The organism is Spirochaetota bacterium, assembly GCA_017999915.1.
Taxonomy (GTDB): Bacteria; Spirochaetota; UBA4802; order UBA4802; family UBA5550; genus RBG-16-49-21.
In genome coordinates, this window is sequence record JAGNKX010000003.1 from 288,357 (window position 1) to 342,193 (window position 53,837).

Consider the following 53,837-nt stretch of genomic DNA (forward strand, 5'->3'; position numbering starts at 1 on the left):
AGCCATTCAAAGCTTATCAAGGAAGCTTTCGAGGCAACCGATTTCTTCCCTGCCATGAGAGGCGGCACATGGCTCTTTTTTACCGCTGCGCCGATATATGGTCCTGACGGCGCAGTCATTGGGGCGGTGGAAACGCTTTCCGATGTAACGGACCGCATGCGCGCCGAGGATGCGCTCAAGCTCAATAACCTAAGGCTGGATACATTGCTTAAAGTCAACCAGATGACCGATGCGCCCGTCGAGGATATCATGAAATACGTGTTCGAAGAAGCGGTCAGGCTCACGAAAAGCGAGATCGGGTATATGGGACGCATGAACGACGATGAAACGGAAATGGAAGTCCTGGCCTGGTCCCGCAATGTGATGCCCGAGTGCCGCACGGGGGAGAAAACCCTCCTGTTCCCGGTCGCGTCCGCCGGACTATGGGCAGAAGCCGTGCGCCAGCACAGGCCCATCGTCACCAATGATTTTGCTGCTCCCAATCCCTGGAAGAAGGGCTATCCGGAAGGCCATATCGTTCTGAAACGGCACATGAATGTCCCGGTGATGACAGGTTCAAAGATCGCGTTACTGGTGGGTGTCAGCAACAAGGCCGAGGATTATGATGAGACCGATGTCCGGCAGCTGACGCTCTTGATGGATGGAATGCTGCGCATCATCGAGCGCAAGAAGGCGGAGGATTCTCTTCGCGATTCCCTGGCGGAAAAGGACGTGATATTGAAAGAGCTGTACCACCGGACAAAGAACAACATGCAGGTCATATGCAGCATGCTGAACCTGAGGGCTTCGGATATCAAGGATGCGGCGGCCCAGGATATCTACCGTGATATACAGTCCAAGATACAGACAATGGCCCTGGTGCACCAGAAGCTGTATGATTCACAGGAACTGTCGAACCTCAATCTGAAAGAGTATGCCGACGGTATCGTCGATCTGATGCTGTCGAACAATGAACTGTCGCCCGGCGTGGTGAAAATACACCGGTCCGTCGACGCAATCCCGATTTCAATCGACACGGCAATGCCGCTGGGTCTCGTGTTGAATGAGCTGATATCCAATTCGATGAAGCACGCCTTCCCGGATAATCGTGATGGTGAAATCTGGATCGATATGCGTTCCACCGATGACGGGATCAAGCTCGAGTACCGGGATAACGGTATCGGCCTTCCTCTCGGGTACGATCCCGCCAAGGCTCAGACCCTGGGGATGAATATAATCAGGAACCTGTCGAGAATGCAGCTTGGCGGGGACCTGCATTTCATGGATGACAGGGGATTCGGCTGCACCATCACCATGGGGACCAAACTCTATCGAAGGCGAATGTGATTTATGAAAATGAAATTGCTACTTGTCGAGGACGAGGCCATCACGGCCATGAGCATGAGGAAGGACCTGGAGCTGATGGGCTACGAGGTGAGCGATCCCATCGGGACCGGAGAGGAAGCCATTCGGAAGGCCTTGATCGAGCATCCCTCGGTGATACTGATGGATATCAACATCATCGGGGACATGGACGGAATCGAAACGGTTGAAAAAATCCATGACCTGGTGCAAATCCCTGTCATCTATATGACCGGCTATTCCAACCAGGAGATCAAGGATCGCGCCATAAAGACAGGGCCCCTTGCGTACCTTGAGAAGCCGGTCAATGTCAGGGAAATCAGGCATATACTGGAACTCACCGGCGCCCACGATCAAAACGGCGGCAATTAACGAAAATGAGCTCCCATAAACATGCGGGTATCGACCGGTGCGTTGCATCGATGATCCCGCGCTGTACGGGCCACATGTTTTCCGACATGCGACTGAAATGAGTTTGACTCTTATCCTGACACGATATTAAATGTATACCTATGCTGATTACCGGATTATCTTCATCCGCCCAAAGGTTCGCCGCGGCGTTGTTCCTGCTGATGGCGTTTTCCCTGCCGGTACAATCCGCCGTCGATGACGGCCGCGGCGATGGTCTGCCGGGAAAAACGGGCCGTGAAGCCGGCGCCGGCATTATTCCCAAAAAGAAATATGACGAGCTTCTGCGCCATGATCGCGCCGGCACCGAGGCGTACAACAGGAATGATTTTAAGACTGCGCAGAGGGAATTTCAGTCCTCGATTGTTCTTGCCGCGGAGATCTTCGGGGAAAACAGCGCCCAGACGGCGCAGCGTTATAACAGCCTCGGACTCTCCTGCTATCATCAGGGAGACTATGACCGGGCCATCGACGCCTATGAAAGAGCATTGGGCATATATATCGCCGTGGCAGGTGAAAATGATTACCGTGTGGCGTTTTGCCGCCATGGGTTGGGGCAATGCCACCAGTTCAAGGGAGACTATGACCGGGCCATTAGATTATATGAAAAGTCCCTCGCCATTTATCTGAAAGACAGTGAGAAGTACCTTACCCACATAGGGACCTGTTATTACGATACCGGAGTGGCGTTCCAGTACAAGGGGGAGTACGGCAGGGCCGAGGATTATTTCAACAAGGCCCTCGGCATATGCCTGAAGGCCTTCGGGCCGGACCATGCCTACCTGGCGACGATCTATTACGCCCTCGGCGAGATAGTAAAATTCAAGGGCGATTTCAACACGGCCCTGGAGCAGTATCGGAAAGCCCAGGACATATACCGGAAATCCTACGGCGAGAACCATCCCTACGTGGGCACCGCCTATTACGCCATGGCTTTCGCCCACGAGAACAGGGGCGAGTTCGGCAAGGCCGTCGCCTACTACGAGCGGGCCCGCGCGATCTACACTGGAACCTATGGCGAGAGGCACCCCCATGTGGCGATTTCCTACCATGGCCTCGGAAATGTCCATAATGCCATGGGCGAGTATGAAAAGGCAATCGCGAATTATGAAAAGGCCATTGAGATAAACAGGGCCGTGTTCGGCGAGAACCATATCAATACGGCGGCCTCCCTCCACGGGCTGGGCAACTCCTACATGTCCATCGGCCAGTATGACAGGGCCCTTGCATATTTTGAACGGGTCCTGGCCATCCATCGGGCCGTCCTGGGGGAGACCCATCCCGAGATCGGCCATTGCTATGCCGGCATTGCCATGGCGCTGGCGAGGAAGGGCGATTATGACGGGGCGATCCGGAATTTTGAAAAAGCGATGGCCGTCTTTGCCGGCGTCCTCGGGGACCGCCATCCCAGCGTATCCAATGCCCTTCTCCAGATCGGCAGGATCCACTACACCAGGAACGACATCGTAAAGGGGCGGGAATTTGCCGAAAAGGCCCTGTCCCGGTACCGGGAAACGTCCCTGCACCCGCAGATCATATTCGCGTCGAACATTCTCGGCATCATGCACCTGAACGCGGGGGATTTCCGTAAGGCCCGGCCCTATTTCGAGGAGTCCATCGGCCAGATAGAAAAGGCCAGGATCGAGGCCGGCGCGGAAAAGGTCGAATTCATGAGGCGGTATATCGAAAGCTACTATTATTCCCTGAAGACGAGCGCGCTGATGAATGACCTGGAGGCCGTGTTCGCCACTGCGGAGGCCATGAGGGCCCGGGGGTTCCTTGACCGCATGTCCCTCGCCACGGCGCTCTCTGTGGACGGCATCGGCAAGAATGACCGGGAGCGGCTGATCGCCCTGAACGATGAAATAGAGAACCTGGCGTCGCGGAGGAACGCGGAGATACAGAAGCCCGCAGCCGGGCAGGATGCCTCCGCCCTTGTCCGCATCTCCATGGACCTCGAGCGTAAGGAGAAAGCCTTCCAGGACCTTGACGCTAAGCTGATGGAGAACGAGAAGTACCGGGGCCTGAGAAAGCCCCACATGGCCACACTGGCCGAGGCGCGCGCCCTCTGCGGGACCGATTCCGCCATCCTCGAGTACGTAATATGGGAGGAAAAGGACAAGGATTCGGACGCGTGGACCCACAAGCAGTCGTTCTGCCTCGTGGTGACGGGAAAAGGGGAGAAGCTTGTGCCCCTGGATAAAGACTTCGACTACACCGGCACCATCGCCAGGTACCGCGATTCCATAATCGATCAGAATAAAAAGAAGGACCGCGACGCCCTGGCCGTGCTTCTCCATGAAAAGCTGGTGACGCCGGTGGAGAATGAGCTCGGGGGCATCAGGAACATTATCATCATCCCTGACGGGTCCCTGGCCTTCCTGCCCTTTGACGCCCTGCGGAAAAAAAGCGACGGCCCCTACCTGTGCGAATCCTATTCGATCACGCTGAGCCCGTCGGTGTCGGTGATGCTCATGGTGCAGAAGCGCCGCTACGGCTCGGAGAGAAAGTCTTTCCTCGCCTTCGGCGGTGCAGTCTATTCTTCCGGGACCGGGGAAAAACGGGGTAAACATCATTTGGCGCAGGACAAGGATGTCACCGTGAAATCAAAGGAATATTTTTCAGAAGAGGGAAGCCGCGGCAGGCCCCTGTACTACCGGAACCTGGGGCTGCAGTGGGACAATATCCCCGGGACCCTCGATGAGATCAACGAGATCGATAAGGACGTATACAACAAGGAAAAGACCAGGGTCATAAAGGGCGCGGCCGTGTCGGAGTCGAAGATCAAGGAGCTGTCGCGGCAGAACGAGCTTATGCGCTACAAGTCGGTGCATTTCGCGTGCCATGGGTATTTTGACGCGGACCTGCCGTCATATTCGGCGGTGGTGATGTCCGAGGTTTCCGGCACGGTGAAATCCCCGGAGGACGGGTACCTGTCGGTGCCGGAGGTGGCGTTGATGAAGCTCCAGGCTGACATCGTGAACCTCTCCGCCTGCGAGACCGGCCTCGGGAAGGTGGTTCAGGGAGACGGCGTTATCGGACTGGCCCGGGCCTTCCAGGAGGCGGGCGCGAACCGGGTCGGCGTCACCCTGTGGGAGGTGGCCGACGAGCCCACCAAGAACTTCATGGTGGCGGTGTACCGCAGGGTGGTGCGGAAGAAGATCTCCTTCGGCGACGCGTTTTCCGAGACAAAGCGCGAGTTCATCAGGTCGCCGGAGTTCGGCGATCCCTATTTCTGGAGCGCCTTTGTGCTCTACGGCCGGTAGGAACCGGCCGGGACCGTCGGATTGATAAGCCGCCGGAATTATATTAGCAGTTTGCTGAAAAACAGCAAACTGCTAAGCGATACATGGATGTATCGCCTTTTTTCGAGGCGTTAGCCGAGAAAAATGTGAGGTTTTACGAATTCACTTCGTAAAACCGACCCTGAAAAACTCCAAGGAAGGAGTTTTTCGGGAAACTGTTAGAACTATCATTGAGGAGAAGTGTTATGGAATCCCTGCACAGGTTGACATGTATCGTGGCGGTTGTTCTGGCCGGTTTCATTCTTGTGATGCCGGCCCAGGGGCATGATGCCGCGCCTTCCGCGGCAGGCTTCGTGGCCGGGATCCAGGGAAAAGGATATATCCTCCGCAACAAGGATAAAATCATGATATCCGGTATGGACCTCCTGTTCAGGGGCGATTTGGTGCAATTGGCAGAGGGCGCGAAGGCGAGGATAAGCATCTGCGGCGCCAGGGGCTATGAAATCCGGGGCAGCGCCATTTTCACCATTGGCGGATCTGGCATAACCTTTAAAAAAGGAAAATCCTCAAAGACCTACGCCGTTGACAGGAAGGCCTGCGCCGCGGCCCTCGAGGTGTTCTTGAAGAATGAAAAGAAGATACCGGAAATGGTCACGGGGGAGAGAAAAGGGACCCTCATCCTCAGGTTCAGGAAAAAAGGGGAGCGCCGCGGGGTTTACGTTGTGCGCGGCAAAAAGCAGGCGCCGCGGATCGAGCTTTACAGCGAAAAGCTGCTGCCGCAAAAGCCGCTGATCCTCTGGTCGCCGGTTAAGGGAAGGGCCTCGTACCGGGTCGTGATCAAGGACGGCGGCGAGACCCTCTGGAGCTCCGCGGTTGAGAAGAACAGCTGCCGGTATCCTGAAAGCGCTCCCGCCATGGCCGAGGGCAGGGATTATGATATTCTGATAGAAGCGGTTGGAGCGCAGGGGGAAGTGCTGGCCGGCGTCAGCGGCACCATTTCTCTCTTCGGCGCTGCTGATCGCGAGTCGCTTCGCAAGGACGAGGCTTCCATTAAAGAAATGACGGCTGAAACTTCCCCGGACAGGCATATCCTTTTGGGAAAACTCTACGAGGCCCACGGACAGATTGCCGACGCACTGGCCTCCTACGAGAAGGCCCTGTCTCTGGACAGCGGCAATGCCGGACTGAAGGAGCGCGTCGCGCTTTTAAAGAACATGATGGAATAGGGGCCCATGGTAAAAAAAAGAATTCAGACAGCGGGCAGGGCGGGGGTGCTCCTCGCCTGTTTTGCCCTGATAGCCCTGTTCAGCCGCACGGCCCTGCATGGGTATTTGGAGAACAAGGTTTTTGACAGCTTCTTTCATTTCAGGGACTCCCTTGCCGCATCCCCGGCCGGCGCTTCACCGATAACTATCGTCGGTATAGACAGGAAGACTCTGGGGGCCTACAAGGCCCCGGTCATATTCTGGGACCGTGAATTCGCCGATACGATCAGGACGATCGCATCGGCCCGGCCCAGGGCCATCGGTTTTGATATCCTCCACCTGGCCCAGACTGATACAGACCGGTACAAGGCGAAAAAGGATCGCCTTAAAGAAGTTCTCTTAAGAACAGGAAACCTGGTTCTGCCCTATTCGTCCGAAACGGGCGATATCCCCATTTATATCGCCCGGCACCTGGAAGAGTTGCTGGGCCTAGGCGATGACATGAGCCCCGGGGACAGGATCAGGATGCTTCCGGTCGCGGAGAAGACCACCGGCGTAAGCTTCGGCTTCGTGGAGCTATCCGAGGACGATGACGGCATAATAAGGCGCGCCGTCCTGGCCGATGGCGGCGACGGGACCAGGGCAAGTTTCCCCCTCAAGATATTCATGCGTTACCACGGGATAACAGATGAAAAAGTGATCCTGAAGGATGGACGGCTCCAGGCGGGAAATCGGGCGATTCCACTCGATCAGGGCGCCCTTATAATAAATTACGCCGGCCCGCCGGAAACCTTCAGGGCGGTGCCGATGATCGATGTGAACAGGAAAAAAAACGATCCGACCTTCCTGGCGCGGCATTTCAGGGACCGCGTCGTCCTCATCGGCGTGTGGGACCGGATGCTGATGGACATACACAATACTCCCTATGTTTCTTCGTTAAATAGATCCTCCCGCACCATGTACGGCGTAGAGATCATCGCCAATATCCTCGACACCATGCTGCGCCAGAGATATATCCGAAAGAGCGGTACCGCGATAGCCATGGCCCTCTGCTTCCTTTTTGCCCTGGGCGGCATCATGCTCACCAGGCTTTCAACTGCCAGGGGCATCGCGGTCGTGGCCGCGTCCGAGGCGGCATACCTGGCCGCCGCCTTCGGCCTCTTCGCAGTCTGCCGTTATGAGCTTTCGATTTTACCGCCGCTCCTGGCCCTTCCCCTGGGCTTCAGCTCGGGCTATCTTTTCGAGCACTACATCCTCGGCAGGGACAGCATATTATTGAAGAGCGTGCTCGGGAGCTATCTCGATCCCCGCGTGGTGGAACGTGTCGTGAAAAGCGGCGATACTGGCATCCTCAAGGGACAGCGACGGGAGATCACCGTGCTCTTCTCGGATATACGGAATTTTACCGCTCTCTCGGAAAGGATGAGCAGGCCTGAGGACGTGGTGGATATTCTCAACGTGTATCTGCCGGAGATGTGCGGCCTCATCCTGGCCTCGGAAGGGTGCGTGGACAAGTTCATCGGCGACGGCATCATGGCGTTCTGGAACGCGCCCAACGACGTGGAGCGCCACGCGGAAAAGGCGGTGCGGTGCGCCATGGCGATGCAGGAGCGCATGGCCGCGGTGAACGAGAAGCTGCGCATGAAAGGCCTGGTGAACGAGGGCCTCCGGATCGGCATCGGCATCCACACCGGCTCCGCCGTGGTGGGCAACATCGGCGGCGAGGCGAAGAACGACTATACCGCCATCGGCGACACCGTGAACCTGGCGTCGCGCCTCGAGGGAAAGACCAAGGACTATGAATGCAATATCATCATCAGCGCTGCGGTGCGCAACGAGATCAGGGATATGGGACTCGCATTGAAGCCCATCGGAAAGATCGAGGTGAAAGGAAAGAAAAACAAGGTCCAGGTGTACGGGATTAAGGACTGACGGCAGATTGTATGTTTTATCTGAGAGGGAAAGGGTCAGCCTGAAAATGATCTATTACATGGGCTCTACCATCTGCTGGTAATCGGGTAACTATTATCAAATAAATATATCGAATAATTTCCGCAAGTTAAATGCATAAAATCCGGCTGCAAAGATAAATGAACAGCCAATCGCTAATGAAATAATAATGCGTTTTTTTATCTTTTTTGCCGAAGCGAATCCTGATGCTACTAGTAGTGCAATCAGCACCCCCCACGCATAGTTGGGGGTGTACCTGTATGCCCAGTTAGTGCAGTAAAATGCAGGAAACCATTTTTGGATCGGGTGGTAAAACAACGAATAACTATCAAGCATCGTTAAGGGAGGCTTGTTGTATAAATCCAGATGGCAAAGCGCATAGTTGAAAAAAAAGTAGGCTTGCAATAATACAGTAATCGCAATTATAGTCTTAAACAATTTACTACTGTATTCATCAATCCTGGCAAGTCCCAATGCCGTGGGAAGGAAAAAAACAACTGCTGCCGACCATCCGAATCTTCCAGAAAAACTCGTGCCACCATACCAGTTGAGAAGAAAAGCGTTTGGAATTAATAGTGATGCATAAACAAATAGCCAGATTATAGCAGTTGCTCTATCCCTTCTGTATAAACCACCTATCGATCCGAGGCCTATTAGTAAAATTAGATTCTGCATTAAAAAACCTTGATTCTGATCGGCATGAAGACCGAATAGTACCATTATTGATGTTCCACTGAACTCAAATGTTCCTGTTGGATACGGCCCTGAAAGCCTATTGAAAGCATAATAATTATATGCAAAAAGAATAAAAGAAGACAACACGGAGAGAACGGCGAGTATTGATATTCCTTTCATGTCCTTGAATAGTATAAATTTTTTGATCATCAAGGCGATAATCAACAGGGCGCATGCCATTGAAAATTTGATGTGCAGCCATGGCAGAAAAACTATTGCCGCGGCCCAAATAAATTCCTGGAAGATGGGACGTTTCCTATCCAATGTCATGAACCAATATAATCCGCTCAATGAAACAATGCCAGCAGGTAAATCGGGATAAATTTGATTGGAGGCAGGGAGTAACGGGAGGGCAATGCATAAGGCGAGTGTTGATAAAAACCTGATTTTTGTATTGGCGCTAAATATACCTGTTATGTTCCATGTAAACAGTATGGCGGTAACGCCTATTAATACCATGAATATCTTGGCGCCGGCTACTCCTCCAAACTTGTATGGCAAAGAAATGATTATCGGGAGACCTATATTGTGTATATTATATAAACCATGGGGGCCAAGTACGGCCTGTGTGTTCTCAGGTGAAGGATTTGAATCTTGTGGAGCAAGGCCTTTTTTGAAAATGCTTCTCTTTGAAAATTCATCTTTGTATGGCCTGGTTTGTTCAAACGATCCATAAGTAACAATACCGTGTGCCATCACCAGGTAATGGGGTTCATCTCCATTGACTGAGTTTATATCGTTCTTGTGCCAGGCAATGAGTATTACTGCCCATAGTAATAAATAAATACCAATTAATATAAAAATAGGATAAAATCTCTTCATCTGGTATAATATCCAGGTCGTCCAATGCATTTATTCTTTATCATGGGGATTATTGATGCGATGACAGTTAGATAATCAAGAAAAAAATATTTATATTATTCAAAGAAAAAGTCCAGCAGACAGCTGTACACTAATTGCTAATAATGGTTAGTTTTATTGAGAGTGACAATATAAGATTATTAAAAAAATAATTCAACCCCCATAAAAACTTGACAGTTTTGGCTATAGTCAGCATCGTTAACAACTGATTTTACCGCCAGCATAGCTCAGTCGGTAGAGCACGTCACTCGTAATGACGGGGTCACCAGTTCGACTCTGGTTGCTGGCTAAAGAAAACCCCTGAGGCATTCAGGGGTTTTCTGTTTTAGAACGCGGATTCATTCCTTTGCGTTACAAAGTTCTTCCGATGGCGATACCTGCGTACACTTGAAACGGCGTTCAACGGCCTCGCGGTGCGGCAAAAAGTATTGGACAGATTTGAACTTTGCCGGTATGTGTATCAAACGAATCATAGGATAGGAGCCCGGCACATGAAACGAACCTATAAGCTTAAAAGCCTTCCCATGGTCCCCGATCCCGGCGGTGACGCGAAGAAATTCTCCTATGACATGAACGGCGTGCGTGACCACGCGATGGAAGTTGACACGAAGAAATTCATGCTCTGTCCAGCGTGGATACCCAATTTTTTCCTCGCCCTCATGGCGGTCGCCCTGGTCTTCGCCCTGGCCTATGGACTCCTGGTCATCGCCATGAAAGTTGACCTGAGCGGCGGCCTCGGGAGGAACATCTTCATACTGTCGGCGGTGGCGCTTTTTTTTATCCTCTGGATTGTCATTGGCAGGCCCGCAGTGATCCGCAGGCTGAAGAACGATTTTATCAACCAGGAGCGCGGCAAGGGGAGTTGGAAGGTCCTCGATGAGGGCGAATGGGACCGTTTCCGCCGGATGCGGCAGCTTGAGCAGGAGCGCCTCAAGAAAGAGGAGGAATACAGGAAGGCGGGACGTTAATCGCGGAGGGAACAATTTATGGATTTTATCGTGCGTTGTGCGAAAATATTCTGGATCTACTTATGGGCGGTCATCATGACCCTGATCCTGTTCGTGCCGATGATAGTGGCGTCCCTGCTCAATTCCACGGGAAACCTGGCCTTTTCCATGTCCAAGATATGGGCCCGTGTCATGCTCCTGATAACCGCGACCCGCGTCGAAATCAAGGGGAGGGAGAAGATCGAGAAGGGGAGGTCCTACGTGATCATCTCGAACCACCAGTCGGTTTTCGACATCCTGGCCATTGTCACCTCCCTCGGCATACAGTACCGGTGGACCATAAAGATAGAAGCCTTGAAGATACCGTTGTTCGGCCACGCCCTGTACGCGTCGCGGAACATCTTCATCGACCGGAGCAACACGGAGCGGGCCCGCGAGAGCATCCGCAAGGGCCTGGACCGGCTACCGGCGGGCGCAAGCGTTATGTTCTTCGCAGAGGGGACCCGCTCCGCCGACGGAAAACTCCGTGAATTCAAAAAGGGAGGTTTCGTCGTAGCGCTGGAGAGGAGCTATCCCATTCTTCCCATAACCGTCAATGGAAGCATGTACGTGCTTCCCAAGGGAAGCATTGTCTTCAGGCCGGGCCGCATCACGGTGACGGTGGGCGAACCGATCGATACGCATGGCTACACCCAGGAGACCATGGACAAGCTGATGGCGAAAACCCGCGAGGTCATCCAGTCGAACCTGGTTCTTGAAAACAATTAATAATCCCGCAGCAAGAGGTAAACCATGAAAAAACGAATATCGGCGATAGCGCTGTTCCTTGTGCTGTTTGCGTCCGGGACCATCCTCGGCCAGACCGCCGACTGCCGCAAAAAGTGCCAGGACCGGAAGACCCAGTGCCTCAACCAGTGCATGGTCATGGCCGCCGATAATACCGGCTGCGCCGAGCGGTGCGAGACGGAAAGCGCCCGGTGTCTTGGAGCCTGCAAGGAAGTCAAGGCCGATACGGCCGAAGGCGTCGACGATGACGATGCCGAATACGAAGATACCGAGGATGACGACGGTGACGACGATTTCGACAAGGAAGATGATCTGGACAATGATGAAGACTTTAAAGACATGGAAGATGATATCTGATGAGCAGTATGAAAGGAATGATACGTAAGCATATCAGGCTGCCCTATATCATCCTGATAGTCATCGCGGCTGCGGCCATGTCCTACCTGGGCAAATCGCGTCTTGCCGTCGATATGGACATCACCAAATCGCTGCCGGTCAATGACCGGGTCATCGCCGACGCCGAGTACGTCATGACGCACCACCCGGTCAAGGACCGGATCGTCATCGACCTGGGCTGCGCCAGGGCCGATACTGACTCGCTCGTCGCCGGGGCCGCCCTGATCGAGGGCAGATTCGCGGAGAGCGGCCTCTTCCGGAGCGTCGGCCTCGATGAATACCAGACCATTTTTCCCGAGCTCATATCGTACATCATGGACAACCTGCCGGTCTTGTTCACCGCGGAAGAGCTTGACCGAAAGGTGAGACCCCTCCTGGCGCCGGACAGGGTGAAGGAGACCTTTGCCGATAACTATTCCCAGCTCCTCAACCTGGAAGGGATCGGCCAGGGGAACATGATGGCGTCGGACCCCCTGGGCCTGAAAAACCTGGTGCTGGCGCGGATGGCCCACCTGGCGCCGTCGCGGAACGTCCAGATCGTGCAGGGCCGTCTCCTTTCCGCCGACGGCAGGCATGTCCTCATAACCGCGGAGCCCAGGGGATCCGCCACCGATACCGCCGTTGCGCGGAAGATCGATTCACTGATCCGGGCCTGCGCGGCCGACCTGGATAAAAAATACAAGCCCAGGGGCATTGCCCTCACGGTAACGCCGGTGGGCGCTTTCAGGGCTGCCCTCGATAACGAGGACACGGCCAGGAGGGACACGGAGAAGGCCGTCCTGTTCGCGACGATCGGGATAATCATACTCCTCCTGGTGGGATTCCCCCGGCCCTTCATGGGAGTGCTGGCCCTGGTGCCGGCGGTCCTGGGCACCATCGCCGCCGCCTTCGTGTTCTCCCTCTTTTCAAGGGAGATCTCGATCCTCGCCATCGGCTTCGGCGGCACCATCATATCCTTCACCGTTGATTACGGCATCGCCTACCTTCTGTTCCTCGACCGTCCCCATGAGACGCGGGGCATGGAGGCGACCAGGGAGGTCTGGGGGCTCGGGCTCCTGTCGATGCTTACCACCGCGATAAGCTTCGCTTTTCTTTTTATAAGCGGCTTTTCCGCCCTGGCGCAGATAGGATTTTTCACGTCCCTGGGGGTCGTGTTCACCTATATCTTCGTGCATACGCTGTTCCCGGTGGTCTTTCCGGTCATGCCCCCGGCCCGCCGAAAGGGCCTTGTGCCCCTACAGAGGTTCGTCGATCTTCTCATGGGATCGGGGCCCCTCTTCAAGGTCTATGGGGCCGCGGCCTTCTGCGCGTTCATGCTCCTCTTCGCGAGGCCCGATTTCAAGGTGGATCTCGCGTCCATGAACACGGTGAGCAGGAGCACCCTCAAGGCCGAGGCGCTGGTGACGAAGACCTGGGGCAACGTTCTCTCCAATCTCTATCTCATGACCGAGGGGAGAAGCGTCGATGATCTCCAGCGCCTGGGCGACCGCGCGGCCGGGGAGCTCGATAAGGATATGGCCTCCGGCGTCCTGTCCGCCGCCTTCGTGCCGTCGATGATTTTCCCAGGAAAAGACCGCATGAAGGAAAACCTCGCCGCCTGGAGGGCCTTCTGGACGCCGGCCCGCGTGGCGTCGCTGAAGCGAGCCGTGAAAGACGCGTCCAGGGAAACCGGATTCGCTCCCGATGCCTTCGATACATTTTTCAAAACCGTGGGCCGCAGGGATTTCGAGCCCCGTCCCATACCGGAAAAATATCTTTCCGTGCTGGGAATTCATCCCATGAAGGAAAGCACGGGGTGGGCGCAGTTTTCCGTGCTGAAGCCCGGTCCCTCGTACCGGGCCGACCGTTTTTACGAACGGGTCTCCGCGGGCGGAAATACCAGGCTCTTTGACCCGTCCTATTTTGCCGACCGGCTCGGCGGGATTATCCTGTCGAGCTTCATAAAAATGGCCCTCATCGTTGGCGCCATAACTGCGGCGGTGGCGCTCCTGTATCTCCTGGACCTCAAGCTGACCGCCATATCCCTGGCGCCGACCCTGTTTTCGCTCATATGCACCCTCGGAACCATGAAGCTCCTGGGCCAGCAGCCGGGCATCCCCACGATCATCGTCACGGTCATCGTCATAGGCATGGGCACGGATTACGCCCTGTACCTGGTGCGGGCCCACCAGCGCTACATGGATGAGGCGCACCCGTCTGTGGGATTGATACGCCTGACGGTGGCCCTTTCAGCCGCGTCGACCATGATCGGCTTCGGCGTCCTCAGCGTTGCGGAGCACGCCCTCCTGAGAAACGCGGGAATCACGCTGCTCCTCGGTATAGGATATTCCTTCGCGGGCACGGTCCTGATCGTCCCGCCGCTGCTGAAAAGGGTCCTGGTCCCCGGAGAGCTTCCGGCCACGCCCTTTGAGGCCGCCTCGAAGGAGCACGCCGCGCGGGTCCAGTACCGTTACCGGGGCATGGAGCCATATCCGAGGCTCTTCGCCCGTTTCAAGATGAGGTTCGATCCGATGTTCGGCGAGCTCCACCGGATGGCGGGATCGCCTGAAACGATCGTGGATATAGGCACCGGCTACGGCGTTCCGGCAATATGGCTCCTGGAGCTTTTCCCCGGCTCCCGACTCTATGGCATCGAGCCGGACGTGAAGAGGGCCCGGGCGGCCTCCTGGGCCATCGGCGGCCGCGGTTCTGTTACGGTCGGAAAGGCCCCGGACATACCGGATTTCCCGGGGAAAGCCGACACGGTGACGGCCATCGACATGATCCACTATCTCGATGATCACGACCTGGGCCTTCTCCTGGACCGCCTCCGTGTGCGAATGTTGCCGAAGGGTACCCTTATAATCCGGGGGACCGTGCCGTCACGGAAGCGCGCCCCTCTCAGGATGATAGAGATGGCATGGATCAGGGTCAGGGGACTCCCGATGCACTATCGTTCCGAAGAGGATATCGTACGCATTATGAAAGGCCATGGGTTCGCGGTCACCGTCGGCGAATCGTCATTGAAGAGCCGCGAGGAAAAATGGTTCCTGGGGACCATGAAGAAGGGCAGGAAAAGGTAATGCCTTCTTTGGAGGCGCGATCGTATCTAACCCTTATAATTCCCATGTTCATCATGGCGCTGGGATTCACCGTTTTTTTTCATAACCGGAGGAGCAGGGCCAACCGCTTCTTTTCCATCTTTATGATCTCTGTGTCGCTGTGGCTCTTCGCCGGCATTGTATATTTCACCCATTGCGGCGCCGCGGTCCTGCTGCTCCCGCTCCAGATTTGCATCGGCTCCTTTTTTGGCGTGCTATTTTATTTTTTTTCGCGAGCCTTTATCGACGAGCATTTTCGGGTAAACCCCCTGGAATCGCTGCTTGTCGTCCCTGCCGTGTGCGTGGCCCTCTACTACGCAATGGTCCTCCTCTGGCCCGGGCCGCTCCCGGGATTTGAGAGGGATTTTACCATCGTTGACGGCCGCGTTCACCGGGAGCCGACCCGGATGTACTTTCTATATTCGATAAACATGCTGGCCGGCATCGCGGCCGCCGTGGTTGTTTTGATACAGGGGTATCGCCGGGAGCTAGACGCGTCCCGCCGTCGCAGGATCCTTATCATCCTCGTTTCGATCATTCTCGGCGCTTCCGGCATCTATATCCTGAGCAATATCCTGACCCTGGCCGGCCTGAGCGGATACGAGCACTTTTCTTTGATACCGCATCTGGCGAGCATTGTCATTGTTTCATTTACGATCCTGGGCGACCGGGCGTGGACCATCGAGCACCTTCTTGATATCATCAAGAGGCGCAACCTTGAGATCGAAAGCGAGCTTGAAACGGCGCGCCTCCTCCAGATGAGGCTGTTGCCCGAAGAGGGCCGCACCACGGCCGGTTGCGAAGTTCATTCGGCCTACATCCCGGTGGACAAGGTGGGAGGGGATTTTTTCGATTACGGTGAATGGAACGGCGTCCCGGCATTCTTCATAGCTGACGTTTCCGGGCACGGGTTGCCGGGGGCCTTCCTGGCAACGGTGACGAAGATGGCCCTCGATGGGATCGGCGACCGGTCGGAGACCGGCGCGGTGCTCATGGAGTTGAACAAGGTGATCTGCCGCGCCACGGTGCGGCAGAACTTCGTGACGGCTTTTTACTGCGTGATCGACCGCGACCGGGGCCGCATGAGATACTCCAGCGCAGGACATCCGACCCAGATCCTCTGCCGCAGGCGCGGCGGGGAATGCGTAGAGCTAGACGCCATGGGCTCCCCCCTGGGGTGGTTCACCGATCTCAGTATCGGGGAGAACGAGGTCGCGGTGGAAGCGGGGGACCGGCTGGTCCTGTATACGGACGGCGTCGTTGAATGCAGGAACGGGGAGGGCGATATGTTCGGCGAGGGGCGTTTCCTGGATTTTATCGCCAGCCACGTCAATGATCCTCCCCGGTCGTTTCTTGAAGCCCTCCTGAATGAGATACGGATTCATTCAGGCGCGGAAGCTTTCGGGGACGATATTACCTGCCTTGTCGTAGATATCCAGTGACACGGGGCCTCCAAAGCCGCGGATCAGCTCTTGCTGAATATAACGGTGTATTTCGTTCCTTCCTCCCGGTCGACCGTGACCGTTCCCCTGATCTGATCGGCCAGGAGATAAATGAGGGAGAGGCCCAGGGTCTTCTTCATCTCGGGCTCCACCGTCGGCGGCAGACCGACACCGTTGTCGCTCACGACGAGCTTGATCGTGTCGCCGCCGTGCTCATGGAAGGAGATGCGCACCGTTGCCCGTCCCTCGAAGGTCGGCGGGAAGGCGTACTTGAAGCTGTTCGATATGATTTCGTTGAGCATCAGGCCGCACGGTATGGCCTTGACGATGTCAAGCTCGATGTGGTCCGTATCGTATTCCACGACGCAGTCGCCGTAATAGAGCCGGTAGGTGTTCTGCAGATCAACGGTGATGATCATGATGTACTCGGCAAAGTCGATACGGGCGAAGTCGCCGGTCTGGTACAGGTGCTCGTGTATCAGGGACATCGCCCTGATCCTGCTGTTAAGGTCCTCGTAAAGCATGAGCACCTCTTTGTCAGATATCTTGCCCGACTGCAGGGAAATGAGGCTGCTGATGATCTGCAGGTTATTCTTGACCCGGTGATGTATCTCCATGAGGAGAACGTCCTTCTCGCGGAGCGAAGCCTGGAGGTTGTCCATGACCGTCTTGCGGTATGTGTAATCCCGGCAGATGGTGAGGATCCGCCTTCCTTCCTTGCTGTCGATTACCGTGGCGTTGATCTCTATCGGAACAATTGCGCCGTTCCCATGGACATATTCGATCTCCAGGTTCCTGATAAATCCGTCCCGCATGCACGCTTCCACCGCGGCGGCGTTCTTTTCCCTGTCGGCGGGAGATGTCCATTCCGTGACGTTCTTGCCGAGAATGTCATCGAGGGTCAGGCGGCCGGTGAGACGCACATATTCCGAATTGGCGTCCAGGACCCTGCCCGATTCATCGATGATGACATAGCCGGTATCCGTCGTTTCGATGAGGGCCCTGTATTTTTCCTCGGCTTCCCTGGTGGCCTCAAGGGCCTGCTCCCGCTCCCGGCGAAACACGTTGATCTTGTCCGCGATGCCGAGAGAAAGAAGCGTCACAAGCAGAGCCGCGCCGATATCGGTGCCCCAGGTGACCAGAAAGCTTTCGGGTATCACGCCGAAGGAGTTGAGAACCCGTACGAAAGCCCCTAGCAACATGCAGAGCCAGGCTGTCATGTAGAATCTGGCCGGACGCGATCCCTTGGCAAGCAGGTACGCTCCGGAGACGAGATATAAAACAAGGAGGACGCCGGTGTTGAACGTCACCACCGGGGCCGCGGTACGGTATTCGATAAACGGCATGAAGAGGAACGTGGCCATGATAGATAGAAAAGCAAGAAGCATAAGCCTGTCAAATCTCGGCATGTGAAGACGGGTTTCAAGAAAGCTCCGGGTGAATAAAAGCGAAAAAACACAGACAAAATTGTTGAATACAAGGTTGGCCATGTTGCCCCATTCAGGCAGGTTCGGCCACAGGTATTGGAATCCGACGCCGTTGAAAGAAAGGGTGTGGAGCGTGTTGCTGACGGCGAACAGCGACAGGTAGAGATAATTCAATTCTCGAATGGAGAGGAATATAAAAAGATTGTAGATGATGAGCGCGATCATTATCCCGTAAAACATCCAGATAAAAATCGATTCATGTAAGGCGCGTTTCATGAAGGATGATTCGCGCCAGGCGGTTAAAGATATTATCATGGAACCGCCGGAGGCGAGTCTGACGTAGCATGTCGATTCGCCGGCGGGCGAAGCGACCGGGAAAACAAAGGAACGGTGGTTGATGGGTCTTGTGCTGTATGGCTTTCTGTCCCCGGTGCAGTGTGATGCATGGTCTTTTTTATACGGTTGATAGAAGCAGATGTCATCGATGAGGGGATATCCGAAATCGAGAAGCCATGGAACAACATGGTCGGTTTTATTCTCAACGATTACCCTCAGCCATATGACGGCTTTTGTGAATCCGAAACTGTTTTTTGCTTCCGGCAGGCTGCGGAATTTTTCCTGGAACGCAGTTGAAGAGATGTCCGTTATGGATAACTTCCCCGAGGTGTCGACAAAATAATCAAGGTACGAACCCATAACCTGCTTTGTGATGCTGTCGCTGATAACAAAGGGCTTGGAGAAAAGCGGCGGGGTAACTATCATTATAAGCAGGGTCATCAGGGATGTAGCGCGGCTGATGAAAACCATTGGCCTCTCCTGTTGCAATATCACTATAACCAGATTTGGCCCCGCTCGTCAAGGTTTTAATTATGATCAGTTGCCGGTGAATTTCGGTTTTCGTTTGTCAAGGAAAGCCCTGACAGCCTCGGCATGGTCCTTCGTCCTCGATGCGGCGAACTGATAATGGACCCCGATGTCGGTGGACAGCTCCAGGGGCTGGCCGCCGATCTGGTTCATGGCTTTTTTTATGATCCCGACCGCAGCGGGTCCCCGCGCCAGCCGACGGGCCAGCTTTTCCGATTCGGGCAGTAGCTGGTCCGCGGTCACCACCTTCTCGACCAGGCCGATACGGTAGGCCTCCTGGGCGTTTATAAGCTCGCCGGTATAGCAGAGATAGCGCGCCATGCCGGGACCCACTATTTTAGGCAGGAGGCACATGCCCACTTCCGGGACAAGACCCATGCGGACGAAGAACTCGCCCAGCTGGGCGGTATCAGCGGCGATGCGGAAGTCGCAGAGCAGGGTCATCTCGAAGCCGGCTCCCAGGGCGAAACCTTTCACCGCGGCGATAGTGATCTTGTCCAGGTTATAGAGGTCCATGTAGAGCTCGACCAGGGGATCGAAGTATTCCTTGAATTCCTTGTGGCTGAGATTTTTGAGGGGCTCGATGTCAAGAGCGACGTCGCCCCCGGCGGAAAAGTGGTCCCCGGCGCCGGTGAAGATAAGGGCCCGTATCGTCTTATCCTTCTTGGCATCGGCGTATGCTTTTTGAATTCCCTCGAAAAGATCGGGGCTGAAGGCGTTAAGCTTATCCGGCCTGTTGAAGGTCACGATGGCGTAATTATCCTTCACGGTTACAAAACAGCTTCCGTATTCCCGTATTTCTTCTTCCATGGGCCGCCTCCTTGAGGTTCCTCCCCCTTGATGGGGGAGGGAAGGTGGGGGTGATGATAAGGACGGTTTCACCCTCCCCGGCCCCTCCCATCAAGGGAGGGGTGACGCTTTATACCCTCTCAAATATCGTCGCCGGCGCCTGGCCGCCGCCCGTGCAGAGCGTGACCAATGCGTATCTTCCTTTGCGGCGGATCAATTCATGAATGGCGGTAACGGAAAGGCGGCAGCCGCTGTTCCCCACAGGGTGGCCCAGCGCGAGAGCGCCGCCATTGACATTCAGCCTGTCCATGTCAGCACCGAGCTCCTTCGCCCAGGCCAGCGGTATCGGCGCAAAGGCCTCGTTGACCTCGAAAATGTCTATATCTGACAGTTTCAGTCCCGCCTTTGCCAGCACCTTCGGTGTGGCGGTTATGGGTCCGGTGAGCATCAATATGGGATCCGAGCCGACCACCGCATTGGCAACGATCCGCGCCAGAGGCTTTAAACCGAGCTCCTTTACTTTGTCACCGGACATCACCATTACGGCTGATGCGCCGTCCGTGACGGTGCTTGACAGGCCCGCGGTCATCCACTCCGTCCCGGGGAGAATCTTGAGGGCATTGAGGCCTTCCCTGGTCACGCCGGAGCGGACCGGCTCATCGGTTTCGCAGACAAAGGCGTTGCCCTCCTTGTCCAGGCCCCTGGTCGGCAGGATCTCTTTCTTGAAATATCCCTCCCCGGCGGCCCTGGCGGCCTTTTCATGGCTCGCAATGGCGAAGTCCTGGCATTCTTCTTTGGTGATTTTCCACCGGTTCGCAATGGCCTGTGCGGAGCCCATCTGGTTCGGTATTCCGTACTTTTCCATGTAGCCTTTGCTGATGGGATGGCCCGCGCTCTGACCGTTTGAAAGAGTGCAGTTCAAGTCTGATGCTATGCCGTACTTTGACATGACTTCGCAGCCTGACGCGATGATCATATCCATCTGGCCTGAAGCGATCATCCCATATGCAATCTGGATCGCGGAGAGACCGCTCCCGCACTGGCGGTTCAGGGTGATGCCGCCGATAGTTATCGGCAATTTTGATTCGAGGACCGCCATGCGGGCCAGGTTGAATCCCTGCTCGCCGACCTGGTAAACGCAGCCGGTGATCACATCGTCTACCATGGCTGCGTCTATCCCGGCGCGGTCTATAGTTTCATTCAGGATAACGGCAAGAAGCTGCGGAGCCGAATATTCCCTGAGGTACCCTTTCTGTTTCCCGACCGGCGTTCTGACTGCGCTTGTAATATAAACATCTTTCATGGGGACCACCTCCCAATATTTTTAGTTGACATATTGTAATACAATAAGTCAATAATTAATTTGTCAACAGCCCAATAATAATCACTCTTTCCGGTTTTATGTCGCATTTCTGCTTGACATTTATAAGCCGGAATTTATAATACGGCGCAATAATTGAGATGTAACCAACGCAATTTTGGATGCACCTATTATTAGCGCCGCCGCTGAAGGGTCGGCAAACTCGGGGGAGTTACAAATGGGCAGCTCAACGCCAGATGACTATCACCAATGTCATCACCATGGCCAGTCAATCTTACCTATACGATCACGTCTTAACCTTAGCCGCGATTCTCTAATAGTACTTGTAACGTGTTGCATGCGCCGATATGAGCGCGTGCCAGTGATATAAAAAGGGGGGAGTCATGTCTAATTATTGTCTTGAATGCTCGAAACAGGGAATGGATTGCTGCAGGGAGTCTCACGCCAAGTTTCTTACACTAAAGGACGCCCAGCGGATAGCCGCATACCTGGGAGAGGAGATTAATTCGTTCGCCCTCTATGGCGAATTAAATGAAAAAGATAAAGAGGAATACATCTACATACACAAGCACCAGAGCTACTACTACGACCTGACCCTGGAGGACGAACGGCTACTGCAGCTTAAGGAAAAGGCCGACGGCTCGTGCTTTTTCCAGGCGGATGACGGACAGTGCAGGATATACCCGGCGCGGCCCCTCATATGCCGCACCTATCCTTTCTGGCTGTCCGATAACGGTGAGTTGATCTTCGACGGATGCAGTTCCGACTGCCGGATCGTGTGCGCCATCACCGGCAATGACGATCCCGAGGATGTCACCAAGCTTGAGGATCCGGACGGGACCTGCCGCAGCCGGGCGCTGGCGTATATTGGCCAGAGCGGGGACTCGATGAAAGAAGTGCTGGGACAGATGATGAATGAAATCGAAGATTACAAGATGAACATAAAATCCTTTGTGGCTGTCAATGCCGTTCCGGTGCCATGACGGGGCTAGTCCACTGCAAGGAACGCTATACTTTTAATCCAGACATCCGATAACACGGATACACAAAAGCATTATGTGCGAATCGTAAAGCGATCGCCCCTGTCCCTGCCACGCCTCAACAGTAATTACCTTGACATTTCGATTTGCCCGTATGATCGTATTTGAGTAAGGGTACGGATGACCCATGGTGTGGTTATATAACATCTATTTTCTCTCAAACATAATCGCCTTTACCGTAATGGCGGTTGTGATATATTTCGCGTTCAAGAACAGGGCCATAATAGGAGCAAAGGCCTTTATAGCCCTGGCCCTGCTGCTGGAAACGGGTATCCTCGTTGACGCCATGGCCATGATCAGCGCCGGCGAAGAGATGGCCCTGTTCTGGTACTCCCTGAGGTTTATCGCCCTGGCGGGCGTCCCGCCGGTATGGCTGGTGTTCACGCTCCATTACACGGGCCGCAGCCATCGTCTCACGCCGGTGCGCTATGCGATGCTCTTCGCGATTCCTGTTTTGACGCAGATAATTCTCTGGACCAACGGTATCCATGGTCTCTGGGTTATCCATGATGTTGATTTTTTACGCGCAGGGCCGTTCATGATCGCGAATGTCGGCGCGCGGGTCCAGGGTCCCTGGTTCATGGTCCACTCCGTTTTCGGTTATTGCTGCCTGCTCTTCGGTATTACGCTTATTTTCCAGTGGTCCTATCACATGTCACGGCTTTACCGGTCCCAGGCCATGGCGCTCTGGCTGGGCATGATAATCATGACTGCCGGGTCGGCAATTCCCACGTTCAATCTTATCCCCGGACTAATAGTGAATCCGATCATCCTGGGGCTCGCGGTGAGCGCGCTCTTCTTCGCCTGGGCAATATTCCGCCACCGTTTTCTCGACATGGTGCCGATTGCCAGGGATAGATTGATCGACAGCATGGAAGACTGCATGTTCGTCATAGACCGGATGAACAGGATCGTTGATATCAACGAACCCATGCAAAGGCTCGTCGCGGAGGCCTTCCTGGAAATCCACAGCGAGGTGCCGGAGTTGCTGATCGGTCAGCCAATAACGTCTTTGATTCTGCCCTGGCGCGACCTGGCGATGCAATTCAAGGACACGATGGATATCAAGACGGAAATAGTTTTGGCGCTTGGCGGGACGGACCATTATTACGACCTCAAGATTTCGCCCGTCATGGATAAAGTCGGGCAGCAGATCGGAAGGATTATCGTGCTTAGAGATGTCACCGGTCACAGGCTGATAGAGGATGAACGCAGGCTCAGCGAGGCCCGCCTGGACGCGCTGTACAAGCTGAGCCAGACCGACTTCCCCACTGAGAAGCAAACCGTCGACTACGCCCTGGAAGAGGCGGTGCGGCTCACGGGCAGTGAAATCGGCTATTTCCATCTTGTCAGCGAGGATAAGGTGAGCCTTGAGCTTTTCACATGGTCCAGGAAGGTCATGAAAAACTGCACAGCGTCAAAGGACCGCCATTACCCCCTGTCCATGGCCGGAGTATGGGCGGATTGCGCCCGCACAATGCGTCCGGTCGTCCACAACGATTACCAGAACCTGCCCGGCCGCAAGGGCTATCCTGAGGGCCATTCCCATATCGTGCGGCACATGAGTGTTCCCGTGGTCCGCAACGGCAGGGTCGAGGCCATTTCTGGCGTGGCCAACAAGGGCGAGCTTTATAATGATACGGATATCCGCCAGCTGCAGCTCTTCATGGATGGTCTGTGGAAGATCATCGAGCGAAAAAGGGGACAGGAGGAGCTGGCGCAGGCCTTCAAGGAGAAGGAAAAGCTGTTGGCCGACCTCCAGATCAGCGAAAAGCTGCTCCGGGAGCGGAATGAAAAGATGGAGGAGGACCTGAGGCTGGCCCAGGCGACGCAAAAGGGAATCATGAATTCCGATAAGCCTGGGAGCGACAGGATCAACGTCGACTACCGGTATAAGCCCCTGGAGATGGTCGGCGGCGATTATTTTTCATTTTTTACATCCCGGGACGATGTCATGGGGCTGTTCATTGGGGACGTGACGGGACACGGCATCGCCGCCGCCCTCTTTACTGCCCTCCTCAAGTCGGCCACCAGCCGCGTCTTCCGCGATTACGGAGACACACCCGCGCTCTTCATGAAAAACCTCAACAGGGAATTGCTTGATTACATGACATCCTACTTCGTGACCGGAATCTACTGCGTCTGCTCGCCCTGCGGCGGCATGGAATACGTCGATTTCAAATTTTCGGTGGGGGCCCATCCGTTTCCGATCATTCGTTCCGGAAACGGGGATTTCAGCTACTCCGGCGTGTCCAATGATATTATCGGGCTCACCGATGATGTGAGCTACACCGATACAGTGGTGCGGCTCAATCCGGGGGACCGGATTTATTTTTATACCGATGGAATGCCGGAAACGAAAAACTCCATGGGCGAGCCTATAGGGTTCGGAGATGGCCTGATCGATCTGTTCCGGAAGGCTGACCGGCCGGCTCTCTCCGATACCCTGGACGCCGTCTTCGACGTACTGGCCGGCTACCGGGAAAGCAATCCCCTTCGCGACGACATCACCGTCATCGGCATCGAGGTTAACAAACCGGCCCTTGCCGATGATGATGCCGGCGCGTGTTCAGAATGAGAAGGGCGCTGCATGGCCCGGTGATGGATACATTAAGATTGGATAAATATCCAATAAATTGATTGACAATCCAATTGTTTTTATCAAACTTGAATAATTAATGATGATTAGACAGCGAAAAAATCAGTTTCCGGCCGCATGTCTGCATTAATGTTCTTGACCGTCATACGGCATCTGATGCCATGCTCTCAGCGTCCCGGGAAAAAGCCTGTGCTGTCCGCGCAAGCCATCACAGGATTGAACGCAATACTGACATGACGGCGCGAAAATACAATTACCTATGGGGGATCCAATGAAGTCTTTTGCTGAAAAAAATGTCATTCTCACCGGCGCGGCGACCGGCATCGGGAGATTGATGGCGCTGATGATGGCGGATGAAAAGGCCAACCTCGCACTGATCGATGTTAACGTAAAGAAACTTGAGGAGACGCGCAAGGAATGCGCGGCCAAAGGCGCAAAGGTAAAGGCTTATACCTGCGATATTTCCAATAAAAAAGCAATCGACGGGCTGGTGAAAAAGGTAACGAAAGACTTCGCCCGGATCGATGTGCTTATCAACAACGCGGGCATGGTAACGGGGAAGTTCATCCAGGAATATGACTTCGAGGATTTCCAGAGGGTCATGATGGTCAACTTCGTCGGCGGCGCATACCTCACGCGCCTTATCCTGCCTGACATGATGAAGCGCAACAGCGGCCATATCGTTTTTGTGGCGTCGGCCATGGGTATTGTGGGCGTGCCGAGGATGGGGGCCTATGTGGCGTCGAAGCACGCCATCGTCGGATTTATCGATACACTGCGGATGGAGCTGAAAAAGTTCGGGTATAAAGGGGTGAAAACCCTGTGCGTGTGCCCATCGGCGATCGATACCGGCATGTTTCCAGGATACAAGGCGCCGCCCCTGTCGCCCATCCTCAAGCCGGAAGAAGTTGCCCGGCGAACCCTCAGATCGATCAAAAGCGAATGGACCTACCTGAAGCTGCCCTTCATCGTGAAGCTTATACCTCTAATGAAGATTTTTCCCGCCACGGTAGTCGATATTCTGGCCGGAGTAACGGGCCTCCTGAGTACCATGGACCATTTCCAGGGAAAGAAATAACAATATAATTTTCATGAAGGCGGGGTTGCGCAACCCCGCCTTCATGCCTTTGCGCCGCCCACTCCAGCGTACAGTTCGGTGTCGACAGCGCGTCCCGTCACTATATCCACCACTCCGGGAATGCCGTTCTCGTCCTTCATTTCCACTCCCAGTGCAGCCGCGTTTTTCGCCATGAACCTGTTGTTCGCTAGCTCCGAAAGGGCAAGGGCCAGTTTTTTCACGGTTATCCTTTTAGGAGGCACCGGCGCCGGGCCCAGTCCAAGGGTGTGAATGCGGTGGCCCCAGTAAAACTGGTCCGCGATCTGGGGCATGATGAACTGGGGTACGCCGGCTCTGGCCGCGGTGTGGGTAGTGCCGCATCCGCCATGGTGGGCGACGCCCGCGCAAAGCGAGAAAAGTGTCGCGTGGTTCGTGTCGCCCACGGGGAATATCTCCGGCGGGAGCTCGGTCTTCCCCAGGCCGGTCCATCCCGTTCCCAGGACGGCGCGGCACCGCGCGCGTTTCACAGCATCGAGGATTAGGCCGGTGAATGAGTCGGAATCATCGACGCTGACGCTGCCGAAGCCGATATAGACCGGCGGCGGGCCGTCCTCCAGGAACCGGACAAGGTCCGGGCTGAGGCCCCCGTCGATGTCGCCATAGCAGTATCCCGTGTAGCTGAAATCGTAGTTTTTGCTCCAGCTGCGGCAGGGCGGCGCCAGCACCGGATTGATGGTGAGCACCGTATGGCTGCGGCCGGTGAAATATGAATTCACGCCGCCGATATCGGCCATGCCCAGCTTTCCGCGATATTTGTTGATATGCTTCCTGAACATGAGACCCGTGCCGAAGTTGACCGCGCTCCAGAGGCCCTTGTTGGCTATTGCCGGGAGCTTCTGCCATGGAATGAGGGGTGGGGGATGGTAACCGGGGAGCACCGGCGTGTAGGCGATCCGGTAATGGGGAATGCCGCGGTACTCCGCGACGGTTGGTACGGCCACCTCGTTTACACTGGTGACCAGCATATCGGCGCCCTCGGTCTCGCCTATGAGAAACTCGATCTGCTCGTCAATGGCCCGCGAGAACCAGTCTATGGCGGTCCTGATGGCGCCGATGCCGCTTCCCAGCTCCTGCATGACCATGGCGCTGTCCTCCGAATAGAGAAGCGGCTTCAATCCCTTGCTCCGCGCCCGGGGGCCGAACATCTCGGGCACGCAGATCGACACCTTGCATCCGGCCCGCTTGAGGGCCGCGCCGATCTCAATGATAGGATACACGTCGCCGCGGGATCCGCGGCTCGACAGAACGACGTTCATGGATGTGTCCTCCCGGTTACTGGGTCATTACCGGTAGTTCTCGATACGGGCAGTATCGATCACCGGGAGAACAAAGCCGGGAGCCGTTTCCTTCCTGAAACGCCGGTACGCGGCGGGTATCCGGAAGAGGAGGGCCCGGGGGCTGAATTTGATGGAAGACATGATCCAGCAGCCGTGGGTGCACCAGCAGTTGGCCCTGCCGCCGCCGCCGATCGCTTCGATCTCGCGATTCATCGCGTCGGAATAGAGGGCCGCTGTCAGGTCGCAGCCGTAGTCGCGCAGGTTGCCGATGGGCGGCCGCATCTCGCATGACCTGAAGTCGCCGTTGTGGTCGATGACGAAGGTGGTCTTTCCGGCGGTGCAGTCCATTTTCCAGTGGCAGGGACCGGCGTAGTTGGCGTCCTGTATGTCATTGACGAACTTGATGAATCCCAAAAAGAAGAACTTCGCGAATTTTTTCTTCATGCCGCTGAAGTCCTTGAATATGGCGTCGGCCTGCTGCTCAAAGAGGGGGAGGATCCTCCGCCGGAGCTCCTTGACGCGCTCCGGCGTGAGGGTCTTGATCGACGGATCACGGGTGTCCCCGCGGGGGATCTCGTAAAAGTGCGTGGCCACGGTATTTTTATTGAGGATATAAACCCCCAGGTCAAAGAGTGAATCGTATGCGTCGGGGGTAATGACCGTGACCGCGTTCATGAGAAGGCGCTTGTTGCCCCTGAACTTGTCCCGGGCCTTTTCCATTGTGGCGACGGTTTTCGCGAAGTTGCCCGGTATGCCCCGGTTGGCGTCATGGAATTTTCCCGGGCCGTCGAGGGAGAAATTCAGGTGCACGGTGAGCTCCGGGCAGGAATCCAGGAGACGCTCTGTCTCATCCACGATGAGATCCCCGCAGAGGCCGTTCGTGGGAAGGTTCACCACGCGCACCCCGTTATTGTCGTAAAAGAGCTTCACGATCTCCACCAGCTCCTTGCGGAGAAAAGGCTCGCCGCCGGAAAGCCAGAGCTTGTCGAACTTCGGCGCGCTTTCGGAGACGCGCCTGATTTCGTCGAAGGTGAGGTCGTCGTCGCTGTTGAGCTTCTCGTGGTAGAAGCAGGTGCGGCACTTCGAGTTGCACTTCGACGTGATGAAGAGAAATACGCCCTCGAGCCTCCGCCGGCGGAAAAGCTTGTGCAGAAGTCCCGGCTCTCCCATGTGCATGTCCTTTTCCTGCCTGGGTGAGGCCGAGATTGTATCGTGCGAGGCTGGGTCGGAGTAGTGGGCGCGCGAAGACAGACGTGTAGAAACTGCATGATCTACAGGCATGGTATCCTCCTAAAAAATGGTAATACTGTATTTCAGGGCCGCGGCCCCGGGCGCTTTTTTATATGTACGCGCCTTTTTTTATCTATTGAGATATCCTGGCAAAAGCGTTGAATAATATCAAGAAGAAAAAAAGTTCAATGGTGACTAATTAATTGCCGGCATCATGTTCTTCGTGTTCCACAAAAAGGATTTCTGTTTGACACAATTCCACTTTCATGCAGAATCTTATGCATACATCAAGGAGACCTGTCGGTTATGGTATTTATCGTCATGGGAGTATCGGGTAGCGGGAAGACGGCGGTCGGGAAGCTCCTTGCCGACAGGATAGCCTTTCCATTCCACGATGCCGATGATTTTCACTCCAGTGAGAGCATGGAAAAAATGAAGAGCGGCCGTCCCCTTACCGACGAGGAACGAGTGCCCTGGCTCTTTGACCTCGCGGTCCACGTGGCCCAGTGGAACAGGCATGGCGGCGCGGTGCTGGCCTGCTCCGCCCTTAAAGAAAAGTACAGGGAGATACTCAACTGGAACGGCAAGGAAGAGGTGGCCTACGTCTATCTGAAAGGCGAGCCGGAGCTGATACTCGGCCGGATGAAAAGCCGGACGGGGCATTTCTTCCCGGCCGAGCTCCTGGATAGCCAGTTCCAGGCCCTGGAAGAGCCCGCCCATGCGGTGACGGTCTCCATCGTGAAAAGGCCCGATGATATATGCGCGGATATAATCGACGAGATCATCCGGAGGGAGCTGCTCCCCCTATCATACATAAGGAGCCTTAACATTGGATAGCCGTGACATCGGCATCATAGGCCTCGGCGTCATGGGGAGGAACATTGCCCTCAATTTTTCACGCCACGGTTTTTCCGTGGCAGTCTTTAATCCCGGCGCTCCCGGCGAAGGGGACCTCCTTGCGGATTTCCTCAAGTCCCACGGCTGCGACGCTATCGCCGGCGAGCGGCACCTCGATGACTTTATAGCTCAGTTGCGCAAGCCCAGGGTCATGTTGCTGATGGTCAAGGCCGGCGCGCCCGTCGATGATGTCATCCTTAGCCTCGCGCAGCGCCTTGATCCCGGAGATATTATCATCGACGGCGGCAATTCGCATTACAGAGATACCGAGCGAAGGATGGCAAACCTTGAAAAAGCGGGCATCCTCTACGTGGGATGCGGTGTCTCCGGCGGCGGTGAAGGCGCCCTCAGGGGACCTTCCCTTATGCCGGGAGGCTCGCCGGAAGCGTGGAAAACCATAGGCCCGCTGCTTCAATCAGTCGCCGCGAAGCTCGAAGACGGGACTCCCTGCTGCGAATGGACCGGCCGGGGCGGGGCGGGCCATTTCGTGAAGATGGTCCACAACGGCATAGAGTACGCCATGATGCAGGCCATCGCCGAGGCCTATGACATGATGAGGCGCATGGCCGCCATGGGCGCGGATGAAATGGCTGTCGCCTTCGGGAATTGGAACGCCGGCTGCCTTGGCGGATACCTCATGGGGATTGTCCCCCGCATATTGAAGCAGAGGGACAAGGGGGCGCTCCTCCTTGACGCCATCCTTGACCGAGCCTCCCAGAAAGGGACCGGCAAGGAATCGTCAATGGCCGCCCTGGACATGGGGGTCCCGGCTCAGGCCATGGACGAGGCCGTGGCGGCGCGCCTTATCTCGTCCCTCCTGGAGGAACGGCGCCGGGCCGCTGAGCTGTACCTGGACAACGCCGAATTCTCCGGGGACCGGGAGGCGCTGATTCATGACATCGAAGACGCCCTCTACTGCGCCATAGCGGTATCCCATTGCCAGGGATTTGCCCTCCTGGACAGGGCTTCGGAGGATTTTAAGTGGGATCTTGACCGGTCCGCCATTGCCCGCCTCTGGCGCGGCGGTTGTATCATCCAGTCTGCGTTGATGAATGAGATCGGGAAGATAATCAGCAATAGATCATGGACCGGAAACCTGCTCCTGGAAGAACAATTTGGGGTTCTGATAAGGGAAAAGACAGCCGGATGGCGCCGCTCCGTATCCACGGCGGCGCTCCATGGCATACCGGTGCCAGTGCTGTCATCAACGCTGGCTTATTTTGACAGTTATCGGTCGGCCCGGCTGCCGGCAAACCTTGTGCAGGCCATGCGGGATTTCTTCGGCGCCCACGGGTATGAGCGGATCGATGCCCAGGAGGGCAGGATTTTCAGGACAGATTGGGGAAAATAGTATGGCAGGGTTACCCTCGTTCACGGCCCCTCTCCCGGGTGAGTGGGGAACGGAGAAAACAAAGGTCAAAAAAGAGCATGATAATTCTATATGAAATTTTATGATATAACGGTTCCAATATTAAATACGATGCCGGTCTGGCCCGGCGATCCGCCTGTGATTGTGGAAAGGACGAAATCCATCAGCAAGGGAAATTCCTGCAATCTCACATCCCTGGCCATGGGGGTCCATTGCGGCACCCACATCGACGCGCCTTTGCATTTTATGGATCGGGGGAGGGCGGTCGATGACATCCCCCTGGATGTCCTCAACGGGCCCTGCCGGGTTGTCGGGATAGACGCCAAATCCCTGATCGAAAAGAAGCATATAGAGAACCTCGGCCTGGGAGGATATAAAAGGATTTTATTCAAGACGGCAAATTCGGAACTGTGGAAAAACAACACTGCAGCTTTTTACGAAGGCTTTACGGCCCTGGGTTTGAGCGCAGCGGAATACCTGGCCGAGCTCGGCGTTTCCCTTGTCGGCATCGACTATTTATCCATTGAATCGTTTCATGCGGAAAAGGAACACCCGGTACATAAAATGCTGCTGAAGAACAATATAGTGATCCTTGAAAGTGTCGACCTGTCGGGTGTCCAGCCGGCCGAATACGAGCTTGTTTGCCTCCCGCTGAGGATAACAGGCGCCGAGGGAGCCCCGGTGAGGGCGGTGCTGTATGAAAAGAGCTGACCAATATCAAACAATCAACGGTGTGAGCGGGAGAAACTCACCAAGCATGGACCCGTCATAGGTATCATATGAGAAGACAACTCGCAGAGACACAGAGGCGCAGAGATTTGAGGGTTGTCGTTATGCTGCTAAAATATGTAACCAGACATAATTATTAATATGAACACCAGCATTTATCTGATTCCCTCCGCGAACTCAGCGTCACCGCGACTCTGCGAGATAAATTTATAATATTGATCTAAATCAATGTCATGAATCAACCTGTATGCTATGTTCATTGCAATAGATGTAATAGCAATTATCATATAAGAGGAATTCGACAGATATGGATCAGAAAGATATAAAACACGTGGTCATCATCGGCGCCGGGTTCGCCGGTCTCTGGGCGGTCAAGTCCCTGGCCGGAAAAAAGGGGGTCAGGGTAACCCTGATCGACAAGAATAACTATCACACGTTCCTGCCCCTCCTGTACCAGGTGGGAGCCGCCGAGATCGAGCCGGAACAGATAGCATATCCCATACGCTCCCTTTTGAGAAAGAGCGGAAATGTATCGTACCTCCGCGCGGAAGCGGCCCGGATAGATTACGATGAACGGTACGTTCTGTGCAATAACCAGAAAGTTCCCTATGATTATCTCATCGTCGCTTCCGGAAGCCGGACCGATTACTTCACCGTGGCCGGCGCGGAACGCTATGCATTTCCATTGAAAACGCTGGATGACGCCATGGTGCTCCGCAACCACATCCTCACCTGCTTTGAGAGGGCCGCCTATATCGACGATCCTGCCCGGAGGAAAAAGCTTCTTACTTTTGTTATAGCCGGGGGAGGGCCCACGGGCGTCGAGTTCGCCGGTGCTCTGTCTGAACTGGTGCGGGGCCCCCTCCGGAAGGATTTTCCCGGGTTATCGTCCGGGGATGTTTCCGTGGTGCTCGTGGAGTCGGCTGACCGTGTGCTTTCGATGCTGTCGCACAAGTTGAGCGCCTACACCGTCGGGAAGCTGTCCGGCATGGGCGTGGACGTCCGCCTCTCCGTCCGTGTGAAGGATATCTCCGCCGCCGGCGTTTCTTTCAACGACGGATCGTTTCTCGGCACCGATACTGTCATCTGGACCGCCGGCGTGAGCGGCATCGTGCCGGAATCGTCGACGGAAGCGCCCCTTTCCCAGAACAGGAGAATCAAGACGCTGCCGACCCTGCAATTTCCCGGCCGTTCCGAGGTCTACGTCACCGGCGACCTGACATACCTTGAAGAGAAGGGCGTGCCCCTGCCGATGATAGCGCCCGTGGCGATCCAGCAGGGCCGATGGGCGGCGGAGAATATTTTGCTCCAGATACGGGGGGGAGAAGCCCGGGACTTCACTTACAGGGACCGGGGGGCCATGGTCACCATCGGCCGCAACGCCGCCGTTACCCGTATCGGGAAGAGGGAATTCCGTGGGTTCCCGGCATGGATCATCTGGATTGTGATTCACATCATGAACCTCATAGGCTTCAGGAACAAGCTCTTCGTGATCGTCAACTGGATATGGGACTACCTCTTCTTCGAACGCTCCGTGCGCCTTATCCTTCCGGGCTGCTGCGACAACCCGAACGGCAACGCCTGCCTGCACCGGAGCGGGCGGTGCGGGTAAACCGATATTATTGATTACGGTCGGAGGGACTGCCGTATTCGATTTATGACTGCGCCACGGTTTTTTATGCGGCAAAATTGTTGACAGAAACATCGCCCGGGGTATTTTCTCTATATTTATGATTACTGTCATTATTATCATATGTTTTCTCGCCGCTGCGGCACTGCTGCTTTTTCTACTCTACCGCCGCTCCTCCCTGGCACGTCTACCCGAAGTCCCGGGAGAGATCGTTGTCTGCGAAGAGAGAGGCGTCGCCGTGGACGAGAAGCGTATCAGATTCTATCGCTACAATAACTGCATGGTGCGCCTGACGGACCGTCGCATCGTCATAGCCCAAAAGCTGCCTTTTTCGAAGAGCGCCTATCTCCTGCGTTTCGTCATTGAATACAATTCGACGGAACCGCGGGTCGATGTCAAAGCCATGATCCTCAAGGGATACGTGCCTGCCCTTGTTTCGGCGGGGCAGGTAACGGCGGCGCCGGACGGCGCGGGAGCCGCGGTGACCATCGACATACGGCATGGCAGGGGCGGTTCCGAACGGGTCCTCAACTTTAAAACCGAGCGCGCCGGTGAATACATGCGTGTTTTTCCCAACCGCCCTTAGTCCGATTAAAAACAGTTGAACGATGACCGGTATTGAATTTGGAGTCTGCCAATGAAAGATATTAAGCCCCTTCTCTGCCGTCAGTGCGGCAGCCACGATATGAGGCTGCAAGAGGGAAAGTATGTCTGTCATTACTGCGGCACAATCCATTATGACTCGGGCGCGCGGAGGATTACCGGTTCCGTGGCCGCCTATATTAAAAAGAATAAAATCATCGCTGTCATATCGGCTATGGCGTTTTTCCTGGTCATAGCCGGGTATGCCATGTTTGTTGTTACGGGGCCCGGATCTCCGGAAGGCCATAACGGGAACAGAAGCGATGTTCCAGTCGAAAAATCGGGCGAGCCTGCCGAGGCCGGACAGGATGCCATTGAACCGGAAAAGAAGGTCAGCGCCGAATTCACGGGGATCAGCCCCCTCCCTGATTCCATCGGCAACATCTATTTTGTGGGCATCTATGCCAATACAGGCGAGACCCCGGTGCTCCCGAAAGCCGAGATCGCCCTGCACAACGCGAAAGGAGAGAAGGTCGCAGTGGGCACTGGCTACGGCATCCGCGGTTATCTCCTGCCGGGGGAGAAAATTCCGATCTCCGTCTTGATTCAGAGGGCGCCGGCATACTCCTCGGTCAAGTCCATCGGCGCAGCGGAGGCGCCGTCCTATTATCAGCAGCGGCCGAAGCTTTCTTTCTCCAGGCTGAAGATGAGCAGTCCGGCTCACCGTTATGATTATTACAGGGCCTCGGGGATGGTTAAAAACGCTTCCGGAAAGAACGCGCAGTATGTTCAGGTGGCGGTCACCGCTTATGATGATAGCGGAAGGATAATCGGCTATACCACCGGTTTCCTGGGCCAAACCGTCCTCGGCAACGGCGAAGATGCTCCCTTTAGCGTTGAGTTTCATATCATGAAAGGAAAGCCCGCCCGCTTCGCGGTTGAATACAGCGCTTCGGTGTATAAGCCCCGTAATAAATGAACAGGCTATGCCATTTGTTTCTTGCTGCTGATACATTAAAGTTCTCTCGCAGAGTCGCAAAGACGCAGAGGTTTTTGATGTGCCTTTCATCGGATGAATAACTATACTAACCATCGTTAATAACTTGCATAATATAGTACAACTCTCCGCGAACTCTGCGCCCCTGCGACTCTGCGAGATACTGAATACATATTATTATATGAAATATTGGACAGAGATTTAATTTATTTAAAGAGAATCAACCTGATTCAGGGCATGTCACAGATTCCATTCCCCTCCACTCATCATTTTTTGTTAGCGTCAAATAGCAATATCCGGCAATTGACGCATCACTAAATATTGCTAATCTTTATTTTATTAGGTAGGTGATATTATTATTGTGGACGCAGGAATCGGATCATATAATATGGTAAAGCAGTACGATACAAGTCTGCAACTACTGTTATTTGTCGGGGCAGAATGATCGCTGTCGATGAGAACATTAAGGAACATGTAAAAGAGCTTCTCCTGCCTGTAAAGGACATGGTGGGAGCGGTGCAGAAGACTAATAGCCTCATCGCCGAGCTTACGCACCCCAATATCGACTGGAAATACGCCATCACCGGCCTCCGTGGATACCTCTTCGATTACATCTATGATATTCTCCCCTATACCGGCACCGTCATGCCCGTGGTATATCGCTACCTCCGCGAGGCGACGATACGGAAGAAGGTATCGGCCATTCGCGCCTGCGACACCTTCTTTGACAGGTATATCTTCGTCCTCAACAAGTTTGTCGGCGGGGACGGATCCTTCAATGAACTGAAGCTCTTTTTTGATTCAGTGGTCGGTGATTATCTCTCCCTTCTGACCGGCCTGAGCGGGGACAAGTTTTTTTTCGAGAACATCCACGATCGTTTTTTTACCTGCGGGAGCCTCCTCTGTAAAAATGGCGAGGGGGAATCGCCGGCCATCAAGGCGCTGGCGCGGTTCCTGGTCATGCAGTTCCGAATATACATGGAACGGGCCATTATCGTGCAGGAGCCTGACATACTGGAGCTCTACGGCGTGCTCAAGAACATTGCCGGGCGGGACAGGCTCGTTGATCTTCTCCGGGCCGTGACCGCGTCGGCTTACGCCAAGCGCCTCGAGGAGATCGAGAGACTGGCCGCGAACAGCCCGGCTGAATTATTCACCGGGAAGACAGATATCATCGATTTTAAGCACAACACGAACCTCTGGGAAAAGATATGCCTCCTTGCCAAGGGGTCCATCGAGAGCGGCGAGATAGGCGATGACCAGGCCATAATCAACATATTCGAGTTCCTTATCCGCAAGTCGAACGAGGGCGAGGACCGGCACCTCCAGCTATTCATTTCGCGCACCCTCGCGTCACTCTGCTCCGTGCTGGTCAACAACAGCCGATTCTCTCTTCTGCAGAACGTCATCAACCTTGTCATGCCGGTGCTCCTTTCGGAGGTCGAGCGGGGCGGCAACTTCACCGGGGCCTTTTCGACCATATACAACATAGGCCGGACCGTCATCGAATCGGGAAACATCGGCCTTATCGATTTCTTCGAGGATATCCTGGTGCGTTCGAAGTTCAGCTTCCCGGAGATATCCGGGATCGCCTCGGACTGGTCGGTCATAGTGAACTCGAGCCACCTGGAGAACATCAGGACCTGGATGAAGCTCATCGAGATCAACCCGCGGGTGATGAAGAAGCTCTCGGCGAGCCTCATCGTGAACCTGAAACTCTACGGCGTGTTCCTCAAGGACACCGACGTGTTCCAGCGCGACATCTCGAAGCTCCTGAGCAGCAATTACCGGGACGTGTTCTACCTCATTATTTCCCTGGCCTCGGTATTCCCGGCCTTCTATCATGACATCGGCGCCACGGGGGACATACGCTCCTTCACCGAGCGGATCGATACGAACCACAAGATGGACGACCTGATCCACTTCATGCGCAAGCAGGTCCACGTGGAGTCGAGCAGCCAGACCGTGTCCCTGCTGCAGCGCATCATGGAATTCTGGATGACCGGTAAAAAGACCCTCCTGAAGAACATGGTTCCCTCGGAGGTGTACGGCAACCTGGAGGAATTCTTCCATCTCGTCAACCTCGACGTGGAGGAAACGCCCCGGATGATCTACCAGGAAGCGCTCAGGCGATTTCCCGATCATGGCGAAAAGAAGTTCTGGGATTTCCTGAGTTCCGTCGACGAGAACGATTTCATGGACTTCATAAAGAACGGTGCCTTCGAAGGCGTGTCCGCCGCCGACAAGGAAAGGGCCGTTCATTATTTTTCTCTCTATTTCGATACGCGCCTGCCCACGGAGATGACGAAGATCCTGCATTTTATCCGGAACAAGTTTTCCCTCGACTCATCCAAGAAGATCATTTGGAAGTTCATATACGAGATTTCCGACGATGATTTCAGGAAGATGTTCGACGAGGTGCGGACCCGCGATGTCTCCAAGGTCAACATTGAGAAATTCATCACCTTCCTCCACGTGTACCGGCTCCTCTTTGACAAGTATAACTTCACCGATATCAGGGTCATCGAGAAGCTCGAGCTTTACGCGCGGGAGATCCTGTTCGAGCCGCCTGCCGGCTTCTTCGAGGCCATCAAGGGGCCCGATACGCTGGCTGCCCTGGACGTGCTCCTCAAGGAGCAGCTGTTTCTCAAGGACGAGATCCTTCTTTCAAGCCAGGTCTTCGAGCCTTTGGATACCATCGACCTGAAGCGCCACATCGCCTTCGGGATCCCGTCGATGTACGGCTCCTACAAGGAAAAGAAATTCGACACCCTCAAGGTGTTTTTTCACATGAACCTGATTCGGGTGCGGTTTTTCGAGAAGATCATCGAGGAGATGGATATCCCTTCCGGCGGAGAGCTATCCCTCGGGGACATCAAGAAGGTGCTGAAGCTCTTCATAAAGACCTTCGTGATCGACGGCCTGGCGAACCAGGAAATGCTCAACTACAACAACCTGCTGGAGACGCCCAACCTGAAGCTCTCGCAGCTCCGGGACATCGTGACCCACACCCTGACCATCCATGGCGAGATATCGGACCGCTTCAACGAGACTTTCAAGTACGTGTGCCGCGAGGCGATCCGGAATATCGGCGTGAAGCGCATCGCTCGCCAGTATATCCCGCGGGACAACGCGGAGAAAGCCGATATCATAATCGACCGCTTTGTCCGTAGCCAGATCATGCAATCGCCGCTGCTGCAGCTCTTCGACAATTTTCTCATATCCCTCAAGGAGCGGCTGGTTGCCATGATTGTCGGAGACGGCGATACCGTGTGCCTCAACGAGGTCAAGCGCAGCCCCGGCACCGGCAACAGCGTGTGGGAGGTCATCAGGCTCCTTGACGATCCGAGCGATCCCTACGATCCCTTCGATCCGTACGACGAGGACCAGTACGCGCAGATTCACGACATCAAGAAGATCGCGGAGGCCCACGGCGAAGAGGAGCGGTTCGCGCCGGTCTGGGAGATCGGCAGCAAGGCCCACGGCCTCCTGTTCATCGCCAACATGGAGGGCGTCAACGCGCCGCCGGGCATCATTCTCTCCTCGGAGCTGTACAAGCGCCTGGGAGACGCCATCATAGACGACAAGGAATCGCGCCAGCAGACGATCTATCTCCTGAAGCGCTATATAGACAAGTTCACCGAGAACAGGTTCGGGAACCCGCACACTCCGCAGCTCCTGTCGGTACGGAGCGGCGCGGTCTTCTCCATGCCCGGCGTCATGGACACCATCACCAACGTGGGGATGACGCGGGAGATATTGAACTATTACGCGCGCTCCGACCAGTGGTTTGCCTGCGACTGCTACCGGCGCTTCCTCCAGGACCTGGCCATATCCTTCTACGGCATGAGCCGCCATGTCTTCGAGAACCTGATGTACGATTACAAGGAAAGGGTAGGCGTTGACCTGAAGGAAAAGATGACCGGCGACCAGATGGCGGAGCTGGCCGTGCAGTACTATGACGAGATCAGGAACCAGGGACATTACATTCCCGAGGATCCCTACGAGCAGCTCCTTTTTTCCATCGTTGCGGTGTTCCGGTCATGGAATTCGCCGGTGGCGCGGAAATACCGGGAGCTGGTGAACATATCGGACGAGTGGGGTACGGCGGTCATCATACAGAACATGGTTTTCGGCAATTCCTCGCCGGATTGCATCACGGGGGTGGTTCACAGCCGCTACCATGGCAACGAGAAGATCGACCTCTTCGGTGAATACAAGACGAGGTCCCAGGGCCATGATGTCGTGAGCGGCATTGCCCGGGTGTTTCCCGTCAGCGAGGACCAGAAAAAAGTGTACAAAAGATTTTCGGCCATGCCATCAATGGAGGAGAAGTTCCCCGAGCTTTACAATATGCTCTTCAGCGCGGTGCAGCGGATCCGGGACAAGTGGGGGAACGATCTGCAGATCGAATTCACCATTGAAAACAATGTGCTGTACATATTGCAGGTAAGGGGCATGGTGAACCAGATTTTCGAGGTCGAGGAGCTCATTGATACGCCCGAGGCCATTGAACCGTACCATCTCGGCCAGGGCCTCGCCGCGTCGGGCGGCGTCGTGTCCGGAAGGGCGGTCTTCATGATCGACCGCATCGACGAGGTGAGAAAGAAATACTCCGGCGACAAGGTGATCCTCATACGGCCGGAGACGAACCCGGAGGACGTGGTGGGCATGGAAAAATCCGACGGGATACTCACCTGCATCGGCGGGATGACATCCCACGCGGTGCTGCAGATGCGGCGCCTGGAAAAGACCGGCGTAAGCGATTTTTCCATCATGCACATCGATGAAGACAACAACCAGGCCTATATCGAGTATTCCTCGGCGGAGGACGGCCATGTCCTCGTGCGGGAGGGCGACTTTATTACAATTGACGGATCGACGGGTAATGTTTACATGGGTTATCACCGGACCCGGAAGCGCGGCGTCACGGACGATGTCAATTAAGGATTGAATTGCAGAGCCCCCCTCCCTTGATTGGAGGCTCCCAACGGGAGGTTGCAGTGGCAAGCGCGGACAGGATGTCCGAATGCCGCGGAGGCCATGGATGGCCGTGAGCGGCCCCGGTCGAGGGGGAGGGATGCAATAATAGATTATAATTTTCAGGAGAAGGATCATGAGCACCATATCGCCTAAATCACCGGTTGGAATAAATGGTATCGGGAGGATCGGGAAGCTTCTGACGTGGATAATGTCAACGAAGGACGATCTTGAGGAAATAGTGATTTCAACAGGAAGAAAAACCGGCAAGTCCCTTGAGGACCTTGTTACATATCTCGGGTATGATTCGACCTACGGCCCCTACGCGCGTTTTCTCTTCGGATACAAAAAGGAAAAGGCGATTGAAATAAAGAACGATGCGATCTACATGAACGGCAAGAAGCTGGTATGGATGAATGAATCGAATTTCCGGGCCCCGGGGACCATTCCCTGGTCAAAGTACGGAGTCGAGGTCGTGTTCGACACGACCGGTAAGATGACCGATCCGACATCCAGCGAGGATAACTCGCTGCGAGGCCATCTCAACAACGCCAAGAAGGTCATCCTGACGGCGCCCTTCAAGATCAAGAACAAGGGCACCACGATGCCCGATGACGCGGTCACGGTCGTGGGCGGGGTCAATTTCGACAAGTACGATCCGGCGGTGCACAAGATCATATCCAACGCCTCCTGCACTACCAACTGCTGCGCGCCCCCGATCAAGGCCCTGGTGGAGCATTTCGGGGACAAGTTCATATCCTACGCCCTCACCACGGTGCATGCGGCCACTAACTCACAGAAGGTCCTTGATGTCCTTCCCAAGGACGGGGAAAAGGACTGCCGGAAGACCCGGAGCATCATGAATAATATCATACCTTCGACGACCGGCGCCGCCAATGCCGTCATCGAGGTCATCCCGGAGATCCGCACCCTCGGGATCGGATCGCAGGCGTCATCCCTCAGGGTGCCCACCAGCACGGCGTCCATCGTCATCCTCGACATTTCCCTGATAGGCGAGTATGACAATGCCTATATCCACGGCATTTTCAAGAAATACAGCGAGCGTAACCCCGATATCATGATGTTCTCCGACCGGCAGCTGGTCAGCTCGGACATCATCGGGAGCTACTATTCCACGATATATGACTCGCCCTTCACGCACCGGAGAACGACCAAGCGCGATGAGAAGCTCTACACCATGGTCGACCTGAACTTCTGGTATGACAACGAGTTCGGATATGTGGGCAGCCTCGACAGGCTCTATAACCTTGTTGTCGGCAAGCGGTAGATTCGTTTATATCCCGGGAAATTTTCAGGCGCGGTCCCATGACCGCGCCTTTCTCGTCTCATGAAGTTTTTATCATTGACATCCCCGTGGCACATCATAGTGTACGCGCAGGATTTTACCAATGAAAAGAATCGTTGTCATACATCTCCTCGCGATCGTGGCGGTATTTTCAGCCTGTTCAAAGGATTACAGTAAAGATATAATCGGCACCTGGGACGCGGGGAAGGCCACCCTCAACAAGAATATGACTGTGGTGATCAAAAATGACGGCACCATGACCGCGGAGATCAAGGACCTGGATATGAAGCCCATCAAGGGAACCTACAGGCTTGATGGCGGGCATATAGAATTTAAATTATCAACCATAACTCTTTCATACAGGATAACAAGCGTGGACGGAAAGGCGCTTGTCATGAGAAGCAAGGACGCCAGGATCACCTGGAACCGCCTGGAATAAAACCGCTGGATTCTCCTTCGCTGCTGTCGACGCGATCATCAGCCCGCAGTCATTTCCCCCTTTTGTGCTTGAGAAAGGTCCCATTATAGTATTCATCAAAGGCAATGGCCAGCTCCTGTTCCGTGTTCATCACGATGGGTCCCTGCCAGGCAACAGGTTCCCCGATGGGGTTGCCGGAGACCAGGATAAGCCTAGCCGCAGTATTCCCCGCCGAGATCTGGACGGCGTCCCCTTCGCTGAAAAGAGCAAGGGTCCCCGGGCCGATGGAATGGCCGTCCTGCCCGAAGGAGGCCGTCCCCTCAATGACATAGGCGAAGACCTTGCGGCTCCGCTGCTGTTCCACTTCGAATGTTTTTCCCTCCCCGATGGTTATATCAAGATAGTGCGGGTCTGCCGCAATATCCTGCGCAGGCCCCCTGGTCCCTTCATAATCGCCAGCTATTATTCTCACCGCCACTCCGCCGGATTCGACAATGGGAACGCTCCCCGAAGATATGTCCCGGTACCGTGGTTCGGACATCTTAAGGCCCGCGGGGAGGTTCACCCAGAGCTGGAGGCCCCATAGGAGCCCCCGGTCCTGGTCAGGCATCTCGGAATGAATGATGCCGCTTCCGGCGGTCATCCACTGGGCATCGCCGCTATGGATCACGCCCTTATTCCCGATGCTGTCTTCATGCCGGATGGAGCCCTGGAACATATAGGTCATGGTTTCAATGCCGCGGTGGGGATGCCAGGGAAATCCTTTAACATATTCATCGGGATTGTCCGAGTGGAAATCATCGAGCAATAAAAAGGGATCGAGAAGCGGGACTTCATAATAGCCGAAGACGCGATTGAGCCTGACTCCGGCTCCTTCAAGGGTCGGCTTTCCTTTCAATATTCGCGATATGGGTCTATATTTTTTCATATGTTTCTCCGCTCATAAATGATTTTATAAATATAAAAACAAAGTACCGAAAAGGCAAGATTTTCGACCGTAAAAGGACAAGGTGGCAGTCGTAAACTAGGGGTGCATGGGCCATCCCGCTCGTCCGCCTCGTATAAGCAGAGCCAAATGCGACATCCTGTCGCGGCTCTGCACTCGGACCTCCTGCCCAGCGCACCAGTTGACTCGGCGGAATCGGCGACATCCATGTCGCCTGCTCGCCGGGATGGCCCATGCACCCCTGAAAATTTACTGCTGCCTCAAACAACTATACAAATGTATAGAAAATTACTTGAAATATAAGCCGACTCCTGATAGTGTAATAATAGAGACAGATATGAAACGTTCCGGTTACGCTGATATGCCGCTCCATTACGGCCATGTACCACCTTGGCTCTATGAACGGATGACAAGGCTCGGGGGCGCCATAGTGGAGGCCATCGTCGCCGAATATGGCACATCCGAGGTGCTGCGGCGCCTGAGCGATCCCTTCTGGTTCCAGGCCTTCGGGTCGGTCCTGGGAATGGACTGGCATTCATCTGGAATCACCACCTCCGTGATGGGTTCCCTCAAGCAGGCGATCAATCCCATTTCAAAAGAACTGGGCATCTTCATCTGCGGGGGCAGGGGCAAGCATTCCCGCCGCACACCCGATGAGATCAGCGCCATCGCTGACGCGAAGAGCCTTGACGGCGCCTATCTGGTCCGGTGCAGCAGGCTCAGCGCTAAAATCGACAATACCGCGGTGCAGGACGGATTCCAGATATACCTGCACTCATTCATTCTGACCGATGAGGGTGAGTGGGCCGTTGTCCAGCAGGGCCTCAATGACGGCACCGGCCTGGCCCGGCGCTATCACTGGCATTCGCCTCGCATTACGTCCTTCGTGGAAGAGCCTCACGCCTCGATATACGGCCGTAACCGCGGATGCATCCTTAACCTGGTAGACGCAAAAGCAGGTACGGCGCGGGACGGCATCGTCTCCATCGCGCGGGAGGACCCGTCCGCCATGATGAAGGAGGTCCGGAAGATCATAATGCCGCGGCGCCATGACGTCACCGGGGATGACGTTAACCTGAAGCGTCTCGGCGGCGTTCTCGCCCTGGCCCATGACAGGGGGCTCCGCGATTTCGAGGGCATGCTGCTCCTGGAGGGGCTCGGTCCGCGGACCATGCAGTCCCTGGCCCTGGTGAGCGAAGTCATCTACGGGACGCCGACGCGGTTCGACGACCCGGCGCGCTTCAGTTTCGCCCACGGAGGGAAGGACGGTAAGCCCTTTCCCGTGCCGTTGCGCGTGTACGATGAGACCATTGAACAGCTGCGAAGCGCGGTCAACAGGTCAAGGATCGATCATTCGGACAAACTGAAGGCTTTGAAAGGCCTTGCGAAGGCCGTGCGGGTGATCGAGGAAAAGCACGATCCCTGCGCCGATTTCGATAAGACAATAGAGATGGAGATCAGGGATTCCCACCGTTATGGCGGGCGCACCGTTTTCGGGGAAGTGAAAGGCCCTGACGATGAGCAGCTTGAATTATTTTAATATGGAGGGAAGTGGCGGTTTCGAAACCGCCACTTCCCTGTGATGATCGGAATTATTTCCAATCGACTATTGTTTTGTAATACGACGGCCACAGTTTGCCCATCTTGGGCATCCTGCCGGTTTTAACCGCGTCGATGATCATGGCCTTCCTGACACAGATGTCCTGCTTCGTGGTGAAGTCTTTCGTGTGGCATTTGACGCAGTTGTCCTGGATCGCCTTGAATACATTGTCATTCGGCAAAGCTCCGCATTTTTCCCTGGGATACTTTTCCAGGCTTGCCATACAGCCGATAAGAAACAACGCGCATATAACCGATGCCATGATGATCCGTTTTTGCATGCTATCCTCCTCTTCGACTATTTTTTATCGCCACGTTCCACGGCGTTCATACGCATCAGGATACGTCGCATCGGTTGTATCTTACCACCATTTCCGTGTCAGATACTCGACCGAGAAAATGTTAGGGGAAATGTTCGCTTCTTCCTCGAAGCGCATGTTGCTGAAAAGGAGCTCGGACTTCGTGCCGCGCTTCAGGGTTTTCATCTCGAGACCTGTCGGATAATACACCTGCAGGCCCTTGACGTTCTTGCGTGTTATGAAGGACAACAGGTTCATTTCCTTTTGCTTGATCTTGTTCTCGTCATAGTATTCAAGCTTGAGGGTCAGCAGCGTTTTCTTCTCGAGGTAGGTCACCTTGCGGCCGTACCCGGTGTCCCGCGCGATCTGATCGTTCTTGGGCAGGCTCTCGATCACATAGCATTCGAATTCTTTCCCCTTGAATACTATACGGGTATCGGGAAGGGCCTTGTAGGTGCACTCGGTATAATCGGGTTTTCCGATGTCGCCGTTCGTGAAATCACTGCCGAAAAAGCTGAGGCGCTTGTCGGCGCCGGTGACTTTCTTCGCCTTTCTGATTCCCTTGAGGTATACGTACTTGATGTCAGGCTCGTTCTTGAAATTGTACATCATATATGAATTGCCGTTATCGTCGGCGGGGGCGAGAAAGCAGCTGATGTAATTTTCTTTCTGCTGGTTCGTGCCGATGAATTCCGTGTACGATGCCATGACCAGCTTCTTCTGGAACCGGAGGTCCCCGGTGCTTCCGTAAATCTTGATGGCCGCCTCGCCTTTGACCTTCTGAAAAATCGGCTGATCGTCGTTCATTTTCATCAAACGGGCCCCCTTTTCTTCGGCTGTTTCAGACAGCGCCGAAAGAGAGAAACCGAAAACCATTACTGCAATGATCGGTAGTTTAAAAAAACGCATTGATGCCTCCATATAACATTATAGTGATAAATCTTTTAATCCGGAAAGATTTATGCATGCGAGATCAGAGGATCTTCGCATGTGCAACCATGAACAGAATTAGCCGTACGCTGTGTCTATATATATTTTGCGAGGCGGACAGCCTTGGTCACGGCGGCTGCCATACTCATTCAGCATATCTTTATTAAAATACGCGAGCTCGTTTAATTGTAAATAATAAAAATAAAAAAATGAATGGAATAATGCTGGAGCGATCCCGCGTGAGGGCGGGACGGGGTTGGATGGGATTTTACGATGGAATGGATGATCATTTGAAAAGTCGCAATTCCGTTTCCTTTGCGTCTCTGTAAGCGGTTTTTTTCAGCATATCCCTCATGTTGCACAGGACAGTAAAAGGCCGTTTTACCACTGCCATGTTGGCCATCAAAGGGGTCAACTTCCCTCCGGGGTCGCTGTGCATCTGGTAGATGACTTTGATCGTACCCCGGGCCGTGTCGGGGATAAAGGACCAGGAACCGGAAATCTGCCTGACCCGAATTGTTTTTGCCCGTTCCGGAAGAAAATCATGGAGGCTGGTCAACTTCAGGGTCACCGCTGCCGTGCGGGGGTCCCGGGAGGCGGTGACCTTGAATACGGAATCGCGGTCATCGGCCGGGAAGGGGAGCTTTATAACGTGGTAGAGGATCATCTCCCTGGAATTGATCATTTTTATCAGGCGCGATTCCTTCAGGTTGGGGAACCAGAGCGGATATGAAGATATGTCTTCCATGAGCTTGAGGACGCTTGTCATGGTGGCCTCGACCTCGATGACCGCCTTGAATTCCTTGAAGCCTGATCCCGGAATATCCCTGGTCAAAACCTGGATCCCTTTCCGGTTTTTTTTGAGCTTCCAGTCGTTTTTTTGCGCCGGCGCCATGAAAGGCAACAATAAGGACACAACAGCGATGGCTACTGCGGCGCAAAGCCGGGTTTTTTTCATGGTGTACCTGCTAATGGATAACGATTGTTGCGGAAGGTTTTGCCGCAATTCATGCAGGCTAGTATGATGGGGATGTTTTTGTAAAGAAAAATTATGGATGCCCATGCCCCCCTGATTTACGACTGCTACCTGGGATACACAATGCTTCCCGACATGTTTTTCCCGTCCATGGAAAAAATAATTGATTTTTCATTTGCGGCTTCATCTGATATCATATCTTGATGCATTGATCATGTCAGGTCAGGTTGCCGAAATGACTCTCCGCGGAGGACCGCAGGCAGCCCCGACCGGGGATACCCTATGTCGCGACCCATATCAATAATCGTGCGGCTTTCGCTGAAGATGGAAACGTACGCCTTCCTCATGGTCACCCCCCTTATCGTCTATTTCGTTGTCATCAGCGGAGCCCACCGGGGCCCGGACGTCATGATCATCGTTGTGGGCGCCGTGCTGGCGGTTCCCTTTGTGCTGATGTTCGGCATACCCCTTCGCATTATAAGGCTCTTTCCATTGCTCAACTCATTGTATGGTCCCGGATCGGAAAGCCTCTCCGAAGAAAAGCTGATGCGTATCAAGCGGGGCCTCCTCGCATACCCGCTCTATGAAGGGATCGTGATAATTTTCAGATGGCTCCTCGGCTTGACCATCGCCGCGTTCTACGTGTACCGTGTAACCGGGATTTTCGGCGATATCGAATACCTCCTGTCCATCATACTCGTCGTCCCGCTGAGCTATACCCTTTTCTATTTTACAACGGAGAACTTTCTGGCGAGGGTTCTCATGGATGATCGTTTGAGCACCGTCATGCTGCAGCCCGGCACGTTCAGGCACGCCAGCCTTTTCATCAAGATGCTCCTGATTCTCTGTTCGATCATCATTATCCCTACGGTCGTTTTCGGTTATTTATTCGTACTCTCCCAGGCGGGGCTGATTCATTTTCAATACATACGGCTCCATATTACCTTCATCGTCGTGCTGTCGATCCTATCGATCGTCAGCACGGCCTACGAATCGACGATCACGATACGCCGCGGCATGCGGCTGACCGTGCGCACCCTTGAGAAGATGCGCGGAGGAAATTTCGATACGCACCTGGCGATGATATCCCGCGACGAGATCAGCGTCATCACCCAGTACGTCAACTTCCTAGCCGAAGCCCTGAGATCCTACGTGCGTAGAAACAGGGACCTGACGGAAAACCTGGAGCGGAAGGTCGAGGAGAGGACCGAAGAGCTCAATGCGGCACTTGAGGAGCTGACGGCGATGAACGACCAGCTGAAAGAGGCCAGGGACGAGCTATGGGGAGAAATGGAGCTGACGAAAAAGATACAGACCTCGCTGCTGCCGGCGCATCCGGTGATCCGGGACTATGAAGTGGCTGTCCATATCGCCCCGGCCGCCCAGGTCGGAGGCGATTACTACGATGTGATCAACTGCCCGGGCGTCGACTGGGTGGTCATAGGCGATGTTTCCGGCCACGGGGTCCCCGCGGGCCTGGTGATGATGATGGCGCAGACGGCGATACGGACCCTGCTCAGGAACGATCCGAACGTGGAGCCCCACAGGCTCATCGCGGCCATGAACGGCGTCCTCCATGAGAACATGAAGAAATTCGCGGAAGACAAATACATGACGCTGACGGTCATAGCGGTCCACGGCGACGGCACGCTGCGGTTTTCCGGCCTCCACGAGGACATGCTGATCTACCATGGGGCGACTGGAACGGTGACCTCCCATGAAACCGACGGCGTGTGGATCGGCATGTACGGAGACATCGGCGGCCAGGTGAGCACGGAAACGCTGGTGCTGGAACCGGGCGACGCGTTGCTGCTCCACACCGACGGCGTGGTCCAGGCCTGGAACCGGGAGTCGGTGCTGGGACAGCGGACCCCGGAAATCGACATGTTCGGCCAGGACCGTCTTGCCGGTCTGCTTGAAAGGAACGGCGGCAAATCACCTGACGCCATCCTCGGTGAGATCGTCAGGGCCCTGGAAGAATTCCGCCGTGATGACGACGCAACGGTTGTGATAGTCAAGCGCGTATCCCCGTAAAACATGCCCTTGTTTGAACCTTTCCTGAAAAATATTAAGGAAAATCTAAAAAACTTAAACTCTTTTGTTGCCTTTGCCTTGATGCGTCGCTATATTATTGTAATTTATTGATTCACATTAACATGAACGCGAGGTGCTGCCATGGAAAAAATAAAAGTTTCACCGGATATATGTACCTATAACAGTGAGGACAACAAAACGCTTATCCTGGAGATAGCGATACCCGGCGTTGACAAAAAGGACATTGAGTTGAAAATGCTGGAGGATAGTTTTACGCTGACGGCGCCGAGGGATGACCTCGAATATACCCTGGCCCTGTCACTATGCTGTCCGGTCAGAGTGGCGGATATAAAGGCTGAATATAATAACGGCCTCCTCAGGATCGAGGCGCCCTACAAGGACTTTATGGAAAATGCCGTCAGGGTAAAGGTCGCGTAACCGGGGCGGTGACAAAAAAAGCGCGGTTTAGAAGCCGCGCTTTTTAATTTTGATCGCAGCGTGAGAGCTGTCAAATAAAGAAGATAAGCGTTATCAGGATGAACGTTGGTATCAAAACGGCGATTGAATAGATCATGTAGCCGAAAAAGCTCGGCATCTTGATTCCCTGTTCCTCCGCGATCGATTTTACCATGAAATTGGGGCCGTTGCCGATGTAGGTGTTGGCGCCCATGAACACGGACCCGCAGGATATGGCCGTCAACACCGCTGTGGAAACATGGCCTCCATCGTTGAGGATTATATCTTTTGAAAGATTAAGGCCCTTCGCCAGCGAGAGGAATGTCAGGTACGTTGGCGCGTTGTCAAGGAATGAAGAGAGCCCGCCGGCCGCCCAGAAGAACTGCCACGGCTGGGTTATGCCCAGGGCGGCCCCCTTGTGCTCCAGGATATAGAGGGCGGGGATCATGGCCGCGAAGATGCCGGCGAAGAGGTACGCTACTTCCTTGATGGGTCCGAAGGTGAAGCCGTTCCGCTGACGAAGCTCGCTTCTGTATGGAGTCAGGACCAGGGACAGGCCGAGGAGCAGGGCCATGCCGAATTCCTGGAAGCCGAAGCGCGGCCACCATGACACCTGTTTGACCAGCAGCCCCTGCAGGAAAACAATGATGACAACCCCGGCGAGAAGGATCAGGTTTATCTTGCCGTCAATGGCGAATTTCTCTTCGCCGCCCGCTGCTGCACCGTTCGAGGCTCCCTCCAGCCTCTGGAGGGCCCGCATCAACAATCCCCGGATGTTCTTTAACTCCGCCATGCGTATCCTCTTTTCCTGGATAAGATTCTTAATATCAAGGATGCTCAGGGCCGCCGAAATGTCATTTTTTACAAGGGAAATGGTATTGCCGTTTCCAGAGACGGCGCCGGCGGATGTGCCCGGGAATTCCTTCCGGTATAGATAGGTGTCCATGATGAAAAAAACGGTCAGCACGATGATACACGCGAGGGCCCACTGCGGAGCAAGCCTGAAGGTCCATTCAAAGGGCACTCCCTGGAGGTAGCCCAGGAACAGGGGCGGATCGCCCAATGGCGTCAGGGAACCGCCGATATTGCTGACGATAAAAATGAAGAAAATGATGACATGGGCCTTTTTCTGACGGCTCTGGTTCGCCCTGATGAGGGGGCGCACCAGGAGCATCGACGCGCCGGTGGTTCCCACAAAACTGGCGATGACGCTGCCGATAAGGATGAAGATGGTGTTGACCTTGGGCGTGCCCGAAAGGCTTCCCTTGATGAGTATGCCGCCGGATATGACGAAGAGCGACGCCAGGAGGATGATGAATGAAACATAGTCCAGCGCCTTTTCGAAGGACAGCTCCCTCAGCTTTTCGCCCATGAATACCGTGAAGATGATGCTCATGGGAACGCAGAAAACGCCCAGTGATATCCACCAGAGGTTCTTTTCCCAGAAGTGGGCGTTTATGAGGGGGATGATGGCTATGCAGAGCAGGATGCCGATGAAGGGAAGCACCCAGAATACGGAGATGTCCGGCGGGGCGGCTTCAGCAGCCGCGTTTTCCCTGGCAAGTAGCCCAACGGCTGAGAGGGCCACAAGAATCGTCGAATACCGGATGATTGTTATGATTTTTTTTATCATATTGTTCTCCTCGGCCGGCTATTATATACTATGATAAATAATGAATCAATAATAAAATATCTGCCGGCAAAAAACCAGGGCCTTAACCCGGCAGCTTTGCGTTTATGAGGGTTTTCCCTATTTGGGCCAGGAAAATCTGGCAGGTTATGCAGCCGATGGACAGGAATAATAAAAACAGCCTGCCGGGATACCCGGTCCCGTAGAGAATGGCAACCGCCGACATGGCTGTCGACAAGACCATAAGGAGCGAAGCGATTATTATTTTCATTTTAAGACTGGGGGTGGATAATCGCTTGAACCTTGTCTTGCCGTCCAGGAGGCCGAACAGGAAGGCCGCGGCCACCGTGAAGGGCATGAGTATCGAGAGCGCCCGCGCGGTAACCATAAGCTCACGACCCTTCATGGGATCAATGGCAACCCCGAGGAGGATAAAGGGCGGGATGACCGCGGAAAAGGCCTGCGGGAAATGCAATGTTATAGGGTGAAGGTTAAGATTAAGGATAGTTTTTCTTTTCCTGGAGATGTTCTCCCGGTAGGGTTCAAATGCAGTCCGGGGCACACCGCAGGCCGGACAGATGTCTCCCAGCTTGTCTTCATCAATGATGAGGCCGCACGCCTTGCACCTGATTTGTTCCATAATTATCTCTCCGCAAAAAAATGTCAGTCGATCAGATTCCGGGAAATAGTATGATAGTGGCAAGGAAAGTCAAGATGTTATAAGAAACTCAGTGATTCTTTTATTAAGGGGTAAAGTATATTCGACTTGTTGCAAAACTTAATAGTCAACGATATTTGCCCCCGCCGCCGAAGACGGCGGGGGCAAATATGATTAATTATATGTAGTAATGCAACAAGTCAATTATTTAAAAGTAGTTATGCAAAAAGTCCTTGATATGTACAGAGTATGGAATCGGCAAAATTGGATTATCGTCCAATTTATTAACTTTTTGTCATTGGATGGAGACCAATATTTTTTTTACTTTGACATAATATTTACTATATATTAATATTTTCCCAATCATGTGAGTTGAGTCGTTGCTGCCGTAAAACGATATTCCATGAGTTGAGTTTCTGGTTGTCCCGCCATATGGCATAACATCCCTAAGGCAAATGCTGGAGGGTGCTATATAAAATAAAGAAGGAGGAAGTTGATGAAGTATCAGCATAAACTGACGGCGCTGTTGACGGCATGCGCACTGGTTGCAGTGATCCCTTTCTATGCCGCAGCGAAAGATGAAAAAAAGGCAAAAGACGATAAGAAAGCCGAAGTGAAAAAGGATCATCCGTGGGTGCTGAAGAAAAACTCGGAAGGCATCCAGGTGTTCGTGCGCGATGTCGATGGGATCGAATTCAAGGAATTCCTCGGCGTTACCGTCATGGATGCGCCGATGGCGGTGGTGAACCGGGTCATCATGGATGTTCCGAACCAGGTTAACTGGATGTGCGACACCAAGGAATCGAAGGTCATCAAAGACGATCCCATAAACCCGATCCAGTATAACGTGGTCACGGCCCCCCTGGTTTCCGACAGGGACGTTGTCATACAGACCCGTGTCGTGCAGACACCCAAAAAAATCATACGCTCGTTCCAGGGCATTCAGCATCCCTCCGCTCCCGCCAGGAAGGGAATCGTCCGCATGCCCAAGATGGTCGGCGCCTGGGTATTCGAGGCGGTGAGCGCCACTCAGACCAAGGTCACCTATCAAAACCTCGCCGATCCGGGCGGAAGCCTTCCATCGGGACTTGTCAACATGACAGTCGTGAAGATGCCCTTCGTTTCCCTCAAGAAGATGAAGGAGCAGCTCAAGAACCCGAAATATAACAAGTAGTAAAAAGCTGATTTATACAAAAGAGGCCGGCAAAAACCGGCCTCTTTTACGTTTGTACAAATAGAAAAATCAACCCGCTTTGATCCCCCCTGTTTTTTACTTTACTTTTTCAAATAATATAACAGGTTAAACATAACGCAGTATAGAAGCGGAGAAACCATCATGACTGATTTTAAAGTTCCCATTGAATTGTCGCAGCTGCTGATCCCTTGCGTCTGTTCAGGGATTCTCCTGCTTGGCTGGCTCCTTTTTACCTACATGTATGTGCGGTCGAAGATGGCTCTCCACCTGGCCATGATGATTTTGTTCATGCTGGGGTTTATCTTTGTTTTTTCCGAATCGATGATACTGTCCGCCGGCATGTGGCGCCTCGATCACAGGATCGGGATGCAGTTCCATCGCATCGAACAGCTGTCGGGAGCCTTTTTCATGTTCGCCATAGCGCTCCTGGTGCAGGGCCTCACGGAGCTGACGCCGCGATGGTTAAGGGCCAACCGGTACCTCGGGTATATCACCCTGGGCGTTGGCATCGTAATGATTATAGCTGCCTTTGCCATGCCAGACCTTTTCATATCGCAGACAATCCATAAGCAGGCATGGAATGAGATACAGGCGGACTACGGGCGCGGCATGGAAGGCCCCCTGTATCAGGCCCGGGACGGCCTTCTCGGGATCATGATCCTGTACGCCATTGTATGCTTTATCTATGAAATGATACGATACAGGCGCTTCGCCTATGTCCTTCTTCCCTTTATCGGGTTCATCCTGGCCATCTACGGGGCCTTTGTCGATATCATGTTCATTTATACCCGCCAGTATTACGACCTGACGCCCTGGAGCAGCCATTCGCGCTTTACCGTCGGCATCACCACCATGATAGTCTTTTGCATGAGCGTCGTGTTCCGCAAGTTCTTTGACATGGCAAAAGAGGTCGAGCGCGCGGAATCGATCGCCAAGTCGGAAGCTGAAAAGAACCTGGACCAGAACCGGTTCATCCGGGAAGTCCTGGATGTGGGATCGGGGTCGCTGGTGGTCGACATCGAGGGGCTTTCCTCCACAATTTCGGACTTCACCCAGCACAGCCAGGAACAGGCGGCAGCGACGGAGGAGGTGACCGCCTCCATCGAGGAGATCACAACCGGCGTGGACAGCGTCAAGGACAACGCCGACGAGCAGTACAAGAACCTCGAGTTCCTGCTGAATACGATGGAAGAGCTCTCGGAGCTCATCGTCACCATGAACGCCCTGGTGGAGGAGGCCCTCACCATGATCGACCAGATATCGGTCAACGCCAAATCGGGCGAGCAGTCCCTACGGGTCATGAACGAGAGCATGGGGAACATCAGCCGGAGTTCGCAGGAGATGACCGGCATCATACAGATCATCAACGACATATCGGACAAGATCAACCTGCTTTCCCTCAACGCCGCTATCGAGGCAGCCAGGGCCGGCGACGCCGGTCGGGGCTTCGCCGTCGTGGCCGACGAGATATCCAAGCTGGCGGACCAGACGGCGTCTTCAATCAAGGACATCGACATCCTGATCAGGACCAATGACAGCGAGATCGCCAAGGGGAACCGTAACGTCGGCGACGCGGTGGAGAAGATCAATTATATCATCAGCGATATAGAGAAGATCGTGGAAAAGATCACCGTCATATCCCAGAACATGAGCCGGCAGACCATGGCGAACCAGTCTGTCAACGAGAACGCCTCGAAGGTGAAGATCAGGTCAGAGCAGATCACCGACGCCATGAACGAGCAGAAGCTCGCCATCGAGGAGATATCGAAGACCGTGGGCTCCATCAACGACCTGTCGCAGATAAACACGCAGAAGATAATACAGATCACCGATTCGACAAAATCGATAGTCGACAAGGTGGATACCATGCACGGCGACATTGAGAATTTCGTCCGGAAGTCGAAGGGAGCCGGCTCTGACAAATCATGATGTTCCGCGGTGTGGTTTCATGCTCAATGAATGGTTCCTGCCGAGGGCTTTCCCGACGCTGACAGGGTATTCTGGAAGGGCGTTTTACAATGCGCGCCAGGCTGGGATCGAACCAGCGACCAACGGCTTAGAAGGCCGTTGCTCTATCCACTGAGCTACTGGCGCATATCAATCAATTCTTCTCTTCAGGCATCAATCGTGGAGGCTTATCAATGAG

Annotated in this window: 39 protein-coding genes and 2 tRNA genes (1 of these 41 only partly in view); 28 read left to right on the top strand and 13 right to left on the bottom strand. The window is 54.4% G+C overall.

The annotated features are described in order from the left end of the window. The 5 genes from KA369_06905 to KA369_06925 all read left to right on the top strand — a co-directional run. Nucleotides 1-1,326, top strand: partial view of a PAS domain S-box protein gene (locus KA369_06905; protein MBP7735687.1) — the end only. The gene continues 2,211 nt to the left of window position 1, outside the view; only the last 1,326 of its 3,537 coding nucleotides appear in the window; its start codon lies off the left edge, out of view; it ends in the stop codon at nt 1,324-1,326. A 3-nt stretch (nt 1,327-1,329) separates the two neighbouring features. Next, a complete protein-coding gene (locus KA369_06910; protein ID MBP7735688.1) occupies nt 1,330-1,713 on the top strand; it encodes a response regulator in 384 nt (127 codons plus the stop codon). Nucleotides 1,714-1,853: 140 nt separating this feature from the next. Continuing rightward, a complete protein-coding gene (locus KA369_06915; GenBank protein MBP7735689.1) occupies nt 1,854-5,015 on the top strand; it encodes a CHAT domain-containing protein in 3,162 nt (1,053 codons plus the stop codon). Between the two features lie 224 nt (nt 5,016-5,239). Next, nucleotides 5,240-6,220, top strand: a complete 981-nt coding sequence (locus KA369_06920; GenBank protein MBP7735690.1) for a tetratricopeptide repeat protein — start codon at nt 5,240-5,242, stop codon at nt 6,218-6,220. A gap of 6 nt (nt 6,221-6,226) precedes the next feature. Continuing rightward, on the top strand, nt 6,227-8,131 hold the full coding sequence (locus KA369_06925) for an adenylate/guanylate cyclase domain-containing protein (protein ID MBP7735691.1): 1,905 nt from the start codon (nt 6,227-6,229) through the stop codon (nt 8,129-8,131). A gap of 96 nt (nt 8,132-8,227) precedes the next feature. Here the strand turns inward: KA369_06925 and KA369_06930 are convergent, their stop codons facing one another. Then, a complete protein-coding gene (locus tag KA369_06930; protein ID MBP7735692.1) occupies nt 8,228-9,706 on the bottom strand; it encodes a hypothetical protein in 1,479 nt (492 codons plus the stop codon). A gap of 255 nt (nt 9,707-9,961) precedes the next feature. Between KA369_06930 and KA369_06935 the strand changes: the two genes are divergently transcribed. The 6 genes from KA369_06935 to KA369_06960 all read left to right on the top strand — a co-directional run bounded on the left by KA369_06935 (nt 9,962) and on the right by KA369_06960 (nt 16,396). After that, nucleotides 9,962-10,034 (top strand) — tRNA-Thr (locus tag KA369_06935). Between the two features lie 202 nt (nt 10,035-10,236). Next, nucleotides 10,237-10,713 carry a hypothetical protein gene (locus KA369_06940; GenBank protein ID MBP7735693.1) on the top strand — a complete coding sequence of 159 codons (477 nt, stop codon included), beginning with the start codon at nt 10,237-10,239 and terminating at the stop codon, nt 10,711-10,713. A gap of 18 nt (nt 10,714-10,731) precedes the next feature. Continuing rightward, nucleotides 10,732-11,460, top strand: a complete 729-nt coding sequence (locus KA369_06945) for a 1-acyl-sn-glycerol-3-phosphate acyltransferase (GenBank protein ID MBP7735694.1) — start codon at nt 10,732-10,734, stop codon at nt 11,458-11,460. Nucleotides 11,461-11,484: 24 nt separating this feature from the next. After that, nucleotides 11,485-11,835, top strand: coding sequence for a hypothetical protein (locus tag KA369_06950; protein MBP7735695.1), 351 nt, complete (start codon nt 11,485-11,487; stop codon nt 11,833-11,835). A 17-nt stretch (nt 11,836-11,852) separates the two neighbouring features. Beyond that, nucleotides 11,853-14,936, top strand: coding sequence for an MMPL family transporter (locus KA369_06955; GenBank protein ID MBP7735696.1), 3,084 nt, complete (start codon nt 11,853-11,855; stop codon nt 14,934-14,936). Beyond that, nucleotides 14,936-16,396, top strand: coding sequence for a SpoIIE family protein phosphatase (locus tag KA369_06960; GenBank protein MBP7735697.1), 1,461 nt, complete (start codon nt 14,936-14,938; stop codon nt 16,394-16,396). The genes KA369_06955 and KA369_06960 overlap by 1 nt, the downstream gene beginning before the upstream one ends. Before the next feature lie 23 nt (nt 16,397-16,419). Here the strand turns inward: KA369_06960 and KA369_06965 are convergent, their stop codons facing one another. From KA369_06965 to KA369_06975, 3 genes are all read right to left on the bottom strand, one after another. Next, nucleotides 16,420-18,630 carry a PAS domain S-box protein gene (locus tag KA369_06965; GenBank protein MBP7735698.1) on the bottom strand — a complete coding sequence of 737 codons (2,211 nt, stop codon included), beginning with the start codon at nt 18,628-18,630 and terminating at the stop codon, nt 16,420-16,422. 66 nt (nt 18,631-18,696) lie between these two features. Beyond that, nucleotides 18,697-19,497 carry an enoyl-CoA hydratase/isomerase family protein gene (locus KA369_06970; protein MBP7735699.1) on the bottom strand — a complete coding sequence of 267 codons (801 nt, stop codon included), beginning with the start codon at nt 19,495-19,497 and terminating at the stop codon, nt 18,697-18,699. A gap of 109 nt (nt 19,498-19,606) precedes the next feature. Next, nucleotides 19,607-20,779 carry a thiolase family protein gene (locus KA369_06975; GenBank protein MBP7735700.1) on the bottom strand — a complete coding sequence of 391 codons (1,173 nt, stop codon included), beginning with the start codon at nt 20,777-20,779 and terminating at the stop codon, nt 19,607-19,609. A 401-nt stretch (nt 20,780-21,180) separates the two neighbouring features. On the opposite strand from KA369_06975, the gene KA369_06980 reads away from it, so the two are divergent. The 3 genes from KA369_06980 (at nt 21,181) to KA369_06990 (ending at nt 25,514) form a co-directional block, all read left to right on the top strand. Then, nucleotides 21,181-21,780, top strand: coding sequence for a YkgJ family cysteine cluster protein (locus tag KA369_06980; GenBank protein MBP7735701.1), 600 nt, complete (start codon nt 21,181-21,183; stop codon nt 21,778-21,780). Nucleotides 21,781-21,964: 184 nt separating this feature from the next. After that, a complete protein-coding gene (locus KA369_06985; protein ID MBP7735702.1) occupies nt 21,965-24,415 on the top strand; it encodes a SpoIIE family protein phosphatase in 2,451 nt (816 codons plus the stop codon). A gap of 292 nt (nt 24,416-24,707) precedes the next feature. After that, a complete protein-coding gene (locus tag KA369_06990) occupies nt 24,708-25,514 on the top strand; it encodes an SDR family oxidoreductase (GenBank protein MBP7735703.1) in 807 nt (268 codons plus the stop codon). A 41-nt stretch (nt 25,515-25,555) separates the two neighbouring features. On the opposite strand, the gene KA369_06995 is transcribed toward KA369_06990, so the two are convergent. Continuing rightward, the gene (locus KA369_06995; GenBank protein MBP7735704.1) at nt 25,556-26,809 is read right to left on the bottom strand and encodes a glycosyltransferase family 1 protein; all 1,254 of its coding nucleotides are present in this window, start codon (nt 26,807-26,809) and stop codon (nt 25,556-25,558) included. Nucleotides 26,810-26,836: 27 nt separating this feature from the next. Then, entirely contained in the window at nt 26,837-28,111 is a 1,275-nt protein-coding gene (locus KA369_07000; protein ID MBP7735705.1) for a radical SAM protein, read from the bottom strand. Nucleotides 28,112-28,366: 255 nt separating this feature from the next. On the opposite strand from KA369_07000, the gene KA369_07005 reads away from it, so the two are divergent. The 9 genes from KA369_07005 (at nt 28,367) to KA369_07045 (ending at nt 40,989) form a co-directional block, all read left to right on the top strand. Continuing rightward, a complete protein-coding gene (locus tag KA369_07005) occupies nt 28,367-28,897 on the top strand; it encodes a gluconokinase (protein ID MBP7735706.1) in 531 nt (176 codons plus the stop codon). Beyond that, nucleotides 28,890-30,308, top strand: coding sequence for an NADP-dependent phosphogluconate dehydrogenase (gndA, locus tag KA369_07010; protein ID MBP7735707.1), 1,419 nt, complete (start codon nt 28,890-28,892; stop codon nt 30,306-30,308). Before KA369_07005 ends, gndA begins: the two co-directional genes overlap by 8 nt. A 90-nt stretch (nt 30,309-30,398) precedes the next feature. Beyond that, complete coding sequence (locus KA369_07015) at nt 30,399-31,037, top strand: cyclase family protein (GenBank protein ID MBP7735708.1); 639 nt, start codon at nt 30,399-30,401, stop codon at nt 31,035-31,037. Nucleotides 31,038-31,377: 340 nt separating this feature from the next. Beyond that, nucleotides 31,378-32,667: an NAD(P)/FAD-dependent oxidoreductase gene (locus KA369_07020; GenBank protein MBP7735709.1), complete on the top strand. Its 1,290-nt coding sequence runs from the start codon at nt 31,378-31,380 to the stop codon at nt 32,665-32,667. A 118-nt stretch (nt 32,668-32,785) separates the two neighbouring features. Beyond that, entirely contained in the window at nt 32,786-33,271 is a 486-nt protein-coding gene (locus tag KA369_07025; protein MBP7735710.1) for a hypothetical protein, read from the top strand. A 51-nt stretch (nt 33,272-33,322) separates the two neighbouring features. Further along, entirely contained in the window at nt 33,323-34,246 is a 924-nt protein-coding gene (locus KA369_07030; GenBank protein ID MBP7735711.1) for a TFIIB-type zinc finger domain-containing protein, read from the top strand. A 459-nt stretch (nt 34,247-34,705) separates the two neighbouring features. Further along, nucleotides 34,706-39,211 carry a hypothetical protein gene (locus KA369_07035; GenBank protein MBP7735712.1) on the top strand — a complete coding sequence of 1,502 codons (4,506 nt, stop codon included), beginning with the start codon at nt 34,706-34,708 and terminating at the stop codon, nt 39,209-39,211. Nucleotides 39,212-39,380: 169 nt separating this feature from the next. Further along, the gene (locus KA369_07040; GenBank protein ID MBP7735713.1) at nt 39,381-40,532 is read left to right on the top strand and encodes a glyceraldehyde-3-phosphate dehydrogenase; all 1,152 of its coding nucleotides are present in this window, start codon (nt 39,381-39,383) and stop codon (nt 40,530-40,532) included. A gap of 121 nt (nt 40,533-40,653) precedes the next feature. Next, entirely contained in the window at nt 40,654-40,989 is a 336-nt protein-coding gene (locus KA369_07045) for a hypothetical protein (GenBank protein MBP7735714.1), read from the top strand. Nucleotides 40,990-41,038: 49 nt separating this feature from the next. Here KA369_07045 and KA369_07050 read toward each other — a convergent pair whose 3' ends face one another. Beyond that, complete coding sequence (locus KA369_07050) at nt 41,039-41,896, bottom strand: pirin family protein (protein MBP7735715.1); 858 nt, start codon at nt 41,894-41,896, stop codon at nt 41,039-41,041. A 355-nt stretch (nt 41,897-42,251) separates the two neighbouring features. Here KA369_07050 and KA369_07055 point away from each other — a divergent pair, with 355 nt between their 5' ends. Next, nucleotides 42,252-43,454, top strand: coding sequence for a DUF763 domain-containing protein (locus KA369_07055; protein ID MBP7735716.1), 1,203 nt, complete (start codon nt 42,252-42,254; stop codon nt 43,452-43,454). Between the two features lie 52 nt (nt 43,455-43,506). Here KA369_07055 and KA369_07060 read toward each other — a convergent pair whose 3' ends face one another. The 3 genes from KA369_07060 to KA369_07070 all read right to left on the bottom strand — a co-directional run bounded on the left by KA369_07060 (nt 43,507) and on the right by KA369_07070 (nt 45,700). Next, nucleotides 43,507-43,794, bottom strand: coding sequence for a hypothetical protein (locus KA369_07060; GenBank protein MBP7735717.1), 288 nt, complete (start codon nt 43,792-43,794; stop codon nt 43,507-43,509). 81 nt (nt 43,795-43,875) lie between these two features. After that, nucleotides 43,876-44,721, bottom strand: a complete 846-nt coding sequence (locus tag KA369_07065; protein MBP7735718.1) for an outer membrane lipoprotein-sorting protein — start codon at nt 44,719-44,721, stop codon at nt 43,876-43,878. A 307-nt stretch (nt 44,722-45,028) separates the two neighbouring features. Further along, nucleotides 45,029-45,700 (bottom strand): START domain-containing protein, encoded by a 672-nt coding sequence (locus KA369_07070; protein MBP7735719.1) that lies wholly within the window; start codon nt 45,698-45,700, stop codon nt 45,029-45,031. Between the two features lie 300 nt (nt 45,701-46,000). On the opposite strand from KA369_07070, the gene KA369_07075 reads away from it, so the two are divergent. Further along, nucleotides 46,001-47,752, top strand: a complete 1,752-nt coding sequence (locus KA369_07075) for a PP2C family protein-serine/threonine phosphatase (GenBank protein ID MBP7735720.1) — start codon at nt 46,001-46,003, stop codon at nt 47,750-47,752. Between the two features lie 141 nt (nt 47,753-47,893). Further along, the gene (locus tag KA369_07080; protein MBP7735721.1) at nt 47,894-48,190 is read left to right on the top strand and encodes an Hsp20/alpha crystallin family protein; all 297 of its coding nucleotides are present in this window, start codon (nt 47,894-47,896) and stop codon (nt 48,188-48,190) included. A 70-nt stretch (nt 48,191-48,260) separates the two neighbouring features. Here KA369_07080 and KA369_07085 read toward each other — a convergent pair whose 3' ends face one another. Next, complete coding sequence (locus KA369_07085; protein MBP7735722.1) at nt 48,261-49,841, bottom strand: sodium:proton antiporter; 1,581 nt, start codon at nt 49,839-49,841, stop codon at nt 48,261-48,263. A gap of 82 nt (nt 49,842-49,923) precedes the next feature. Beyond that, nucleotides 49,924-50,478: a rubrerythrin gene (locus KA369_07090; GenBank protein ID MBP7735723.1), complete on the bottom strand. Its 555-nt coding sequence runs from the start codon at nt 50,476-50,478 to the stop codon at nt 49,924-49,926. 514 nt (nt 50,479-50,992) lie between these two features. On the opposite strand from KA369_07090, the gene KA369_07095 reads away from it, so the two are divergent. Together KA369_07095 and KA369_07100 are read left to right on the top strand one after the other, a co-directional pair. After that, nucleotides 50,993-51,670 (top strand): hypothetical protein, encoded by a 678-nt coding sequence (locus KA369_07095; GenBank protein MBP7735724.1) that lies wholly within the window; start codon nt 50,993-50,995, stop codon nt 51,668-51,670. Between the two features lie 162 nt (nt 51,671-51,832). After that, nucleotides 51,833-53,620: a hypothetical protein gene (locus KA369_07100; GenBank protein MBP7735725.1), complete on the top strand. Its 1,788-nt coding sequence runs from the start codon at nt 51,833-51,835 to the stop codon at nt 53,618-53,620. 92 nt (nt 53,621-53,712) lie between these two features. Here the strand turns inward: KA369_07100 and KA369_07105 are convergent. Next, nucleotides 53,713-53,785, bottom strand: a tRNA-Arg gene (locus tag KA369_07105). Nucleotides 53,786-53,837 lie beyond the last annotated feature (52 nt).

What these genes read in the sequence shown, in the direction of transcription:
- KA369_07100 (MBP7735725.1), top strand. Translation starts at nt 51,833, where the DNA reads ATGACTGATTTTAAAGTTCCCATTGAATTGTCGCAGCTGCTGATCCCT.
- KA369_06980 (MBP7735701.1), top strand. Translation starts at nt 21,181, where the DNA reads ATGTCTAATTATTGTCTTGAATGCTCGAAACAGGGAATGGATTGCTGC.
- KA369_07095 (MBP7735724.1), top strand. Translation starts at nt 50,993, where the DNA reads ATGAAGTATCAGCATAAACTGACGGCGCTGTTGACGGCATGCGCACTG.
- KA369_06995 (MBP7735704.1), bottom strand. Translation starts at nt 26,809, where the DNA reads ATGAACGTCGTTCTGTCGAGCCGCGGATCCCGCGGCGACGTGTATCCT.
- KA369_06925 (MBP7735691.1), top strand. Translation starts at nt 6,227, where the DNA reads ATGGTAAAAAAAAGAATTCAGACAGCGGGCAGGGCGGGGGTGCTCCTC.
- KA369_06965 (MBP7735698.1), bottom strand. Translation starts at nt 18,630, where the DNA reads ATGGTTTTCATCAGCCGCGCTACATCCCTGATGACCCTGCTTATAATG.
- KA369_06920 (MBP7735690.1), top strand. Translation starts at nt 5,240, where the DNA reads ATGGAATCCCTGCACAGGTTGACATGTATCGTGGCGGTTGTTCTGGCC.
- KA369_07055 (MBP7735716.1), top strand. Translation starts at nt 42,252, where the DNA reads ATGAAACGTTCCGGTTACGCTGATATGCCGCTCCATTACGGCCATGTA.
- KA369_06910 (MBP7735688.1), top strand. Translation starts at nt 1,330, where the DNA reads ATGAAAATGAAATTGCTACTTGTCGAGGACGAGGCCATCACGGCCATG.
- KA369_07045 (MBP7735714.1), top strand. Translation starts at nt 40,654, where the DNA reads ATGAAAAGAATCGTTGTCATACATCTCCTCGCGATCGTGGCGGTATTT.
- KA369_07090 (MBP7735723.1), bottom strand. Translation starts at nt 50,478, where the DNA reads ATGGAACAAATCAGGTGCAAGGCGTGCGGCCTCATCATTGATGAAGAC.
- KA369_06945 (MBP7735694.1), top strand. Translation starts at nt 10,732, where the DNA reads ATGGATTTTATCGTGCGTTGTGCGAAAATATTCTGGATCTACTTATGG.
- KA369_07070 (MBP7735719.1), bottom strand. Translation starts at nt 45,700, where the DNA reads ATGAAAAAAACCCGGCTTTGCGCCGCAGTAGCCATCGCTGTTGTGTCC.
- KA369_07050 (MBP7735715.1), bottom strand. Translation starts at nt 41,896, where the DNA reads ATGAAAAAATATAGACCCATATCGCGAATATTGAAAGGAAAGCCGACC.
- KA369_06985 (MBP7735702.1), top strand. Translation starts at nt 21,965, where the DNA reads ATGGTGTGGTTATATAACATCTATTTTCTCTCAAACATAATCGCCTTT.
- KA369_06955 (MBP7735696.1), top strand. Translation starts at nt 11,853, where the DNA reads ATGATACGTAAGCATATCAGGCTGCCCTATATCATCCTGATAGTCATC.
- KA369_06970 (MBP7735699.1), bottom strand. Translation starts at nt 19,497, where the DNA reads ATGGAAGAAGAAATACGGGAATACGGAAGCTGTTTTGTAACCGTGAAG.
- KA369_06990 (MBP7735703.1), top strand. Translation starts at nt 24,708, where the DNA reads ATGAAGTCTTTTGCTGAAAAAAATGTCATTCTCACCGGCGCGGCGACC.
- KA369_06950 (MBP7735695.1), top strand. Translation starts at nt 11,485, where the DNA reads ATGAAAAAACGAATATCGGCGATAGCGCTGTTCCTTGTGCTGTTTGCG.
- KA369_06975 (MBP7735700.1), bottom strand. Translation starts at nt 20,779, where the DNA reads ATGAAAGATGTTTATATTACAAGCGCAGTCAGAACGCCGGTCGGGAAA.
- KA369_07015 (MBP7735708.1), top strand. Translation starts at nt 30,399, where the DNA reads ATGAAATTTTATGATATAACGGTTCCAATATTAAATACGATGCCGGTC.
- KA369_07025 (MBP7735710.1), top strand. Translation starts at nt 32,786, where the DNA reads ATGATTACTGTCATTATTATCATATGTTTTCTCGCCGCTGCGGCACTG.
- KA369_07030 (MBP7735711.1), top strand. Translation starts at nt 33,323, where the DNA reads ATGAAAGATATTAAGCCCCTTCTCTGCCGTCAGTGCGGCAGCCACGAT.
- KA369_07085 (MBP7735722.1), bottom strand. Translation starts at nt 49,841, where the DNA reads ATGATAAAAAAAATCATAACAATCATCCGGTATTCGACGATTCTTGTG.
- KA369_07000 (MBP7735705.1), bottom strand. Translation starts at nt 28,111, where the DNA reads ATGCCTGTAGATCATGCAGTTTCTACACGTCTGTCTTCGCGCGCCCAC.
- KA369_06930 (MBP7735692.1), bottom strand. Translation starts at nt 9,706, where the DNA reads ATGAAGAGATTTTATCCTATTTTTATATTAATTGGTATTTATTTATTA.
- KA369_07040 (MBP7735713.1), top strand. Translation starts at nt 39,381, where the DNA reads ATGAGCACCATATCGCCTAAATCACCGGTTGGAATAAATGGTATCGGG.
- KA369_07035 (MBP7735712.1), top strand. Translation starts at nt 34,706, where the DNA reads ATGATCGCTGTCGATGAGAACATTAAGGAACATGTAAAAGAGCTTCTC.
- KA369_07005 (MBP7735706.1), top strand. Translation starts at nt 28,367, where the DNA reads ATGGTATTTATCGTCATGGGAGTATCGGGTAGCGGGAAGACGGCGGTC.
- KA369_07080 (MBP7735721.1), top strand. Translation starts at nt 47,894, where the DNA reads ATGGAAAAAATAAAAGTTTCACCGGATATATGTACCTATAACAGTGAG.
- KA369_06940 (MBP7735693.1), top strand. Translation starts at nt 10,237, where the DNA reads ATGAAACGAACCTATAAGCTTAAAAGCCTTCCCATGGTCCCCGATCCC.
- KA369_06960 (MBP7735697.1), top strand. Translation starts at nt 14,936, where the DNA reads ATGCCTTCTTTGGAGGCGCGATCGTATCTAACCCTTATAATTCCCATG.
- KA369_07065 (MBP7735718.1), bottom strand. Translation starts at nt 44,721, where the DNA reads ATGCGTTTTTTTAAACTACCGATCATTGCAGTAATGGTTTTCGGTTTC.
- KA369_06915 (MBP7735689.1), top strand. Translation starts at nt 1,854, where the DNA reads ATGCTGATTACCGGATTATCTTCATCCGCCCAAAGGTTCGCCGCGGCG.
- KA369_07060 (MBP7735717.1), bottom strand. Translation starts at nt 43,794, where the DNA reads ATGCAAAAACGGATCATCATGGCATCGGTTATATGCGCGTTGTTTCTT.
- KA369_07075 (MBP7735720.1), top strand. Translation starts at nt 46,001, where the DNA reads ATGTCGCGACCCATATCAATAATCGTGCGGCTTTCGCTGAAGATGGAA.